The organism is Streptomyces sp. ISL-1, from assembly GCF_018614585.1.
GTDB lineage: Bacteria > Actinomycetota > Actinomycetes > Streptomycetales > Streptomycetaceae > Streptomyces > Streptomyces maoxianensis.
Genome location: NZ_JAGGOI010000019.1, coordinates 1 through 55,616, shown reverse-complemented (window position 1 = coordinate 55,616; position 55,616 = coordinate 1). Strand labels below are relative to the sequence as shown.

Below are 55,616 nucleotides of genomic sequence, written 5' to 3'. Positions count from 1 at the left end.
CTCGGGGATGTTCACTTCTGGGTTCCCTTCTTGGCGGTCGTGCGACGCTTTTTGGCCGCTGGTTTCGTGGGCTCGGGCTTGGGCTTGGTGTCGGGGGCGGGTATTGGGCTGGCCACGCGCTTGGGCTTGTTGGTGAGCGCGGGGATGAGCTGGTGGCGCACCACGGCGCCGAGGAGCCCTCGGACGTAATCGGGGTGGCGGGTGGTGACGGTGGCGTGCCAGGTGCGTCCGGGCTGGAGGCGGGCGTCGTTGGCGGCCTGCGCTTCCGCCTGTTCCTCGTCGGTGCCGTCGGGGATCGGCGGCAGGTCGGGGCCTGCGGCGATCCAGGTCTGGATGGTCAGGTCTCCGGGTTGCACCCGCAGGCCGATGCGGTGGCCTTGGGGGTGGGTGTAGAGGGTGGTGCGGTCGGGGGTGTCGGTGTCCTGTTTGAGCCAGGGCGCTTCGAGGTCGGGGGCGAGTTCGTTGAGTGGGTGTGCGGTGCCCGTGTCCTTGGGCGCGGCGAACGAGGGCCTGCGGCTGCGTCGTATGGGGGTGGCACGGGGTCGTGCGAGGTCGTGCTCATCGGTCATGCGACGGCCGTCTCCTTGCTGGCCATGAGTTCGTCCACGAGGCGGAAGGCGCGGCGGGAGGCGACGATGGCGCTCGCGGTGTCCACGTAGTTGTCGCGTTGTTTGAAGGCGTCTTGGGCTTCGGCGAGCGTCTTGGCGTAGCCGCCGTCCTCAAGGGCGAGGGAGTCGGCGCAGCCGATGAGGCATTGCGGTCCGAGGTCCCAGATGATCGCGTTGACGGCGGCGCAGGCGGCCGAGAGTGCGTCGATGTCGTTGCCGTACCAGCGGTAGTTGTGCGGGTTGAGGCCGAGGTCGCGCAGCCGCTGTGCGGTAGAGCGGAACATGGTGCCCGAGCCGACCGCGGGTTCCCAGATGGACTTGTTGGGGCCGCCGAAGTCCTTGTCGACGAGCATGTTCGCCAGCAAGTCGGTGACGCAGGCCGGCGTGTGGTACTCGCCGCGCCATTTCTTGTCGCTCTTGTGCCGAAGGCCGGTCAGGAGCGGGCTGAGGACGTCGGCTTCGGCGCGCATGTGGGGGTCGTCGTGGCCGGTGAGGTCCAGCAGGCCCTGGTTGATGGCGCGGTGGGTGACGGCGTGGACGGCGCGGATCTGCTGGGTGTCGGGGTTGGGGTTCCAGGCCCAGTCGTGCAGGCGTATCGCGCGGTTGATCAGGTCGGGGCGTTTGATCCAGTGGCCGAGGTAGATCTCCTTGAACAGCTGGGGCAGTTCGTGGGGCTGGCGCTGGAGTATCCAGTCGGCCAGGCCGTTGCCGACATCTTCGGGCTGGCGCAGGAGGGCGATCGCCGCGATGGTGCCGATGGGGACGTCGATGCTGTTGCCGCCGTGGTTCTGGTACCAGGCGTCGATGGCGTTCTCGGCGATCTTGCGGGCGTGCTCGTGCGGGTCGCGCGGGGCGAGGATCTTTCGCCAGGTGCTCTTGGCGGGGGTACGTACGGCTGCCTTCGACTTGGGCGGGTTCTTCTTCGCCCATGCTGGGGCCGGTCGTTGTGTCGCTGTGGTGTCGGTCCGTGGCAGGAACATTTCGTCGTCGGACACGGGCATCTCCTTTCTGCGCGCATGGCGCCGCCCCGGTGCGCGGTGCGCGGCCGGGGCGGCTGTGGTGCGGTGGGTGACGGTCAGGCGGTGGGGCGGGCGGGCGCGCCGGAGGCGAGGGCGCGGCCCATGACCTCCTCGGCGAGCTCGTCCTGTCCGGCCCGGTGCAGGCCGAACTGGAGGTACATGAGGGCGAATTCGTCGGTGTCCATGTCCGCGGTGAGCTGTTCGAAGTTGAGGTGGCGTACGGCCAGGGGGCGGAAGGCGTAGCTGCGCCGCAGTGCCTGCTCGATCTCTTGGAGGACGTCGGCGGCCTGTTCTTCGTCGAGGCCGAGGAGGCGGGCCCAGGCGCTGAGCATCTGGTCGTCTACCGGGAACTGCATGGTGCTGTGGCCTTTCTGCATGGGCCGCTCCTGGCCCGCTGGTGGGCGGGCCGGGAGCGGTGGGCGGTCAGGAGGGGAAGGGGTTGTCCCGGTAGTCGGGGTGGCAGGCGGCCCACAGGCCGCCGGGCAGGGGTTCGGTGACGATGCCCCATCCGGCCCAGCGCATGACCGCGAGGTAGCCGAGTCGGCCGCCGGCGAAGCCGGTGCGGTGCTCGGCGTCGGGGTCGGGCTGGATGAAGACCCAGCCGGGCATTTCGTCTTGGCAGCCGGGGTCGACCTGGAAGCCGGGGGCGAGTTCGCGGGTGCCGTCGGTGTGGATGGGCGGCAGGTCGGCGGCCTGGAGGATGCGGATGGCCTGCTGCACGCGGGGGTGGTTGTGGAACTGGGGCAGGGTGCCGACGCCTTCGCGGATCACGGGGCGGTGGACGGTGGCGCCGACGCTGGCCTTGTAGATGTCCATGAGCAGGTGTGCGTCCTCGATGCGGCCTGCGAGGCGCATGGCGAGGTTGCTGACGATGGCGACGGTGTAGTGGTCGTTGTCGATCAGGCGGCGGAACTGCTCGGCGGTCAGCTGGCCGTAGCGGGTGGCCTGGATGGCGGCGTGGGTGCGGGTCGCGATGCGCAGGGCGCGGGCGACGTGGTCGGGCTCGACGCCGATCTGTTCGGACAGGAGTTGGACTCCTCGGCCGTAGGTCATGGTGATGTTCTCCAAGAGACGCTTGCGCGTATGGGTGCGCCCCCCGGCGGTGGGCCGGGGGGCGCGGTTGTAGGGATGAGGTTTCGGGTTACGGGACCATGTGGAATTGCACGACCTTGGCGAACATGGCCTGTTCACCGTGGGTGAGCGGGCGGTCGATGATGCGGGTGATCGGGTATCCGCTGTTGTTCTCGTCAGCGGTGACGGTGGAGATGAGGTCGAAGTTGACCACCGTCCAGCTCACGCCCTGGTGGGTGAGAGTGCAGAACCGCTCGGCCGCTGAGATGTCGTAGGTGATCTCGCTGTCGGCGAAGGCTGCGATCAGGACCTGCTCATTGACGGCCGCCCGGCCGTTGTGGAGCTACCGATAGGGAAGGTGACCCATTCCGAAACCCTTTCCGTTTAGTTCGGTGTTTCCGAACTTCTTAGTTATATCTTAATCGCAAATACCCCAAAAGCAAGGTTTGCCTAATTGAATTCGAATTGATTTTCCGCAATTCAATTCCCTAATCCGCAGCGGCCGGAATGAGGGCGGGCCACCGCACCGCCTCCAGCGCCCGCCGGTGGGTGTCGGGCACCGGGACCGTGGGGTAGCCGAGCCAGTCCAGGCCCATCGCCGCGAGGATCGTGGCGTCGGCTTGGTCGTAGCGGCCGGGCCCCTCGCACTCGACGCCGTACCGCTCGACGGCCGCGCTGCGCACCATCCCCTTGGCCACCCGCGACCGCTCCTTGCGCGGCAGGTGCTGGGCAGGGTTCGCGCGGCCGGTGGCGTAGATCGTGCGGTGATGAGGGTTGGCCACGGCGTACGGGATGCGATGGCGCCACAGGTATTGCGTCACCAGCCACCACAGGCCGGCCAGTTCATGGTGTCCGGCCTGGCTACCCTGCGCGTACGCCGCGCCCTCGACCACCACCAGGTCGGCGCTGTCCTTCACGCACAGGCCGATGGCACCCAAGAGCCAGTCCAGCCTCTCGTGGCTGCGCCGCTTGCCAGGGCGGGCGGCCAGTGCCCAGTCCGTGCCCGCAATGCCGGTGGAGGTCAAGGAGAGGTCCAGGCCGATCACGCGGGGCTGCCACTCCCCTTTCTCCTGGACGCTGGGCAGGGTGACGGGCGCGCTTTGCAGCAGCGCCGTCATGCGGCTGTCCCTGCGCGATCGATGACCTCGGCCATCGCCAAGTCGCGGCGGAACGGTTCGCCCATCTCGCGCTCCAAGTCCGCGTATTCCTCGGCCAGCTCGGGCCGCAGCCGCGCGGCGCAGGTCAGTTCGAGCTGGGCGGTCACCGCTTCGCCTCCGCCACGGCAGCCAGGTGCTTGGTGATGAGCCGGTCGGCCTCCGTCATCGCGGGCACCTTGAGCTGCGCGACCCACTCGCCGAAGTAGCTCTCCGCAGGGCCCCAGAGGTACCAGCCGCTGTCGTGGTACCCGTCCTTACTGTTCTTCTTGCGGTAGGCCAGCTCCCACCAGCCTTCGCGCCAGCGCCACATACGCCGCGCCTCCGAATCGGGCACCCATCCGGCGCGCTCGGCCAAGACCTGAAGGCGCGCCATGTCCGTGCGCAGCATCGCGTTGGTACGGGTGTGCTCCTCGTTGAGCGCCATAAGACGGCGCACGTCCTCCCCTAGCAACTCCTGCATGCCGTTGGCCACCTGGGCCAGCCGCTCGGCAGTCGCGTTGGCTTCGCGAGCGCGCTGACGAGCGGAGTGCCACGCCAGGCGGTAACGGTTGGCGGTGGTGCGACGGTAGGCCGACAGCTGTGCGCGGGCCTGGTCGCGCTGGCGGGCGACGCGGCGCAGGACGGTGGCGGCGCCGGGCGCGGCGTGTTCCTCCAGCCACTTCGCGGTGGCTTCTATCTCGGTTCCCACAGGGTGATGCATCTTGGTTCCTTCGGCGGTGCCGCCCCAGCACAGGCTGGGGCGGCACCTGGTGTGCGGCGGTTACGGGCGGGGCGTCTTGGGGGCCTTCTGGATGCAGTTGCCGAAGGCGGGCATGGGGGAGCGGCTTGAGACGAGGTCACGGAAACGCGTGCCGGGCCGGAACCTGATGACGCGGGAGGCGGGCACCTTCACCTCGTCACCGGTCTGCGGGTTGCGCCCAACGCGGGCCGGGCTGGCCTTGGGCACGAGGGTGCCGAACCCGGTGACCGAGACCGCCTCACCGGCGGCGACGGTGCGCACGATGACGTCGAGCACGGTCTCTACCGCGAGGGTCGCTTGGGCACGGCCACCGGTCTTGGCGGCGACGGCTTCGATGAGCTGGGCCTTGTTCACAGTGTTCCTCTCACTTCGTGCGCAGTACGGGTCGGGAGTGCGGGTCGGGGCGCGCCATGCGGCCGGGAGCGGGTTGAGGCCGATGCCGGAGTCGCCGTCGGGCCCGGCACCGGAATGCGGGTCTTCTCCGCCGCCAGCGATCAACACTGCCAGTTTCAAAAATGTCATCTATATCGCGGCCTTGCTTACGCCGGGAGGCGCAGCAGGCTTCCGCCGACCGCGAGCACGGCGGTCAGCGGGAGGACGACGCCGGAGCGGTCCGCCAGCACGACGACCGGCTCCTCGCCGGGCGCGGGCCGCGCGGGCATCAGCCACTGGCACCCGAACCGGTCGGCGTAGCGGGCTCCGACCTCGTAGGACACGCCCTCGTGCAGGAAGCATTGCGCCCGCAGCGAGGCAGCCCATCCGGCCAGTGCCTCTCCCTCGCGGGCGCCGGGCCGCGGCATCTGCAAGCCGATGAAGTTGGTCCCCCTGACCACGAGTGCCGCCCGCATGGCGCCGTGACGGATGTCGACCTCCTCGCCGGCGTGCTCCCACAGGGCGAGGTCGGCCGCGCTCAGCCGGACGGCAGCGCGAGCGTACGAGGTCGGCTGGGCCTCGGCGCGCAGCAGCTCGCGCCAGGGCAAGTCGGCCGCATACGTGGCGATCGGCACCGTGATCTGCGCCGCGCCTTCGGAAAAACGCAGCCGGGGAAGGCCGCTGTCCAGCATGTTCTCCACCCGGACGTGGCGGGAGGACTCCAGCCAGCCGCGCAGGGCCGAGATCTCGTCGAAGGCCACGGGTGCTATCCAGTGCGCGGCGCCGTCCACACGGGTGCGGGCGACCGCCAGCGTGCGGTCTCCACCGGCGGCGGCGTGCAGCCAGCGCCGGGTGCAGTCGAGGACGACCACGTCCAGGTGGTCCATGTCGGGTCCGGCCGGGCGATGTGGGGTGACCTTGTCGAGGATGGCGGCCAGCCTGACCGCCTCGATGGTGAACATGTCGCTCCTAGGGGCGTGTTGGGTGTGTGGGAGTCAGGTGCGGGGCGCTCGCTTCTGCTCGCGTCGGCGGGCTTGGGCGAGCCGCCCCGCTTCCCGGCACAGGGAGCAGGCTGGTTCCCCGCGCCGGTTGTGGGTGCGGGCTCCGGCCTGGGTGCCATGGGTGATGGGGGCGCTGCCTTCCTCGAGTTCGTCGGAATGAGCGCCTTTGCAGGTGTCGCGGATCTTGCCGTCCAGCCACAGGCGTCCCCCGCAGATCCCGTCGAAGCGGGAGCGGCGCGGCATGACCAGGGCGATGCACCGCGATCGGAACGGGCACTCCTGGCACACGACCAGGAGGGCTCGTGTCTGCGGCGTCCTGAGCGAGTCCGCAGTCGCGTCGTCGGGGGTGAAGCGCGTGTCCCCCGCGCACGGTGCCTCGCCGATCCACCAGGTGCCGCTCATCAGATGCTCTCCGGCAACGGCGGCTACGCGGTCGGCGGCAGCGTCATCAGGCGTACGAGATCGCTGCTGGTGCCGTAGGGGTGCCGGTAGTCGTAGAGCGGAGTGAGGTGGCGGCCAGCCAGGGCCGGTATGGCGAAGAGCTGGCCCACCAGCCGCGTGAGGACGTCGTCGCATTCGCCCGTCCAGCGGCGCTGGGTGGTGAGGTTCTGGGTGCCGTCCTCGGCGGTGCCTTCGACGATCTCGATGATGCGGCCCCCGGCGCTGTGTCCGTCCACGATGATGGCGGTGGCCTCGGGGTGGTGCTCGTGCACCAGTTGGGCGATGCGCGCGGCGCGGTCGGGCGGGGGCAGCTCCAGCAGCCAGCTGTTGCCGTCGCTCGCCGTGTTGCGCCTGACCGTGGCCCAGGCCGGGGAGTCGTACGGCGCGAGCGCGCTTTGCACGTCGAGTTCGATCTCCTCGGTGATGCCGGCGAGCGGGTGCTCCTCGTTGCTGCCGTCCCACAGTTCGGGGCAGGTGCCCAGCGGGCTGGGCTGTGCGCCGAGCACTCCGTGCACGTCCAGGGTCCGTGTGTTGCCGTAGTAGGCGAAGGTGACGTAGACGGCCTCCGGGCACAGGGCGCGGATCTGAGCGGCGATGTGGTCGAGGACGGCCAGGCAGTGCGCCTTCCCGATGCGCCGCCGCTCGGCGTCGAGCGCGTCGCGCTGTTGGGCGAGGATGGCCAGGTGATCGGCCGTGGCAGGGGACATGAGGGTGTTCTCCTTCTTCTTCGGGGGTCAGGCCAGGACGGGCTTGAGGCGTTCGCCGATCCAGCGGGCGACGTTGACGCTCACGGCGTTGCCGGCCTGCATGGTCTGGGCGGCCTTGGAGCCGACGACCTGGTACGTCTCGGGGAACCGCTGCGCCGAGAGCTGCTCGCGGGGCTGCAACATGCGGAAGAAGCAGTCCTCGATGGCGGGCGCGGTGCGCACCAGGGCCGCCGAGTCACGGGTGGCCAGGGTGTGCAGGGGCTCGGCCGCCGTCTTTGGGGCGCTCTTGCGGTACGGGATGACCAGCGTGTTGCGGGCCCGGTCGCGAGCCACGCCGTCGGGCACCACCAGGCCGTGGTGGCGGGCCGTGCTCAGGGTGCTGAGCGGGTTGTCCACCGGCGCCGCATCGCAGTTGTTGCGGAACTCCACAATGAACGGGGCCGGATCGACCGTGACCAGGGCTTCGCTCTCGCGGGTCATGCGGGTGCGCATGGGAGCGTCGACCCAGGTCGGGGTGTCGTTCCACGAGCCGCCGACCGGCACCAGCAGGGCTTCACCCAGCTTCGCGGTGCGGGTGGGCAGCGGACGGTCGTGCGGGGAGAACGCCCGGTCTGTGCCGTCCTTGCCGTGGGTGAGGGTGATGACGCTGGGCCGGTAGGGAAACTTCTCCAGTCCCGCGCCGATCCTCTTCATCGTGTTCGGCACCAGCGGCCGGGTGCGGTCGCCGATGCGCTGGCCGATGTCGTCCCACATGATCACGTCGGACGCGGGACGCACGTACGGCTCCACCAGGGCGTGGCCGCAGCGCGTGTGGGGGCACCGGTAGTCGTACTGCTGCTGGTACTTGCCGACGCGGACCTTCGAATTCCGCCAGCTCTGCCGGGCCTTCACGTCCTGGCCGCACTCGACGCAGTACGCGAGCGGACGCGGGCTCAAGTCGGGACGGCGCACACCGGTCAGGGTGAAAACTACGTAAATCCTGTCGCGCCACTGCGGCGCGTACGGGTTGGTCACCGAGCCGACGTGCGCGGAGGACACCGAGACGATCTGGACGCGGTAGCCCAGCTTCTTCATGGCCCTGATCCACTCGGGGAACAAGATCCAGTCGGTGATGAACTCCACCACGTTCTCGACGACCACGCAGGGGAACCGTTTGGCCTCGGCGGCGCGCAGCACGCACCACGCGGTCACCCGGGTCTGCTCGAAGGCTTCCGGCGGCAGCTCCCGCCACTGCTCCTCTTCCTCGAAGAGGGCTTCCTGCGCGGGGTCAGCCTGGCGCTTCTTGCCGCCGGCGGGGCTGATCTCGGTGCAGATGACACTGGCCCACAAGATGAGGGCCTGCGGCAGCCAGCGCATGGGGTAGTTCTGGATGTCGGCGCAGCGCGCGGCGGCGGTGGGGTGGTTGAGCGCGAATGTATCGACGGCGGGTTGCCAGTGGTTGATGCCGAGGATCGGCTCGTATCCGGCTTCCTTCAGGCCGGTGGCGTCTCCGCCTGCTCCACAGAGCAGGGATATGGCGCGGGGCAAGTCGGTGGTCTCCAAGTTGCGGGGCCGCCCGGCCCGGTAGAGCGGGCCGGGCGGCCGTGGTCAGGATTCGTCGGGTGCGCGTAACGCGCGGTGGTGGCGGCTGTCCTCGATCCCGAGGGCGGTGAACGCCGCGAGGCCGAGGAGGCAAGCGATCAGCAGCCAGATCACCGGCCCATGCCCCCGGTGGGGCGCGGGGCGCGGCGCGGCCGGTCAGTCATCGCTGCGCGTGATGCGGACAGTGGTGATGTGGCCGACGCGCTCGAACAGCGCCAGCGGAAGGCCGTCCCGCTCCGGGCGCTCCCACACCTTGCGGTAGCCCTCGGCGGTGACCAGGCGCCGGGACCACTCGAAGAAGCGCGCCACGGCCGTTCCGGGCGCCTCGATGCCGCCGGTCTGGTTGTGGTTGGCGCCGTAGGGGGCGGTGTGCGTGGCCGAGACGATCAGCCGCGTCGTGGCCTTGGGGACGTTCAGCTCGTCGATGCGCGCGAACATCGGGGTGAGGCTGGTGCCGTGGTGGCTCTGAGGGCCGTCGGGGGTGGAGTCGTACAGGGCGGTGTGCACGCCAGGGTCGTCGATGTTCTGGCGCCGCACCGTCCAGCCGTCCACCTCGCTGGGATCGGTGGGCAGCTCGTGTGTTGCGGCGATGACCAGCTCGGTGCCGTCGCCGAGGTCGGCGCGGATACGGCCGTCCAGGTCGACGTCGGTGGTCCAGCCGTTGTGGCGCAGGGGGGTGATGACGTGGCGGTAGCCGTGGAACAGCTTCAGCCACAGCGGGTCGGTGAGGTTGTTGTGGTCGGGCAGTGCCGCGATGGTCATGTCTCTCTCCAAGAGCGGTGGGGCAGGCGGGCGCCCATCGGGCGCCCGCCATTGAAAAATGTCACCTATCTCTAGGTGTGCGTTCAGCCTGCGGTGGGCAGTTCGTGCGAGGCGAGGACCTGCACCACCCACATTTGCCCGCCGCGGGTGACGGAGCAGCCGACGGGGCGGCCCTTGTGCCAGAGGACGAACGCCGAGCCGCGCTCACGCTCGCCGATCGAAGTGGTCAGCTCGCGCACCCCGTCGGCGGCACACTCGATGGAGCAGAACAGCCCCTCGGCGAGGACGGGTGTGGCGTGCGGGCCGTGGATGACTTCGCCGATGACGACGTAGGCGGCGGGGCCGAGAGTCGCGATGGCCATGAGAGCTCCAAGAGGTTCGGGTTCGAAGGGGTTTCGAACTTGTCCTTATATCTTAATCGTATACACCGGGGCGTCAATGTTTGTGATCTTGCAAATGGCCTATCTCTCAGCTGAGTTGGATGGGGGCGTGCGCCCCCTGCGGGCCAGATCCTTCGTGCGCTGACGGGCCATCGCCAACGCTGCCGGGTCCGCCTCGGCAACCCGGCGCTCCTGCTCGGCGAGAAACTCCCTCAGCCACTGCTGCTGCGAGGCGTGCTCGTTCTCGGCGGCCTTGCGCCTGGCCTGTTCACGACCGGCCCGCGGGTTGGTGCCGCACCCCCGGCAGTTGCCGACCGGCTGCGGGTGCTTGGAACAGCCGGTCGGCGGCTGCTCACCGGCCTCCGCGTTCGGCTCCCCCGCGGCGTCAGCCATGGGGGTAGGGGGGAAAGGAAGGACAGAGGAAGGACAAAGGAAGGAAGGGGTTTCACCGGTGAAACCCCCGGGGTTCCACTCGTGGAACCCTCGGGGTTCCACCGGTGGAACCCTGAGGGAGTCCTCATCAGGGTTTCGCGGGTGAAACCCTGGGCCGCTGCCCTGCTCCGGTCCGTGTGGGGTGCGCGGAGCTGTGCGCGCTTCAATGTCCTCGTGGGTCATGGCGGGTTTCGACGGTGCGGCACGCTTGATTCCGAGGCGTGCCTTGCGCGGGTTCTTCGGCGCGGCCTGCTCCAACTCCCTGCGGGATTGCAACTCGTCCTTGGCCGGGACTGGCGGTACGCCGAGGGGGAACACGCGGTACTCGGCCGCGCGGCCGGCCCTGCCCGTCTCGATGCGTTCCACGAGCCCCTTGGCGACCAGCTCGGTCACGATGGTCACCGCCCGCTTGTCCGACACCCCTACCCACGCGGCCAGACGCGCCAGCCCCGGCCGGGACCTGCGGGTCTCGTCGTCGGCGGAATCGCACATCTTCATCAAGGCCAGCTTCTGGCTCTGATTGACCACACCAGCGGGCAGATAGCCCGCCGCCACCATCAAGTGAATGCTCATGACAGGGCCTTGTCGCCGCAGCCGGGCATGACAGGCACGCCGAGGGGGAACACCCGGTACTCGGCCGTAGGGCCGGCCCTGTCCGTCTCGATGCGTTCCACGAGCCCCTTGGCGACCAGCTCAGTGACGATGCTCGCCGCCCGCGTTTCCGAGACTCCCGCCCACGCGGCCAGGCCCGCCAGAGCGGGATTGGCCTTGCAGGTCTCGTCGTCGGCGGAATCGCACATCTTCATCAAGGTCAGCTTCTGGCTCTGGTTGACCACGCCAGCAGGCAAGTTGGCCGCTACCAGCATCAATTGGGCACTCATCGAAACCTCTTCGGGTTGTGTGGGTATTTCGGTGATGGTGCGGAGGACGGCGGTTGCCGCCCTCCGCACCGGGGTCTGTGCCAGGTCACGTCCGGTGCACGGTCACGTTGATGCTCACCGAGGTGCGCCGGTCGTGGTCGAGCCGTACGGGCACGGGGATGTTCGCGGCCTTCAGCTGCGCTTTCATCGCTGCCGCGTCGGGAGCCATCGGCACCGTCAGACCGGCCCGCTCGTAGAGGGCGACCATGGCGTCCACGTCATCGACCTTGGTCGGATTCCCGCCGCTCCAGCTCAGTACGTTGTCGCCGTAGGCGCCCGCCTCGGAGCCGTCCAGCGTGGCGCGCAGGAGCTTCAGCCGGTCCTTGAGCGGCTTCATCTGCTCGGTGACCTCGACGTACTCCGCCAGCGCCGCTGCGCGGCCTGCGTCGTCGTGGATGAGGATGCTCTGCGGGCGCCGTCCGGCCGCGACACTGCCCCAGCAGGCCGTCTTGAAGGGGCAGTGGTCGCACACGGCCGACAGGCCCGGCCCCTGGAAGGTGCGCGGCAGGTCCTCGGGACTCTTAGCTGAGCGCACCTGCTGGACCCACCAGCGCGCCCCGCGGGCCCGCTCGGCGCTGTAGGCCATCTCCTGTACGTGGTCATCGCCGTTGTCGCGGTTGATGAACCGGAACCGGATACGGCCCACGTTCACCGGGCCGAGGCGGGCGAGCTGCCGCTGCCCCTCGATGTCGGCGAACCCTTCGCTGCGCAGCAGGTCCGCGTACAGGAACACCTGGCGTATCTCCGCGTCGCTGGCCCCGTAGCGCAGGATGTTGTCCCACTGGTAGGTGCTCTTGGTCTTCACGTCCTCCACCGTGGTCTCCTCGGCCGGGAGGCTCGGACGGAGCCGCTTCGGCAGCTTCGAGGCGGTGTGGCTGTCGAGCTGGACGGCGTCGATGTGACCGCGGATCGTGTCGTCCTCGACGCGGCGTTCGATGATCCAGCCGAACTCCTCGCGGGCGGCGGCCAGTATCCCGGCGTGCAGCCAGGTGCCGAGGATCGCCTTGCGCTTCTCGCCGCCGTCGGTGGGTGTGCGGCCGTGTAGGAGGTATCCGGCGCGCCGCGCGCACACGGTGTCGCTCGCGCCGATCTTGGTCTGCTGGGAACGGGGGCGGCGTGCGTCGGCAGCGTGGGCTGCGGGCCACAGGCTGACGGGCCGCTCGGCCGTGATGGTCATGCAGGTCTCCAGGAAGGCAGGGTGCCGCCCGCCGCGAAGCGGGCGGCACCCGAACGGATGGGACAGATCAGGAGGCGTCGCGGCTCTTGGCGGGGGCCGCCCGCTTTTGGGGAGTGGCGCGCTGGCGCGCGGGCGGCTCCTCGCCGGGCTCCACGTCCTGTACGGGCTCCGGTTCTGGCTTGGCTGCCTTCGCGCGCCGCTTCGGCGCGGGCTTGTCCTCACGCGCCGTACGCTCGGCGGGTTCCTCCCGCTTCTCGGCGCTCTCGGCCCGCTCGCCGTCGTCGGCCTCGCTGCCTTCCAGCCCCGCAGCCGCCCGCAGCCGCCGGGCGGCGTCCTCGGCGACGCCGACCACGGCCTCGGCGTCGGCCTGCTCCATCTCCTCGTCCACGTACACGCCCGACAGATCCTGCGGCGCCGCCATCCGCAGCGAGCCGGCCTCGCCGCACTTGCGCAGCATGTGGGCGGGCATCTGCTGCCACATCTTCGCCACCACGTACCCGCCCTGCTTCGGGTCGTAGTACGTCGGGGCGAACTCGTCCCACCGGGCGATGAACGGGAAGCGGGCGGCACCGCGCAGGACGGTGACCTTCACGGCGGTCGGGTACGCCTTCGAGAGCCACACCTCGTGGGCCTGGCCCTCGGAGTCGTAGTAGACGGTCTCCTCGTAGGAGATGACCTCTCCGGCCTTGGCAGCCGCCCGGTGGGCCACCGCACGGAAGCCGTCGATGCCGGTCTGGATAGTCCAGGTCTGCTCCGGCTCGTTGGGGTCGTTGGCCGCCTTCCAGTTCTTCCTGCCGATCATGTAGATCTGCCGGGCGAAAGGATCCAGACCGGTCCTGACGCAGTAGTGGAAGAACATCGCCAGGTGCCCGCGGGGAGCATGGGCCAGCCCGGGGCTGATCAGAGCGAGGGTGCTCAACTGCTTGTGGTCGAACTCTTGCTGGTCGCCACGCAGGACGATGGCGCTGGATCCGCTGGAGGTCGACTTGGCGGGCGCCTCCATGACGGTGCCCTCAACGGCCTGGGGTTCGCTGGGTTGCTCGTCGTTCACGTTTCTCCAAGAGCTTCGGTCAGTCGGTCCGCAAGGCGCGGACCTCGAATGCGGGGGCCCACTCCGGGTGGCGCTCGATGAGCAGCCGGACGTACCGGGAGCGGAAGTTGTTGTTGAGGCGGAACTCGTCGCCTTCCGTGGCGGTGGCGTAGCGCCAGCGCAGGACCTCGAAGAGCATCCCGATGCCGACGCGTCCGCCGCTGCGCTTGAGGTAGTCGGCGGTCAGGCTCTCCAGGGCTCGCAGGACCCATGGATTGAGCTGATGGAATGCCTCGAACTGCGCCTGGATCGTGGCCGCCTGACCGTCCGGCTGCCGCACGGCGTGGATCACCAGACCAGGAATCTCGTCCTGGACGGCTGCCATACCCCACCCCCTGGTGACCTCTTTCAAGAATGTCACCCATCTTGAGGGATGGGAGCCGGATGATCAACCCCACTGGCGGTGAGCGCGACTTCGCACCGCCAAGATCAGGCCGAGGTCACACTCTCGGCCGCCTCATCCATGGCCGCTTCCCGCTCCTCGTTGACCCGTGAGACATCGGCGAGCATGCGGACGGCGAGATTGGAGTCCGGATGCTTCAGCACGTAGAGCGACAAAGCGGACTCGATCACCAGGACTTCGTTCGCCCTCATGACGGCGACGCCATCACCGGCGGGCGTGTGCAGGATCTGCACGATTGCCTCCTTTGCGAATTGACCAACCCGAATGGGCATACGTTTATCTTATTCGCATTTCGGCTCTACGTACAGTGTTTACGCAGGTCAGAGGCCCTTTCGAGCATGTCGTCCCCGCGTGAGGACCTTCGATCCGGGACCGTCGTAGGTGCCGTCGCGCAGCGCGGAGACCACGGCCTCGTCCACCTCCCACGGCAGGCTGCGGGCGCTCGCGCGGAGCTCGGGCACCGCGTCGAGCACCGTGTCCAGCAGCCACAACGGCGATCCCGACAGCAGCCAGTCATGGGGAGGGAACCGGCCAGTGGCGATCGCCGTGGCGAGATTGCCCTGCGAGGGCAGGTGGAAGATCTGGATGATCTCCTGCTGCCCGACGATCGCGGACAGTTCCTCGCCGAGGTCCGCCTCCCAGCCCTCGCCCTGCTCGGCGATGAGCCGTTCTTTCACGCGTATGTCGACCTGCTTGAACCGCGCGGTGGTCGTGCCGTAGCGGACCGCGAAGCCCAACGGCCAGTAGCGGACACCCGAGACGACCATGGCCGTGGCCGGGTCCAGGGTGCGCCTGCTCGGGCTCAGCCACTGCCCGACCATCTGCGGCTCCACCCCGTACAGGGCAGCAAACTCCTGATGCCCCACCAGATACGGCTTGAGCCGATCCATCGCCCCGTCCTTCGCTCTCTCGCCTCGCGCGTGCCGACGGAAGAGTAACCGCACCGTGCCGCCGGCCTTCGGGCGGACGCTGCTATTGTGGGCGACGGTCTTTCTCCAAGAGGCCCCGATGGCCCCCGCTCCGGCGGGGGCCGTCTACTTTCTCGCGGTACTGCCCGGCTACGCGGGCTCCGCTGCCTCCTTAACGGGCGCGGCACGTTCGACGAGCTGGGGGCGGGCGTTGCCCCGGTGGCGCCGGGCCTGCCTGGTGAAGCGCAGCGCGTGCACGCTCTTGCCGGTGATTTCCCTAAAGCGCGCCGCGGCCTCTTCTTTCCGTAGCCGTCGCGTCCCCATGGTGAACACCGGTCCGCTCGGCCGCGAGCCGATCAGCTCGGCCAGCTGATGGGCGGTAGCGGAGGTGATCCCCGCCTCGTAGGTGCCGCCCTCCTTGGTGTCGTGGAAGACGATGAGGCGATCAGCGAGTTCCACATCCGGCACGTCCAGGGCGATCGCTTCGTCCAGTCGTACGTCGGACTCCGACAGGAGCTGCCAGACGGCGCGGACGGCGAGCGGGACCGACAGGTCCGCGAGCGCGGTGTCCACCTCCAAGTCGGTCACGATCAGATGCTCTGTGTTCACGAAGACCCCCAGGCCGCAGGAAGACACAAATGGTGCCCTCACGCTATCCGCAGAGTCGGACAACACCGGATCGGCCAGGGGTACTTCGTCTCAGCCGCGCATCACACCGAACACGGTCAGCGCCACCGCGGTGATGCTCGCGAGTACAGCGATGGTCGGCAGCGGCCACCGCGACCTCTCCAGCGAGGCGACCCGCTCCTCCAGGTCGTCTACCGCCTTGTCGGTCTGGTCGCTGCGCTGCACCAGTAGCGCGAGCTGCCCGTCGATGCGGGCGAGCCCCACTTCCAGGGCGCTGCGCAGCTCGGCCAGGGCCAGTGCGACCTCTCCCTCCGGCACGGGACTCTCCTTCCCTCCGGTTGAGGTCAGTGCTTGGGCGTGGCCGGGTCGCGCTTGAGCGGAAGCCAGGAAGCGGTGCCGGGCCGCCCGAGTACGGTGCCGAGGGTGGACTTCAGCGCCGACAGCGCCGCGGGTATCGCCGAGACGGCCGCGGCCTGCCACGCGGACAGCGACACCATGTCGGTCGTGCTGGAGGCTGCCATCAGCCCCAGCACCGACTGGAAGTAGGTGGCGATGGTCCGTTCGGCGACATCGGCGAGAGCCTGGGGCATGGGGTCGTTCTCCTGGTCGGGCTTGTTCGGGGTCGGTTCGGCTGCGCTGGCCTGGTGGAGGACACGCAGCTTGGCCCAGGTCTCTTGGCCCGGGATGCCGTCGGCGGCGGCGCCGTGGTGGCCTGCCTTGATCTGGTAGGCGGCGTAGGAGCGGCGGTGCCCCTCGTTCCACACCGGACCGGGCGGGGCGTCGTAACTGTCGCAGCCCTCAGCGATCAGCCGCTTCGCCATCGCCGTGATCACCGGCGAGGAGCGCCCAGCGCGGAAGAAGTCCTTGCCGGGATAGGCGGCGTACTTCGGCACGGGCTTCGGGTCGGGCTTCGGGCCCGGCTCCGGCTTGGGATCGGGCTTCGGCTTCGGCTTCGGCTTCAGGTCAGGCTTCGGCTCGTCGGGAGCCTTGCCGTCGTTCTTGATGTGCCGGGCGACACGGGCGCGGAAGTCGTCCATGTCGATGCCGCCGGGGTCGGGCTTGGAGGGCTTCCACTCTTTGTGGCCGATGACGCTGTGCTCGTTCCAGCCGTGCGCGCGGCAGATCGCAGCGGCGGTACGCGCCATCGCGTCCAGTTGCGCGGAGGGCCACGGCTGGCTGCCGGTGTTGATGCACTCGAAGCCGTAGAAGTGCCGGTTGCCGTCCGTGTCCTCCTCGTTGTCACGCGGGAGCTTCTCCTTCTCCGCAATGACGGCGAGCAGGACATCGGTGTCGCCCATGCCGGCGTGATTGGCCCGCCCGTAGCCGACCAGGTGCACCGTCCCGGACCGGTCGATCACCCCATGGCACAACGGCCCCGGAAGGTCCTGGTAGCCGACACGGCACAGTTCGGCCATGTCCGATTCGGACGAATAGGGCCCGGTGTGATGGATCATGACCCCGTTCACGGGGCCCCAGTTGCCATGGGTGTTGCGGTTGTGCGTACGCCACTTGCCGTGCTCAACGACGCCAAGGCCCGCGTGCTTCAGCACGGACAAGAACTTGTCCGCGCTCAACGGAGTTGCCACGCTCGCTTCGCATTTCTCCCCTGCGCCGTCTGGCATTCGACCAGGCCCGTCGGTGCGGGCCGGTCCCTCGGGAGTTGGCTGCGAAGCGTCGGGTGGAGGGTCACCCAGCCGTCATGGTACCCAGCGGTGCGTACGCGGGCGGGCGCCTACTCCTCGGCGTCGCCATCGATGCGGCATGAGGCGCTGTCGAGGCTGAGCCAGGTGGCTTTCACACTGCCGCCGTCCTGCACCCGCAGCGTCACCGCGCCCTTGGGATCGAGGTCGAGATGGAGCTCACGGCGGTTCGCGTCGGAGGCCACCGGAATCGTGCGGGGCACGGAGGGCCAGTAGCCCTCCGGCAACAGGGCGATGGCTGCCCCGTCCGCCGCTCGGCCGCCCGGCAGGCCGATCCGGCCGCTGAACTCCAGCGTGTCCCACAGGTTGGCGCGCATCTGGGGTGGCTGTGCAGGATCGGGCACGGCGGTGTCGCCGGTCAGCGGGAGGTCGCGCCACGGCGGGTACGGGGCGCGCCGTGCCCGCTCCAAGACGGTCACCCGCCGCTCCAGGCGGGCCAGGCGGCGCGCGAGCGTGGCGATCGTGTCCGGCATCTACTGCTCCTCATCCGCGCTGTCGGCGGGCTTCACGGTGCGCTCCAGCTTCAAGGTCACGCGCTCGGGGGTCTCGCCGTCGCCGGGCCGTACGGTCCAGCCGACGATGCGGTTCCAGCCGTCGTAGGTGGTGTGCGGCTCATGCAGCCGGATACACACGTCGTCACCGATGCGCAGCGACTCGATCGGCGCCGCGGGGTGGTCGGTGATCTCCAGCTCGGTGAGAGTAGGCAGGATCTGCCGAGCCAGGCGCTCGCGCCGGACGCGCTGCTTGAGCTTGGTCTCGTCCTTCTCGCTGGTCTCCAGCCTGTGCTCCAGGCGCAGCCGCCCGTTGCGTACCCCGTCGAGGACGATCTTGCGCTTCTTGCCCTCGCCCGCGCCCAGCCCGACGACCCACTGGGCGTACTCGTCGGCGTCCTTGATCACGTGCGGTTCGCCGACGACGTTGGCGCCGGTGGTGAACGTCAGGTCCTCGCGGCGCCGGCCGAGCTTGGGGGCGCCGAGGATGATGCGCCGCTCGGCGCGGCGCCCGCGCCAGGCGACGGTCTCGGACCACTCCAAGCCGTCATCGATCTCGGCCAGCTCGTCCACGACCTCGCCGAGGTTGCGGGCCTCCCACTTGGGCGTGGTGTACGGGTCCTTGGCCGTGCCGGTCTTCGCCTTCGACTTCGTGTCGTCCACGACGACCTCGAGTGCACCGTCCGGCTGCGCTTGCGCGTACTCCCATACGTCACGGATCACCTGGCATGGGTCCGCCTCCACGTACGGGCCGCGCCCGTCGAGATTTCCGTGCAGGTCGAACCGCCGATGCAGATAGCTGGTGAACCCGCTCGCCTCGATGGGGAGCTTGGCTCCTTCCGGCTCGGCCCGCCAGATCACCCCGCCCCAGGCGAGCTTGGCGTTCCGCTCAACGAGGATCACCGCGTCCCCGGCATCCAGCATCTCGCTGAGTGAGTGGGCGAAGGTCGGGGACAGGGCCGCGCTGAGCGATCCCGGCCCGGATATCTCCGGGCCGAACTCCACTTCGGTCAGCGGCAGGTTCCAGTGCAGCACCTCGCCGGTCGCGGCGCGGGCGACGATGTAGCGGTAGTCGGGCATCGTCACACCGGGCTTTCCGTGAAGTCGATGTCGGCGGTCACCGTCGTCCCGCGGGTTACCGTCAGGTCGCCGTCGCCGTACTTGTCGATCTGGTTGATCTGCACGGCCAGGTGCTGGCGGGTGCCGCGGTAGGCGGGCGGGACGGGGAAGGTGTCGGCGAGGACGACGGTGGTGCGGCGTGTGGTGGTGCCGTCGTCGTCGACGACGGTGGGCTTGGCGTTGTGCTCGCCCAGGCGGGTGCGCAGCTCGGCGTAGATGGGGCCGGCCTCGGCACGCAGGCCCGAGAGGGTGACCACGAGGGTGGCCTTGGTCGCCCAGGCCGGAATGTCCACGTCCCAGGAGGCTTCCTTGGGCCAGGCCGCCCAGTGGCCGTGCTGGGCGGGAACCTTCTCGGTGCTGTCGGGGTGCACGGTGCGCAGGGTCCGCTCGGTGCGCGGGTTGGCCAGGCGCCGCAGGTCGCTGATCATCTCGGCGGTGATCGCTGCGGTGCTGCGGGGGATAGTGATGCGCGCCAGGGGTATCGCGGTCATCTCCCGCACCGTGGCCGTGTCGCGGCTTTCGATGCCCTGGATGAGGTGGAAGTAGCCGATGTCCTCACGGCGCGGGTCGCGCTCACCCTCGAACTCCGGGTCCTCGACTCGCAGGACGAGCAGGTCGGTGCGGGCGAACGGCCCGGTGGGCGGGACGTCGACCACGGCGTCGCCGATGTTGCTTTGGGTGTAGGCGCCCTGCCAGGGGCGTGCACCGTGGATGAGGGCGGAGCCGTCGCCGACACGGACACCGGGGCCGGGCGCTTCCAGGGGCCGGACCTTCAGGTCTTCGGCTTCGGCTATGCCCTGCCGGCCGCGCGCCAGGTCGCGGATCATCAGGCGCATCGCGCGGGCGGGGTGCTTTCCGCCGTTCACCATCATCGGGGGCTGGACAAGGGTCACTGCTGGTCTCCGTTCACAGGGCGGTGTAAGCCGAGCGCCACGACACTTCGAGGCGGCCGGTGCCGGTCGGGTCGTCGGCGCTCCACCCGATCTCCGAGCGGCCCTTGGGGATGGTGAAGTGGTCGAGCCGGGATTCCGGCGTCAGGTCGCCTGCGACGTTGACGGTGCCGTTGCGCAGGGCCCAGCGGGTTCCTGGCCGGGTCTCCATCTCCACCCACTCCCCGGCGCGCAGCGACAGACCGAGTTCGAGAACCCGGCGGGTGACGGTGTTCCAGATCCGCGGATGGGAGACGGGGCCGTGGACGCGGAGGCTGGGCCAGGCCGAGACGTTGCCCCGGTTGGTGATCCAGCCTGGCCGGTCGTCCGGGTCGGCGCGGTCGCAGTCTGTGGGCGCGCACAGCGGGGCGCTGATGCTCCGGCTGTCGGGCTCGTGCGTGGCGGCCTGGTCCAGCCGGAGCGTGAGCTGTGACAGCTCGTCGTCGTGCCAGCGCGGGTCGAGGGCGGCGAACTCGATGTCGAGGGGTATCCATCCGTTGATCGCGTTGGTCGTGTTGGTGGCCTCCATGCGGCGCAGCCGCCCGTACAGGCGGCGTGTGCGGTGTCCGGGCCAGCGGCCCCGCAGCACGGCGCGCCCTTCGGGACGGGTGCGGGCGGCCGGGTCGTCAAGGGCCAGCTCCAGGCAGGCGAGGAGGTCGGCCGCCGCGGTTGGGTCGCCGGGCGTCTTGATGCCGGCTTCCATGCGGATGGTGCGGGGCCCGTAGAAGTCCCGGCCCGGGTAGGTGCCGTCGCCGGCCGGGTTGTCCACATCCTGGGGACGAGTGGCGGGCGACCCGAGCCCTTCGACGTTCCCGACCGGGACGGGCGTTCCCGTACCGAGGACGACGCCGCCGATCTCGAACTGCCAGGGGGCCAGCTCGATTTCGAGAGGTGGGGCCGTCTTGGTTGGTGTGCTCATCAAACCCTCCCGCCACGCTGGGCGTTGCGCAGGTTGCGCATCATTTCTGTGCCGATCTGCTCGGGGGTCGCGGAGCTGTCGGTGACGGTGACCGGCATGGTGCCGATCAGCGGCTGCTGCTCGCGTACGACCACGACCTGGACGCGTCCGCCCGCGCGGGCATCGACCACGCGGCTACGGGCGCGGTCGGCCCCGGTGCGGATGTCGAAGGCGCGGACGACGCCGGCCATGACCTCCGCGTTCTTGGTCCGCTTGAACGAGCTGGCCATCACAGGGCTGTAGTCGCGGCTGGCGCGCTTGGTGACGCCTCCGTTGACGAACCACTCCACCTGGCCGCCGAAGCGGCCGACCACGTCCTCGACAACTGCTTTACTGCGTTCCCGCTTTGCAGGCGAAAGCGGTACATATGCCTCGCCCAAAGTCTCTGGCTCACCCCATATGCGCCACGATCCGGCCGGAGCGATCTGCGCAACGTGCTGCTCGCGGCGGCGCGGACCGGCCGCTCCTTCCCGGACACCGCCGTCGGCGTAGTACTCGACCACCCCACCGTTGGCCTGGTTGAACCCCTTGTAGTTGGGGTTCTGGATCATGTCGGGGATGCCGTTGGCGTCCTTGTCATGCGACGAGGGCTTTCGGATCAGCGAGGTGAAGATCGGGATCGTCCTGCCACGCAGCGCATTGATGCGGGCCTGAATGTCATCGGCCGCCTTGCGCGCGCCGCCGGTCGGGACGGTGACCTTGACGTTCTTGGAGCCGGGCACCTTCTCGATCCGGAAGCCGAGCGCCTCCAGCTCCTTACGGGCCTGCCCGGTTGGGGCGCGGACCGTGACGGACTTCGCACCCGGCGTCGCCCGGATCTTCGCCTGCACCGCCTCCAGGCTCTTGATCGCGGCCCCGGTCGGCGCAGACACCCGCACGTTCTTCGAGTTCGGCGTCCGGCCGAGCTTGTCGATCAGCCCGTCCAAGTTCTTCTTCGCCCCGGCGGTCGGCGCGGTGATCTTGATCTGCCGGGTGCCCGGCACCGTCTTCACCGTGAAGCCGAGGGAGCGGAGCTTCTTCTGCGCGCCGTCGCTCAGCGAGTCGACCTTGATGGTCCGCTGCTTCGGCAGCCGGTGGAACTCGGCCTGCACGGCGATCAGGTTCGCCAGCGTGCTGTCCATGCCCTTGGTCTGGAGCAGCAGCGACACCTTGGAGGGCAGCAGACCGAGGCTGTCGGCTACGCCCTCGGCCTGAGCCTTGGTCAGCCCGTAGCTGCGCGCTGCCCGGATCGCCTCAGCGCGCGCCCGGCTCATCTCCCCACGGGCCTTCGCCAGTGCGTCCGGCAGCGCCTCGCCGTTGCGCTGCGCCAGGTCGTAGGTCGCCACCGAGGCGTCGGCCGCCGCGTCGGACAGGGCGGTGAGCTGGGTGTAGAGCTGCTGCCCGTTGCGCGTGGTGGTGTTGAGGGTCTTGTCGTCGTTGACGAGCTGCTTGCCGCCGTAGCCCTCCTTCTGGTTGACGTTCTCGCCGCCCTCCTTCAGGTCCAGGACGGCGCTGTTGACCTTCGCCTTCGCGGCCTGGAGGGAGATCTGGCCGCCCGAGAGCAGGTCTAGCGCGCTCTTGAGCGAACGGGTGCGGGTGTCGGCGTCAGCCGTCTCGTCGGCCAGGCCGCCGACGGCGGTCTTGAGCCGGTCGTAGGCGGAAGTGCCGTCCCCGGCGCCCTTCGTGGCCTTGGCCAGCTCCTTCGCGTTCTTCATCGCCCCGGCCATCTCGCCCTTCACGGACCCGAGCGCGTCGGCCGCGTCCTTGTACTGCTGCCCGAGAGGCGAGTAGTCCAGGATGGTCGCCTTGCCTCCGGCGACGTCCTTCCACACCTTTTGCCTGTCAGCCGTGGCCTGGAGCTTCTTCTGCAGCGCGTCCAGGGACGTGCCCTGGCCGAGATAGGCGTCCGTGAGGGACGCGAGCGGCACGCCGGCCTCTTCCATGACCTTGGTGAGCTGCCCCTGCTCCGTCTTCGTGTCCAGCAGCGCCTGGGCGGCCTGGTTGCGGACGTTGCTGTCGATCTGCCCGCCCGACTCCCGCAGCGCAGAGGTCAGCGTGGAGACGCGCTGCTGGTGCTCGGCGGCGGCTTGCGCGGCCTTCTGCTGTCGCGCGGCGAGCAGCCCCAGGCCAACGGAGACACCGGCCATGGCGATACCGAAAGGCCCGCCCAGCGCGCCGGAGATGCCGGACATGGCCGAGCGCAGGCCCGAACCAGCCGCGCGCGTAACGCCGTTCATCGTCCCCATGAACGTCACGCCCGCGCCGTTCGCGCTGCGGAACGCGGCCGTCATGCTGCCGAGAAACCCGACCCTGGCCTGCACCGTGGCCCACGCTGCCCCGTACCGGGTCAGCGATCCACCGGTTGCGGCGGCGAGGGTCTGCTGGAGCCGCATCTGCTGGGCAAAGGACTGGAAACCTGACCGGACAGGGCCGGTAACCGTGTTGGCGAGGCTGGTCAGGCCGGGCTGCGCCCTGCGGAACAGCAACATCGCCAGGGCCGCCGACTGGATGGGCGCGGGCAGCGCACCGAAGGCGCTGACCAGCCCGCCCACCACGTGCCCGACCGGCACCAGGACGGCGGACAGGCCCGACACCGCGTCCATGGCCACGTTCGCGACCGTGGCGATGATGTCGAGCGTGCCGGCAGCAGCACCCCCGTCCTTCCCCAGACCCGAGAGCGCGGACACGATGGGCTCGGCACCGTCGGCCGCGTTGCGCAGGACGTCGCCCAGCGTGCGAGCGGCATTGATCAGCAGGTTCAGGCCCGTGGCAAGGGTGTGCTCGCCCAGCTCCCTGAGCGGCCCCAGCAGCCCCCGGGCCTCATCTATCAAGCCGCCGAGGCCGGAGCCCGCCTTCGCCTTCAGCTCCGGCCCGTACAGGATCGCCAGGTTGCGGCCGTACTCCAGCGCGGTGGTCAGGTACGGCGTCGCCCCCGCCAGTCCGCGCGTCAGCAGCCGGGTCACGTATTCCAGACCGGGGGCCATGCCCTCGTACAGCGCCAACCCGGTCTGCTTGGCCTGGGTACGCAGCTGAGTCATCGCACCGGTCAGGCCCTGACCGCGCGAGGCGGTGATGGACGCGGCGGCCCCGGTCTGGCGCACCGCTACCGACAGGGCGTCGAACGACTCGGTCCCCTGATGCGCCAACGCCGCCGCCCCGGACAGCGCAGGCTTGCCGAACGCTCGGGTGACTCCTGCGGCGAAGTCCTTCTGGGACATCCGGTGTTCGGCCTTCGAGAGGCCGTCGATCACCAGGCGAAGGCCCCGGAACTGCCCCTGGGCGGTCCAGGCGTCGATCCCCAGGTCCTTCAGCGCGCCCCGCATCTGCGGCGTCGGCGCGGCCAGGTTCGCGAAAATGCCCCTGAGCGATGTGCCCGCCGTCTGCCCGAGGATGCCGCTCTTGCCGAGCATGCCGACCGCTGCCGCGGTGTCCTGCAGCGAGACGCCGAGCGCGTTCGCGACCGGTCCGGCGTACCGCATCGAGTAGTAGATGTCGGTGATCGAGCCGGAGGCGTTGTTCGCGGTGGCGGCCAGCGTGTCCGAGGCCCGCGAAGCCTGATCAGCACCGAGACCGAATTGGTCCATGATGTCGCCCAAGTACTTCGCGGACGTTGCGGCGTTGACATCGGCGGCTGCGGAGAGCTGGAGCGAGGCGCGTACGGCGTCGATGGACTGGTCCGCGCGGAATCCCGCCTTGCTCAGCTCGACCATGCCCTCGGCCGCGTCGGCCGCGGTCGAGCCCGGAAGGCTCAGGTCATTGCCGAGTTCCTGCGCGACGGCCGAGGCGCGTTTCATCTGTCCGGCGGTGGCCGAGGTGACCGCCCGGAACAGGTTCATCTGCTTCTGGTAGCGGTTGCCCTCCTGGACCATCTCGCCCGCGCCCAGGAGCAGACTGCCGCCCGCGAGCATATTGGTGGCGGATACACCGCCCCTGCCCGCGCCGGCCATGGTCCGTTGCAGCCGGGACATGGAGCGAGCTCCGTCGTCACCGGCCGCGCGCAGGCTGGCGCGGGCGGCTCCGGCACGTGCGGCGATCCGGTTCAGCTCGCCGACAGCGGAGCGGGTGGAGCGGTTGAGCGCCGCGAACTGGCGGGCGAGTCTCGCCCCGTTCGCATCGAGGCGGGCCAGCGAGCGATTGGCGGCATCCGTGCGATCGGCAAGCGTCCGCATCTGACCGGAGGCAGCGCGAGTTCCCGCGATCAGGTCGCGGACCTCGGCGCGCATCGCCACGGTCAGGGTGAACCCGGCCACCGCTGTGCTCCTTACGTACGTCGTGCGGGTTGGATCAGGTGTGGTCGCGGTGCTGGTGGCGCGGCAGGAGCTGGATCTTCACGCCGTAGCCGGAGCGGTCTTGGGGGACGTGGTCGCGCTCCTGCTCGATCAGCTCGCAGCCGGGGCAGCGCAGGGTGTCGGTGACGTAGGCGTGCCGGTCGCGGTCCCACTCCTCCAGCCGGGTGTGGCACTCGGGGCACACCGCGCGCTGCCACTCCGCCCAGGCCAGGGCCTTGGCCCGGTCCAGCTCCGTCCACCGGCCGTCGCCGCCGAGGAACTGGGAGTGCGGGATGCGGTACCTCTCGCACAGCTCCAGCTCCGCCCGCAGGTGCGGGTCGCGGCTCAGCCTTTTCCCAGGTCGACCCGGCTTTCCTGCTGCACCTGCCAGGCCGCCTCCCACAGGAGGTTGGCGTCCGGCGCCGACCAGGTGGCCAGCAGCTCAGTAGCCTCGTCCTGGCTCATCCCGTCGAAGGACGCCGCCGAGATCAGCGCGGCCGGGAAGGTGTCCGGATTGAACACCGCCCCCTCTTCCTCCTGTTTTTCGGTCGGCGGGTGCGCGGCGATCAGCTCTTCCAGGACCGGGCGCGGCAGCGCCAGGAACGTGAGGAAGTCCGAGGCGTCGTCCAGGGCGGCGCTCGCGGTCTCGAAGGCCGCTTGCGCATCTGCGGCGCGCTGGGCCGCCAGCTCGTCGTCCGGCGTGGCCTCGGCGATGAACCGGGCGCGCTGGGCGTCGCGTTCGGCGTCCGCGACCTGCTCTCTGAGCTGGTCGTCATCGCAGACGCGGAGCTTGTTCTGCGGCCGGGCGCGGCGGCGCAGGCGGTCCATCTTGGACGCCCACGCCCCCTCCGCCGGCGTATCGCGGGGAGGGGACGGGCGCTTGGCCGGTGCGGGGCGCGACACGCTCAGTCCTCACCGTGCTCACGGACCGTGGTCTTGGTCGCGCTCACGACGGTGACGTCAACGTGGTCACCGTCCTGGTCGCCGTGGCCGTGGTCGTCGTCGCAGTCCTCGGGCGGCACCGGAAGGGTGTGGAAAGCCTCGGGCACCACGGAGTCCAGCGACGGCTCGTCAACGATGGTGAAGTCGACCTTGAACTTGGCCGCCTCGTTACCCGTCGAGTACGTCGCGGCGCGGGTGGCGACCTGCACGGGGAAGACGTCCACCGAGCGGGAGCCGGGGACGTCGCCCTTACGCAGCAGGACGACGTAGCCCTTCGCCCCCTTGGGCAGACGCTGCTCGATCTCGTCGGAGTGCCGGTCCTCGTAGAAGGTGAGCGAGCTGTTCTCGGCCTTGTCGTTGCCCGGGATCGAGGAGTTGAACGTCGAGCCCATGTCCGGGGTTTCGATCGGGTCGTTCTCCAGCGCCCAGCCCTCGATGTCCGAGACGGCGTTGGTCAGGTCGAACCGGTTGGGCTCGCTGATTTCCTTGCGGGACGGCCACTTCGGATCGGTGATCGACGTGAGCCAGTAGATCTTGGAGATGCCGCGCCGCAGGAATCGGGTCTGGGTGGCAGGCTTCTTCAGGGACACAGGTCCGCTCCCACTTCTGGGGCAGCGTCCCGTGCCGAGGCCCTGCCCCTTGAGTTTCAAAGGGGTTCGCCTGGCCTGGGCCTAGCGTCCGCGCGGGCCTCCGCGGTGAGGAAACGTCTATGCAGCAGCCGGTGTCACGGTGATCGTGAACCGCTGTACGTAGGACACGATAGCGCCTGCCGCCGACACGGACGGCTCGCCTCCAGCGTCGTGATCCAACTCCCGGTCGATCACACGAGCTTGGGGAACATGCAGGTCATGGGCCCATTCGTCATCACTCCGTCCGACGACGCCATGGCGTACGCGGTCGGCGAGCCACTGCACCTGGTCGTCGCGCTCGCCGACCGAAGTCACCTGGTACGCCCAGGCGGCGTCCGCGTGCCAGTCCCACAGCGGCGGACCGCTGAACTCTCCCGGCAGCGAGTCCAGGATCGTGTACGGCGCGGATGCTGGCTCCCACTCCCCGGACCGCCCCCGGACGCAGGGCAGTTCACCGATGCCGCACGGCCGGCCGGTCGCCTTCGCGATGAAAGCGGCGAGCGCCCGGGTCACGGGCAGGCGTTCGGCGGTCAGGGCAGGACTCCGTCCGCCAGGGCCTGGACGAAGCCAGGCCGCGTCTGCCGAAAGGCGGGCTCGACGTGCGGGAACGGCGGCTGCCGGTAGTGACGGCCCAGCGAGTCGACGCCAACGAAGCCGTACTCCAGCCGCCTCGCCTGCGGAGCGTCGGAGAACACCTCCGCCGTCACCTGCCCACCGCCGGTACTCATCCGCACATCCCAAGAGGCCCGGTACTGACCGGTGATCACCCGCGGCCCCGGCCTGCCGGAGGCGTGACGCTGGATACGGACGCGCAGCAGCATCGCGTGATGCCGGGTGATCGTACGCGTACGGGCCCGGGCGGCCGGACCCATACGGGCCAGCGCAGCGGCGAGCGCGATCGGGTCGCGGAACGCCGTGGCGTCAGGGTGGGCGTTCGGATGCGGGTTCGCGACAGCCATCAGTCGATCACCTGCACCCGCACGATGCGCACCACGCTGAAGGTGCCGACGTTCTTGTCCGACACCCGGAAGCGGCGGCCGACGAGCTGCGGATCACGGGGGCCGCCAGGTCGTACGGACCCGGCGACGCGAATCACGTCGTCGGGCCGCAGTTCCGGGGCCTGTACGGGCAACACCGCCTGGTAGTCGGTGGTCGGCGGCTCTGCCGCGACCGCGCTACCGATCGGCTTCGTGATCGCCGGACGCCCCAGGGGCATCACCGCGCCAAGCCCGTCCCAGATCAAGTCCTCGTCGGGCGCCGGCGGCACCAGCTTCCCCGTCGTCTCGTCCAGGTAGTCATCCGCACGGCCGCCGCTGTCACGCCACGCCTCCAATTTGTCGTCCAGGATGCGGCCGACCACGCGCCGCGCTCCGTCCACGTCAAACGCCACGAGCCCACTCCCCAAGCTGGGTGAGCATGGCCAGCGTCAGCGAGTGCGGGCCGGTCCCCAGGTCGGGGCGGGCCAGCGCCTCGCGCTCCAGCTCCTCGGCGTCGATCGCGGCCAGGAACGCGCCTGCGGCCGGGCCCGGATCGGGAGCATCGGCGACCGAAACCCGCGCCATCCCGGAGAAACGGGTATCCGCGCGGTCCGCAAGGTGCAGCACGACGTGCGCGGGCTCGCCGGGGAGTTGGCTGACGCTGTAGGCACTGACGGCGCGCGGGTCAACAACCTGGCCCCCAATTTCCACGGTGGCCGTGGCTCCGTTGGCGGTGATCCGCACATGGTGCCGGGAAGAGTCGCTGTGATCCATTCAGACGACGTTAGAACCGTTGTCGGACAACTCCGCATCCCGGCAGCGGCACTGTCATCTCGTCCAACTGCCATGCAACTTTCGTGCTGTGCCGCTGCGGAACCCACGCCGATCGCAGCGGTGACAGCGCATTCAGAGGGACCGTGCGGACGGTCTCAACGATCTCGGCCGCTGCCACCTGGTAGGCGTGCAGCGGCTTAGGGATCGACCCGCGGCCGAGGCCAGTCGGCATCAACGCCGGCCGCAAGGTCCGCGTTCATCCGCTTGGTCAGGAGGCAGTTTCCGAGCACGATAAGCCACAGTTGTCACTGGTGTCGCGCCGCAGTCGCAACCGGCCTGCCAGCCTCGACCATGCGCGCGTTCCTGTGGGATCGAATCCCTGATGGGGGTGCCTGGTCGTGTCCCGTGGTGCTGTTCCGCCTGATGAGCCCGCACCACGCTGCCCTATCCTGCTCCGCGCGTCCCTTGATCTCCCGTCCGCTCACGCTCCTTGCCCTGCTGGTCACCGTTTCCGCGTTCTGTGGCTGCGAAGTTGCGATGCTCGGCACACACTGGTGGGCCTGGGGAGAGAAGGGAACGCTCTCCTCGTCACCTCGCTGGCACCCGGCAAGCGAGCTGATGTCAGAGGGGGCTCCTAGACTTGCTGGAACCGTCGGCATTGGGGGACTCGTATGGCGATCATTCCGGTTCAGCAACGCAAGGCTCAGGACCCGGACTCGAATGTGCCCCGGCTGGTGACGGTCGTGGACCGGGTGCTTGAAGGGGATGTCGTCCTCCCCAAGTTCCAGCGGAACTTCGTCTGGACGCGGCAGCAGATCCTCGACCTCCTTGATTCCGTATCACGTAACTACCCGATCGGCAGCGTGCTGCTCTGGCAGAGCACCGAGCAGCTGGCCAGCGAGCGCACGGTCGCCGGCCTTTCTGTGGGGGAACAGCGGCACGGCTACCCCGTGAACTACATCCTGGATGGTCAGCAGCGCCTGGCTACGATCTGCGGTGCCTTGCACTGGGAGCCGAGTAATGACCCAGACAGCGCCTGGAACATCGTCTACGACTTGGAGCTCCAAGAGTTCAGGCACGCCACCACGCTCGCCGAGCCGTCGCCCCACGTGGTTCCGGTTCGTCTGCTGTCTGACGGTTTCGAGTTCGCAGATCGTGCGTCGAAGGCAGGATCCGCCGAACTTCAGGAACGAGCGAAGGCCCTCTATAACCGCTTTTCGAACTACCAAATCGCGGTCATCACTTTGCGGGGAATGCCCTCGACTGAAGTCGCCAAGGTCTTCGAACGGATCAACAGCACGGCGACACCACTCACGGTAGTTGACCTGATGCGTGCGGCCACGTGGAGTCCTGAGTTCGACCTTAAGGATGAGATCGACACGCTTCTGGGCGTGCTTGATAGGAAGAGGTACGGGCGCGTCGACACCAAGACCGTGCTTCGCACCATCTCCGCGGCGGCGGGCTTCGGGTTCTCCCGCGATGATATGAACCTGATGCGCAACCTGGATCACGCAGAGCTGGAAGACGCGGTCAAGGCAGCGGGAGAGGCGTCGAAGCTCGCCGTGGATTTCCTGACTACACAGATTCGTACGCCTCGGGCGACCGCCTTGCCTTACTACAACCAGTTCGCAGTCCTGGTTGAGATCTTCCGACAGGCTCCCAAGCCAACTGCGGCCCAGTTCGATGCCATCGAGAGATGGTTCTGGCTGACGGCAAGCGGTGAGTACTTCAAGGGGTGGAACTCGCGACAGATGGCCGACGACCGTGAGGCGGTGCGCGCATTCGCTCAGGGTGAGAGTGCTGACATTGAGGTTGGGGCGGGCCTGCCACGGAACGTGCTGTGGCGGCGCAGTCAGTTCCGTACGACCAACGCGCCGTCGAAGCTACTGGGTTTGCTGCTCGCGGAAGCCCATCCAGTGGACCTCCGCCATGGCCGACGCATCGACACGGATAAGGCGCTGTCGTGGCAGAACGACAAGGAGTTCCACCATTTCTTCCCCAAATCGTTCCTCAAGAAGCAGGGACAGGGATTCAACCGAGCCAACGTCTGCGCCAACCTGATCATGCTCAGCTCGGTGACCAACATCTACATCAGCGACCAGCCGCCGTCGGTCTACCTCAAGGATCTCTGCGAGACTCAGGGAACGGAGACGATCCGCGCGCGACTTGCAACATGCCTCGTGGACGACGCAGCCTTTGAATCCGCCCTGCGAGACGACTACGAGGGCTTTCTGCAGGCTCGCTCTGAGACGCTGCATAAGCGACTGATGCAACTCATTGGCACGTCTGCGGACGGGGTGGGAGAGTACGTGTCAGTGCTCGAGGAAGCCGAGAGCGACGTCAGCGCAGTGGACGAGCCGGTCGACCGGGACTCTGTGGACTGACAGGCGGCCACAAATGCGAGTCGCAGAAATGCCGGTCAGCGATCGGCCGCTCGAACGGCTGTGGAAGTTCGGCTCCGAGGCGCTCGCTGACCGAGAGCCGCTTGCTCTGCTCCCTGGGACCAGGGCGCGACGCGGTGGAACTAGCCAGTGAATTGATCGCCGAGCATTGCCGGCTACGAGGATTGGCTTGGGCGGATCCGCAGGCGTTGGTCGGCCTGCCGGGGACGGGGCAGGCCAAGGCAGCACGGGTTTGCGGCGGTGTTCGCCTCGCGAAACGCCTGGCCTACCCGGGAGCGACCGATCGGTGCCGTGTCGTCACGACGGCCGATGTGGCCGCCGTCGCAGCCCCGTTGCTGCGCGACCTGCGACATGAGCGGGTAATCGTCGTGGTCTGCGATACGGCCGGCACCTTTCTTCGCACGGCCCGCCTCACCGACGGTGCGAACGACCGCAGTCTGATACCAGTCCGCGACATTCTGACTCTCGTCCTCGCCTCCGGCGGCTCATCCTTCGAAGTTGCGCACAACCACCCACACAGCGACCCAACCCTAAGCCTTGGCGACCGAAGGGGACTGCGCGACTCTTGGAGGCCGCACCAGCCGTCGGACTACGCTTTCTCGATCACGTATTCGTGACGGACGAGGCGTGGCGGCGGGCTACAGCTGGCCGGTGAACGCGGCATTGAGGATTGACGGGCGGAGTGCGTCAAGGGTGGGCTCGGTGTAGACAGAGCTCAGCCGAGCGTTGAGGGCATCGAGCACTCGCGCGACCCGGTCCTGGGTGGGCCGCGGGGGGAGAGGAAACGTCAGGGCCTCAAATCGCTTACGGCCGAGTGTGCGGTTGCGCTCTGCTCCTGCGGAGCAGGCGGAGGCAATAAGAGCCTGGCCCTGTTTGGCCAGCAGGAAGTGCCTGAGATAGCTCGTGTTTACGCGTTCATCGGTTGGAAGATAGAAGAAGAACCGGTTGGAAGCAATGTATTCAGCACCTTCGGCCCGCGTGACGGAAATTCCTCCTTCCCACGCCATAAGGTTACTCAGTGCGAGGGCGTTCTCCGGAAAGGTGAAGTAGCCGAGCTTGCTGAGGTTTTCTCCGAGGGTGCTCGGATGACGGATGAATCCCCTGCCGAAGGACCGAATTCCGATAGTGCGGTACTCGGCGTAGGGGTCGATTTCAATGACGGTGCGGTCGAACACGACCACGTCACCCATGTGAACCAACTCGGTCGCAGTTTCTACGGCAGATGCAATGAGCGACGCGGCGAGGTTCTCCCGCAGGGTGGCCATGTTCTTGCGTCGCGAGAACACGGCGTCAGCCCGTCCGAGGGCGGCGTCCAACCTGTCGGCGATGCGGCGCTGCTCGTCGACAGGTGGAAGGGTCACTGACTGCGCTGCGAACGCTTTGATACCCAATGTCCGGTTACGCCCCGCTGAACCCGGTGATGCAGCGCGAATTACTTCGAGTCCCGGACCGCCGTAAAAGTAGCGCAAAAGGTATCGCATGTCGGCAACGGATTCGTTGACGCGGAAGGTCATGAATCTGTGTGAGCCAATTAGGCCATCCTCGGCCTCTGTGGCAAGTGCCACGGCCCCCTCCCATGCGAACACACTACTAAATAGAAGGTCGTTGGGTTTGATGTAAAAGACCTTCTTATTTTCGATCGCTGAACCGGGAGCGGGGTCTTTGTGAAAGACGCCGCGGCCAAATGATCGAAGTCCGATTTCCCGATAGGTTTCGTCAGGGTTTACGACTACTGGTCGGCGTACCAGGGACATGACGTCCTCTACGTCATAGGTCGTTGCCTTCACCGCCGATCCCCCAACTCTGCCTTGAGCTCGCCCAGTAGTCCCAAAATTTCCCGCTCCGTCTTGATTAGTTCGTCCACGAGATCCGTTGGAGATCGATGTGCGAGGTCGTCTCCTACGTTTGGGTTGGCGAGATCGAGGTTATAGCCGCCTGCTTTAACGTCCTTGGCCGATACCTTCCAGGCGAGCTTATTCTCCTCGCGCCCTTCCCTTGCCTCGCCACCCCACCATTGCGCGCAATCCCCGAACTCCTCGTATCGCATGGGCTTGGTCTTGCTGTAGCCTCGCCGTCCCTCCGGCAGAGGGATCTCGTAAAACCAGATGTCCCTCGTCGGGCCGGTCTTTTCGAAGAAGAGCAGGTTCGCCGGGATTTGGGTATAGGGCGCGAAGACGCCTTGCGGAAGCCGGACGACGGAGTGCAGGTTACACTCCTTCATGAGCTTTTCCTTGACTTTCGTTCCGACGCCGCCGCCGAAAAGAGAGCCATTCGGCAGGACGATCGCACAGCACCCTCCGGGTTTAAGCCGCTCGATCACGGAGTACAAGAAGAGCCAGGCTGTCTCCCGCGTGGCTACGCCGGCAGAATCGAATCGTGCAGCTACTGACTTCTCTTCCTCCCCGCCGAATGGAGGATTGGTCAGGACGACGTCTACCCGGTGTCTGGGGCTGCTTTCGTTACGCATCCGCAAAAGCGAGTTATCTCGCAGCACATTAGGGACATCGATGCCGTGTAGCAGAAGGTTCATCATGACAAGCAGGTAGGGCAGAGGCTTCTTCTCGATGCCACGGATGTTGTGCTGCAGCTGGGCTACTTGTGTCTGAGAGCGGGGTAGCCCTCGAAGTTCGTCATACGCCTCGACGAGGAATCCGCCGGTTCCGCAGGCGGGGTCCAGGATTGACTGACCCAGTTTGAGGAAAGACTGCTCGACCATGAATCGGATAACCGGGCGCGGCGTGTAAAATTCGCCGGAATCGCCAGCGGCATCGCGCATTTCCTTGAGGATCGACTCATAGACGAACGCCATCGTGTGGATATCATCCGCGGACTCGAAGCTGATGCCGTTTACGACGTTGACCAGGTCACGCAGCAATGTCCCGGAGAGCATCCGATTATTAACCTCCTGGAAGATCGTGGAGATTACATTGCGTGGGTCGCCCTCCTCGTCGCTGTTCAGCTCACGAAGGTGTGGAAGCAGCTTGGTGTTCACAAACTCCAGGAAGTCATCGCCGGTGAACTCCGTTCGAGCTCCCCAGCTCTCCCAGTTGTACGGCTCGGCGATGGCCGGTTCGTAGTCGAGGTTCTCGGCAGCTCGCTCTTTTTCTACACACACGTCGAATGCTCTGAGAAACAAGATCCAGGACAGTTGTGGCAGCCTGTCGAGGTCTCCGTTGAGCCCCGCGTCCTTGCGCATGATGTCGCGGGCTGACTTGATTGCCGACTGAAGTTCGGCGCGGGTTCGTTTCCTGGGCTGGTCGGTTACATCAATGGTCAGTTGACCGGCTGCGTCCTTGAGGGGCATCAGAAATCCGTTCTGGTGGTGTCGTCCACGGCTTTGTTCCAGAAACCACGCACCAGATCGAGCGCGGAGCCGAGGGTAGGTGTGGTCTCTGTCAGGCCGTCGACGAGTGGAGGGTACGTCTCGTGCCAGAGTGGCGGCGGGCCGGGAAGGTTGCTGGGCAGGGGATGAGTGGCTCGGATAGTGAAGACGTGCTGCACCACACCATCCAACTCGCGGTCAGGGGCCAGGCCGTTCTCAATCAGCAAGACCAAGTCGGCGCGGTCCTTGACCCGAGTGTTGGGTCGGTCGCCGTCGTCTCGGGTGAAGGCGTGCAACTCTTCGGCGAAGTGCGGGCGTCGGTCCACTGCCTCGATCATGCGTGCCGGAGTCCCTGCGAAGTCCAGGACGCCGAGCAGCGAGAGCTGTTCAGTGGCCGTCACTTCCTCGGCGCGTGCAGCGACGTCCAGCCGGACGCCAGCGAACGGCTTGCCCGCCAGTCCCGCTTCCACAGAGAGCCGCCACGCCGGACGCTCAGCTGAGTCCACTGCCAAAGCGACGGGTGGAACGACACGGAAGGTGAACCAGTCTCCGTCCGGATCCTCGGTCAGGGTGTCGAGCAGAGCTTCCCGTATAGCCCTGCCGTTCAAGCCCACCGCTAGTACGGCCAGATCGAGATCCTTGGTTGCACGCGCCGGGTTGCGCAGCCGGAATTCGAGCGCGGCACCACCTTTCAGGATCCACTCACCGTCCGCATCGGCCGAAAGCCGGGCTGCCAGCCGGTCGAAGACCACCGGCCGACGCACTCTCCCCAAATCCGTACCGTCGGAGTCCGACTGCCGCTTCAGTCTCGCTTCGAGAGCACCTCGGAGCGCGACGGCATCCTGGTACGGCTTCATGACAGCTCCGCTCTCAGTGCGCGTTCCACGCCAAGTTCAGCTCGGGGGCCGATCTCCTGCGCGGCATGGAGCAGGCAGCGGCGCGTTGAGACCCCACGCTCCAGAGCCTCGGCTACGGCGGAGTCGAGTACGTCCTGATCCACTGCCACTGCGGCGCACTCGATGATGGCCCGCACTGGAGTGGTGACCCTGAAGCCTTCATGCTGTTCGATCTCAGCGTCGGCCAAAGTCGCCGGATGCAGAACAACAGCGGGGTCCTTCTGCCGGAAGCCTGGCGGCACTGTGAGGTGGACTTCGGAAGGGTTTGCCGTGCCCAAGTCGTGGACCGCCAGGGCCGTGGTGTGCGAGACGACAGCCCGGCTGTGGCTCCACAGATACCAGCGAACCAGGTGATCCGTTTCGGAGCTGGGCAGATCCTGGTACTCGCGGAAGCGATAGATGCCGCGGTCGACGCGGATCCAGTTACGCCGCCGGACATGAAAATGCTGGGCCTGATAGGAGTAGCCGGTCGTTACGGCCTGGGCTGCTGTGAAGTAGCCGCGCTGGCGGCCGGCGATACGCCACAGTCGGTCACGGACCGTATCGTCGCTAAGCACCACCCTAGACTAGCAGTCATTCTCCTCCTACTTTCCTTTAGGTTTGCGCGTCACGCCTACGCAAAACTAAAACTATGGTGGAGTTATGCGACATCGAAGATGCGCTTGCCTAGCTCATCGATGGCATCGTGCATGTCTCGTACCTCGCCGAAGTGCCGCGCCAGCTGCGTGACGGTGCCCATCTGCCTGATCGGTGGTACCCGGAGCGCGCTCGGCGACAACTCGGAGGCGCCATGCTCGGTAAACTTGTCCAATAGCGCGTCGAGCACAGCCCTAGCCTCGGGGGCGAACCCCTTGAGGAACTCCTCGTGCTCGCGCCGCACGCGGTGCGCCCGCTCGGAACGGCTGACGAGCGGCAGTTCCCAAGCTGCGTTGATGAGTAGATCGATCGGGTCTGCTTCTGGGTGGTCCAGCTTGCGCAGCAGGTCGTCCTCAGTGATGTCGCCGACCTCATGTAGCCGCTTACGAAGTACCGCACGACTTTTGGTAGTTGCCCACTGTGTGCGCAGATCGGTGGGCGTTAGGTTGAGTTCCAGAACCCGATCGTGCACGAACTCTCGGTACCGGACCATCTTCAACGTGACACCATCAGACTGAAGTTGATAGTGCACATCGTTCCAGAGGAAGACCTCAACACCGGTCACATAGATGCGCTTCTTGCCGCTCTGGATCTCGTCGGCCTGGCCTTCGTCGGTCACGATTGGGTCATCGCCGTTCCTCGCCAGCGTCCCAGCTTCCTGCGACTCGAATGGGGCCTCAGGCTCGGCTACCTCGGTTGTGTCGTCGGTGCTCTCGATCAGTTTGCCTTGGTCATCCGTTTTGTCATCGATGATGCGCAGCGGCGGGCCGTCGAACTCCGGGTCTTTGAAGAGGACAGTGGCCTCGACGAAGTCGATGATGTCGAACGACCCCTTCTCAATGTCCAAGCAAAGCCGTGTACCTCGCCCGATGATTTGCTTGAACTGAGGCATAGACCTGATCCGCCGCAGGATCACAATATTGCGCGCTGAGGGGATGTCGACACCGGTCGTCAACATCTGGCTCGTGACTGCGATCACCGGCTCGTCGGTGTCGTCCTTCCGGAACCTGTCCAAAAGCTCCCGCCCTGGCCTGCCGTCATCATCAGTGATCCGGCAGACGTAGTCGGGAAACTGCGCCACGATGTCCAAGTTCGCCTGGTTCAGAGCGGCGGCCACTCGGTGTGCGTGGTCATTGTTCTCACAGAAAACGATCGTCTTGCCCAGGCGATTGGTCTGGTGCAGGTAATCGGTAATGTAGCGAGCGACCTCGTCGGTACGCTCCTGGATGGCGAGCGCCTTCTCGAAGTGCCTCGGTGTGTACACCTTGTCCGGAATTTCGTCTCCGTCGACATCGAGTTGGCCGGGCTCGGGCATGAAACCCGTCAGGTCGATGTTCAGGTGTACCCGGCGCAGACGGTAAGGGGCGAGGAAGCCGTCCTCGATGCCGTCTTTGAGCGAGTACTCATAGACAGGTTCACCGAAGTACTTGAGGGTGTCGCGCTCCTTCTCCTGGATCGGGGTCGCGGTCATCCCAAGCTGCGTAGCGGGCGCGAAATGCTCCAGGATCGCACGCCAATGCGAGTCGCTGCTGGAGCTGCCGCGGTGGCACTCGTCGACGATGATGAGGTCGAAGTAGTCCGGTGGGTACTTGCTGAACAGCGTCTGCTCGTCCCCACGATCCAGAGACTGGTATAGCGCGAAGAAGATCTGCCGAGCCCGCTGCGCGTGGCCTCCACCGATCTTGTGTACGACATCTCCGAATACTGGCTCGAAATAGTCGTCCTTAGGTTGGTCGACGAGAATGTTGCGGTCGGCGAGGTACAGGACACGAGGCTTCTCGTCTCCCGTCCAGGAGCTCTGCCGCAACTTCGAGACCAGTTGGAAGGCCACCATGGTCTTCCCCGTGCCCGTGGCGAGGGTCAGTAGGATCCGCTGCTGTCCCCGGGCAATTGCCAGCAAGGCTTCGTTCACAGCGCGGCGTTGGTAGTAGCGCGGTCGCTTCGGTGTGAGGTCAGCGTTGCGTAGTCTCGCGTCGAACGGGGCGAGCACCAGCTCGCGTTCCAGCGCGGACGAAATCTCCTTGTCCTGGCAGTACCGCGCCCAGAGCTCCTCCGGCGACGGAAATCGGGAGATTTCCTGGCGGTTGCCGCCGATCTCAATCTCCCAGATCTCCCGGCCGTTGGTCGCGTAGGCGACGGGAAGCCCGAGACGTCGTGCGTATCGTTTGGCCTGCTCGATGCCTGCAGCCACGTCGACGCTGGTTCGCTTGGCCTCAACTACGGCGATGGGCACATCGTCGCGGTACTCCAGGAGGTAGTCCGCGACCAGTGCGGGCCCGCGGCGATGCCGACGAGGCGACGCGATCATCTTGCCGTCATTGATCGCGTACTGTTCCCGGACCTGTTCCTTGCTCCAGCCGGCAGATGTCAACGCCGGTACGACGAAGGTCCGGCATGTCTCCTGCTCGTTCATCCCCGCTGCGCTCCCCATAGGAGATTCGTACACGAGGAGACCGACATGCGCCCTGGAAATCGGTCACTCGGCTCCGCGGGGCAGACATCTACCTTACGCCTGCTCCATACCTGACTTCGCCCATCCCCGACCAACTGGCGCGGCACCCTGTACGGGTGCACGGGTACCGTTGACGGGCTGGGCGGCAGCACATGAAGGATGCCTCGGCCTCGGGCTATGCACGAGCGAGAGCATCGGATACGAGCCTCACAGGGAAGATCTCCAAGGAACGGCAACGGATCCCGCTGAGGATGATGGCGCGCGGGCAGTCACTCGCAAGCGTCCCAGGGGCTCGTGCTTGCCGACTCGGCACCGTCTACCCTGCCAAACATGATTCGTGCAGTGGTGTTCGACGTCGGTGAGTGCCTCGTGAACGAGACCCGAGAATACGGTACCTGGGCGGACTGGCTGGGGGTGCCGAGGCATACCTTCGCGGCCATGTTCGGAGCGGTCATCGCGCAGGGCCGGGACTACCGCGAGACGTTCCAGGAGTTCCAGCCCGGGTTCGATCTGGCCGAGGAACGGGAGAGGCGCGCGGCTGCCGGACAGCCTGAGTGGTTCGGAGAGGAGGATCTGTACCCGGATGTGCGGCCGACGCTCGCGGCGTTGCGGGAGGCCGGGCTGTGGGTGGGGATCGCGGGGAATCAGACCGTGCGGGCCGGCGGGCTGCTGCGCGGGCTGGATCTGCCGTCCGATCTGATCGCCACCAGTGATGACTGGGGGGCTTCGAAGCCTGATGTGGCGTTCTTCGAGCGCGTCATCGAGGCGACTCCTGCCGAACCGAGCGAGATTCTCTATGTCGGTGACCGACTCGACAACGACATCCGCCCAGCCGTGCAGGCCGGGCTGCTGACGGCGCTGATCCGGCGCGGGCCGTGGGGCACGATCCAGCAGCGCGATCCGGACGCTGAAGCAATCACGACCATGCGGATCGACTCGCTCGCGGAGCTGCCGGAGAGGATCGCCAAGTTCAACGCTGGAGAGCACTGACTGTCGTACCCCAGTCGTAGAGACGGTCGTCGAGGTCGCGGACGCATTGCTCGTTCTGCCAGGGGGCGAGCGTGCGCCGGACCTCCCGGATGCGGTCCATGCCTGTGGCGTACCAGGTGATGGAGAGCTGATCGAGAGCTTGGGTGGCGTACCGGCATGCCTCCTCCGGGCGGTTGTCCGCGGCTTCGACCGCGGCGAGGTCGCCGAGGACGACGGTGCGCTGCTTGTCGGACTCGGGTGGCAGGTCGTCGAGGACCTGGTGGAGGGTCTGGCGGGCTTGGGGCAGGTGGCCGGCCGTGAGCTGGGTGTTGCCTTTGAAGGCGGCGAGGCGGACGGGGCTGAACCAGTCCAGCCAAGCTGGTGTGGGGTACTCGGAACCCACGGCGAGGGTGTCCTCGGCATGGCCGATCAGGTGGAGTGCGTCGCGAGGATTGCCGCAGCGGGTCTCGCATTCCGCCTCGACTGCGTCCAACCAGGCCCAGAGTTCCGCTGAGGCGTCTCCTCGGCGTGCGTAGGTGCGGGCGGCCACCATGCGCTCGACCGCAGCATCCCGGTCTCCTGCCCACCCAGGTATGAAGGCCATGTGGGCAAGGATGGCCGACCCGAGGAGCGGGTCGTCTGCTTCGCCTGCGGCCTGAAGAGCCCGCAGGAGAGTTTCCGAAGCCTGGTCGGGCTGGCGCAGGTCGAAGAACTCGACGCGGCCGACGAGCAGGTAGGACTCGGAGAGGGCGGCTGCGAGAATTCGGCGGGTGGGGTTCGCCGTCTCGGGCAGAAGCGCACAGCCGAGCCGGGCGTGCTCCAGGACCGCTGGGTGCAGGGTGGCGGGGGCCACGGACCAGTACAGGTGCCGATGGGAACGCGTAATGGTCTCGAAGTCCCTGCCGACAGTGGCTGGCTGCCTGGCGGTGGTGGACTGAGCGGGCACTGGAGCCAGCCTTGTTCCTGTCCGAAGTGTGCGTGCGGTGCTTCGGACCGTCGTATCGGGCTGGCGTCCCACAGCCTCCCAGGGCGGGGTGAAACCCAGGTCCTCCATGCTCTGGCCCAGCAGGTGGGTCAGAACCCGGTGGACATCAGGCTGGGGCCAGGGTGGCGTGGCGGACTCCCAACGCCGGATCTGACGGACTCCGACGGCGAGTCCTCGAATGCCGAGCCTGGGTGCGGCCGTGGTGATGGCATCAGCGAGGGCCTGTTGGGAGTTGTATCCGGCAGCCACGCGAGCGGCCTTGAGTCGGGTGTTGCCTGCGGGACGGGACATGAACCACCTCCGGGGGCGAACTCTCGTCAGAGACTGCCAGGGGAGTCCCCATCGCGGCGCAATATCACCCTCGCAAGGTCAACAAAGCCCTTTCAGCGTCCTTTTGATGACCTATCAGAGTCCTTGAATGGGTCCTCTTGATCCGTGACGATGGCACCTCTAGATCCAAGCCTTACTACTCGGCGAGGAGTCGGTGTGCCATGTCAATGGATCGTTCCGTCTCGCCTCTCCGCGCTGTTGGCGTCAGTCCTCAGGCATCGCTTCGTTCATCTGTCACGTCCGCTGACGCCTGCACGCCTCTGCTCTGCCAACCCTGGGATGGGAGTTCGCTATGCCTCGCACGAGCACGACCTCCGGAAACAGCCACCTCGTCATCGAGACTGGCACGGCCACGCCGGACGCGACGACGATCGTCGAGCGCAAGGGCCTCGGCCACCCGGACACACTCGCCGACCATCTCGCCGAGCGATTGTCCCGCGCCTACAGCCGCTACACCGTTCAGCACTTTGGCGCCGTGCTGCACCACAACTTCGACAAGCTCGCCCTCCTCGGCGGAGCTAGCGAAGTCCGCTACGGAGCTGGCGAGATGACGTCCCCGGTGCGTGTCCTGGTCAACGGCCGGGCGGCACCCATGTGCGGTGGTGAGCGCATCCCCGTTGCGGAGATCGTGGAAGCCGAGGTCAGGGCGTTCTTCACCGAGCGGCTCGCCGAGGTCTCGGACCACCTCGACATCACCTTCAACATCACGAGTAATTCGAGCCCGGGCGCCGTCCTCACCGGTGACGGGGTGCCGGACCGTACGCGCTGGTTCAACCCGCGCTCCATAGAAGACCTCCGGGAGCGGCGAGTGCGGCTCTCGAACGACACGTCCCTCGGCACCGGCTGGGCCCCGGAGAACCCCTTCGAGTCCTTTGTGAGGGAGCTGGTGAACCACTTCTCCGGAGAGAGCAACTTCACCCGCGCCCGCGCGTGGTGCGGCTCGGACGTCAAGCTCATGGGGTACTGGGACGGAGACCAGGCGGACGTCGTGCTGTGCGTACCCCAGAAATCACGCCACGTCGGCAGTCGAGCGGAGTACGTCCGCAACGCGGAGTCCGTCCTGGCCGAGTGCCACCGGCTCGCCAGCCTCCGGCTGCCTGGTGCACAGGCCCACTTCCGGCTGAATGCGCGTGATGTCCCGGAGAAGGACGAGCTGTATCTGACCTACACCGGCAGCTCGATCGAATCCGGCGACGAGGGTGTCGTGGGCCGGGGCAACCGTGTCAACGGGCTCATCACCCCCTTACGGCCGATGAACCTGGAGGGGGCCAACGGCAAGAACCCGGTTTACCACGTCGGCAAGCTCTACAACATCGCCGCGCAGCGACTCGCCAACCGGCTCCACGAGGCGACCGAGGGGTACGCGGAGGTCCACCTGGTCAGCACCACCGGGCAACGGCTCGACCAGCCCTGGCGCATCCTTGTCCGCCTGTCCGCTCCTGACGCCGAGGTCGACAAGGTACAGGCGCTGATCACGGAGACCCTCGGCGAGTTCCCAGCCCTGACGGACGAGCTCGTCTCCGACGGGATCGTGCTGAGCTGATGGCAAAGCGGACGCTCGGAGAGGTTCCCTCGGCATGTCAGCAGCGATTGCTCACGCACTATGGGCCGGGGGCCCGGGTGTGGCTTGACGCAGCGCCTGACCTACTGGCGCAGGCCGCGGAACGCTGGAAGCTCTCACTCGGCGCCTATCACGACGCCGGACACGCCTCGGTGATCGCAACAGCGGCCACCCTCGACGGGCGTCCGCTGCTGCTCAAAGCTTGGACCGACCCCACCCGGTACCGCCACGAGGTCAGCGCGCTGCAGCTGTGGGCCAACGGGCCGACGGCGGACATCGTCGAGGCCGCAGAGGATCTAGCGGTGGCCGCACTGGAACTGGTGGGAGGACGCCCTGGTGGCGCCGATCGGCCACAGCGCGAGGTGCAGATGGTGGCTGCCGCCCTCCAGGGGCTGCACACCATCGGGCGGCGCAGAAGCCGACCAGACGGCCTCCCCCTGCTCGCCGACCACCTCCGCACGGAAGTGCTGCCACGGATCCAGCAACGGGTGCAGGCATTCGACTTCGGCCCGTTGCGCCCTCTCGTTGACGCTACGTTCCCGGCGCTCGCCGGCCTACAGGAAGACGCAGGTCGGGCCACGGTCCTGCACGCGGACCTGTACCGGGAGAACGTGCCGTTCGACTGGTCAGGGCACCCGCGCCTGCTCGATCCGCTGCCCATGGTCGGCGACGCGGCATTCGACTGGGCCTTCTGGACCGTCTACTACGACCTCGGATGCGGGACGGACGGGCGGCTGGCCGCTGCCGCCCGGATTTCCCGGATCCCCATCCCGATACTCGCGCCGTGGTGCAGGGCGCTGGCCCTGGACGGACTCCTCTTCTACCTGGAGACCGGGGATCCAAGAGCACCGCGGATCGCGGAAGTGCTCTCCAACCTATCCGCGTCGATTCCAAGGAGGGACTTGTGACCACCTACATCCTCCGCCACGGACAGACGAACTACAGCAGGCGGTACCTCGTCAATGGCGACCCGTCCAAACCCATCCAGTTGACCGAGGAAGGCCGGCAGTCGCTGAGCCGAGGCTGGTCCACTCTCCCCCTCCACACCGTGAGGACGTGGCTGACCAGCGAATTCCCGCGCGCCCAGCAGACAGCTTCACTGCTCATGGGTGTTCCAGCTGCGGAGCTGGCCATCGACCCTCGGCTGAATGAACTCGACTACGGACATTTCGAAGGCAGCCCGTTCCTGGAATACGCGGTCTGGCTTGATGGTGACGGCGCCGACAAGCGCCCACCGGGCGGCACCGAGTCCCAGCGAGACGGCATCCGGAGGATGCTCAAGGGATTACTCGCTGCCCTGGAACACCCCGGCCCCCGAGTCCTTGTTGGCCACGGCCTTCTGGTCTCCGTGCTTCTCTGGCACAGGAACCGATCCCCCAACGAGGCGATGCCACTCTTCTTCCCTGAGGCGCCCTACGTCGAGCCGATCGCCATACCTGACGACGAGCTGCCTGGCTGGGTTACGGTGCTGTTGAGCGATCTTGGGATGGGCGGTCACCGAGATCGCGCCGACCATGATGACCCGGGGATATTCCGGATCGGTGAGGGCTCGGCGGTTGCTACCGTCGATTCCGTATCTCACTCGCCGGATCAGAAGGATTCCCCTCATGCATGATGCTCGCGCCCTGATTGAAATGGGGGCCGAAGCCGTTCGTCGGCTCGCTCGTCGCGGTTACTCCCTGGACCTGTCCGTGCTGGAGAGCCTTCAGTCTCGGCGCAACCAGAACATCCGCTCGGCCGACGAGCTGCGGGCTGAGTCCAAGCGGGTGGCGAGCGAGGTCCAGCAGACGGCCAAGCAGGGCGGCGACATCTCCAAGCTGAAGGAGCGCGCCCGCGAGCTGAAGGACCAGATTCGGGACATCGACGCCGAGCAGGAGCAGGTACAGGAGCAGCTCCGCGACCTGCTCCTGAGCATCCCGAACCTGCCGGACGACGCGGCCCCGGACGGCGACTCCGAGGAGTTCGCGGTCGAAGCCCGGCGTGTAGGCACTCCGCCCACGTTCTCGTTCGAGCCGAAGGACCACGTCGACCTGGGCGAGGGCACCGGCATTCTCGACTTCGCGCGCGCGACGAAGCTGTCCGGCCCCCGCTTCGCGGTCTCCCGTGGCGCTGGCGCAGCCCTTGAGCGCGCCCTGGCCACGCTCTTCCTCGACATCCACACTCGGCGGCACGGGTACGTCGAGCACGCGGTTCCATACCTGGTCACTCGCAAGACCATGACGGGCACCGGGCAGCTGCCCAAGTTCGAGGAGGACCTGTTCAAGACCGGCGTCGCCGACCGGGAGCTGTTCCTGATCCCGACTGCCGAGGTGCCGCTGACCAACCTCTACGCCGACGAGATCATCCCGCCGACCAAGCTGCCGCTGGCAATGACCGCGCACACCCCGTGCTTCCGTTCCGAGGCAGGGTCGTACGGCCGCGACACCAGGGGCCTGATCCGCCAGCATCAGTTCGCCAAGGTGGAGATCGTCCGGATCGTCGACCCGGAGACCGCCGACGCCGAACTGGAGAAGCTGGTCGGCCACGCCGAGGCGTGCCTTAAGGAGCTGGGCCTCGCTTACCGGGTCGTCACCCTCGCCGCCGGTGACACGGGCTTCTCCGCCCAGCTCACCTACGACATCGAGGTGTGGATCCCGAGCCAGAACACCTACCGCGAAATCTCGTCCGTCTCAAACTTCGGCACCTTCCAGGCCCGCCGAGCCAACATCCGCACCCGCGGCGAGGACGGCAAGCCCAAGCTCGTCGCCACCCTCAACGGATCCGGCCTGCCCATCGGCCGCACCGTGGCCGCCCTGATCGAACAGTGCCAGCAGCAGGACGGCTCCATCGTCCTCCCCGAATCGCTCTTCCCGTACCTAGGCTTCCGCCGCATCGCGGCGGACGGAACACCGGAGGCATAGTGCTCGTCGGCGTCTGCGACTTCCCTGGTAGCTACGCCTTTCCACCCGCCGGATACGGCGGAATCGAACGATGGCTGTGGGCGGTCGCCGTGGGCGCCCGAGCCGCAGGCGCCGACGTACATCTCCTTGGGCCGGGCTGGCTCACAGACCTGGAGAACGACTGGGTCCGTAGGCCGGTCCGCCTGGAGGACATCACCACCGGATCGCTCGCCGAGCGCGAGTTCCGCAACACGGGATACGACCTCCTGGTCGTGGGACACGAGTACCCGTCGCTCCCCGCCTGGACGCGCACCTGGAATGAGCTGGACTGCGATGTCGCCACCTTCCAGCACTCGCCGGTCTTCCAGCACACTGGTGGGGCCTTCGACGGCAACCGCTCACGGCTCTACTGCTACTCGCCCGAGATGATCGAGCGGTATGCGGACCACCAGCCGATCCTCGAACTCGCCGTTCACCTCGGCCTCAACGAGGAGGAGCCGTCGGCCGTCGCCGGTAGGGACCTCGTATGGCTCGGCCGAATAGACGAAGAAAAAGCCCCGCACCTCGCCGTCAGAGCAGCTCAGATACTCGGCCGACGGATCCGCATTGTCGGCCCGGTTTTCGACGAGGCCTACATGCGGCGTCATGACCGCCTCTTCGCATCGGACCACGTCGAGTGGGTCGGTGAACTCGGCGGCCCCGCCAAGACCGCTGCCATCCGAGATGCGTCAGCCTTCGTCTACACCTACGCCCGCACCTACGTGGAGGCCGGCGCCGCCGTGTTCGGCGAGTCCCTCCGCGCTGGCACCCCCATGGCCGCCCTCGCCTGGCGCGCGGGAACCTGTGCAGAAGCGGCCCTGTGCAAGCAGACGGGTGCGATCATCGTGGCCAACCCCGAGGAGGACGACGAGACGGCTGCCCACCGACTGGCGCGAGCGATCGAGCAGGCGGTCGACCTCAACCACGAGCAGGTCCAAGAGATCGGCCAGCACCGATTCGATCCCGCCCGCCACTTCCAGGCGATGGCAGGTCGCTCGTGCTGACCAGCAGCCGGAGCCCGCGAAGGCACACCGGCAGCACCGCGATAGACATGGATGGAGGACTGCCCGCCGCCCTCCGCCAATCAATGGGACGTCACTGGGAGTTCACGTTTGCTGACGGCCGCGTCGAGATCCAACATCCGCACCGAGGCTCCCCCTACAAGCCGCCCCGTCGCCCGCCATCGTGGGCGGTGCTGCTGGACGGCCTGAGAAAAGGGTTCGCGGCACAGGGAGTCCCGCAGGATGCCTGCCTGCCGCTTCGATGGGGCCGTGAAACCGAGCTGACGATCTCCGCGGTGCAGGCACTTGACCCACTCCTCAAAGATGGGCGTCAGCACACCTACCGGAGCGGCTTCCTGCCTCAGCCCGTCGTCCGCTTCACCGGCAAGCGTGACCCCTCCGGCGACTTATGCGAAGGCTTCCTGACCTCATTCGTTAACGTCTCCCGCGTTCAACCCATCAACAGCATCGACGAGTACGGATCGATCCTCGACGGCTGGCTAACTGTCCTGTCACACCTCGGCTTCCACGCCCGGCACCTGAGCGCCTACGGCAGCCTCTCGACGTGGCATCGCCGCCAGGTTCAAGGGGTGACTCTCCACTTTCGCCACTTGGACCTTCCGCTCGGCGACATCGTCCTCCTCTGGAATACCGAACACCCGGAACGCATGGCCGTGGATCTCGGCACGGGGCTGGAGCGCCTGGCATGGGCCCGCACCCGCATGGACTGGTATGACCTCGTCTACGGGCGCTTCGCGAAGGCAGCACCGGCACAGACGTTGGACGCCATCCGTACCGCCACCCTCCTACTCGGGCACGGGATTACTCCTGCTGCACGCGGCGCAGGTGGGATCGCGCGGCGAGTCATTGGCACGATCGCGCCCGACTCTGCACGCCTTGGCGTCAGCGCCCTGGTCCGCGCCTCATACGACTACTGGGCGCTGTTCGGTTCCCCCACCGTCCCATGGCCAGCGGTCTCTTCTGGCATTGAGCAGGAGCTGGATACCTGAGCAGCGGCTGTGCCCCGTCACGTGTGCGTTTGAGTCTTCGTGAGTCGGCGTGCACGAAGGTGCCGGGCCCGCACGCCGGTGTGCGAGCCCTGCGTCGCTCCTCGGCTATCGGCCGTGTCGCCGCTCAATCTCGTGGGTCGACTGCGGACTACGTGCCTGTCAGTCCACGATGACCGAGATGAACCAGCTGATCACGGACCTGCAAGCATCGGCGTGCGCCCTTGAGCAGTGGGGAGACCGGCTCCCCGCGTCGCCGCCTGAGTGCGGCGAGGGTGCCCTACCGGTAGCGGCGTGTCGGCACCAGCCACGTCGACACCAGTGCCCCGCCCTCCTCATCCTCATCCTCATCCTCGGGATCGTCCGGCGCCGGAGCCTGCCGTACCTGCTCGATCTGCCGCTCGATGCCGCGCAGGTTCTCCTGCAAGTCCATGGTCACCACGCCATCGACGGTGACCTTCAGCGGATCGGCGAGGAGCTTCGCGCGCCGCTCGCCCAGGACCTCCAGCGCGACCGCGCGTACCGACCGAAGCCGGAAGAAGCGGCGCTCCAGGTCGGCGGGTTCCGTATCCGGGCCGAGCTGCGCCAGCAGCCAGGACCTCTGGAATTCGTCCACGAGGGACTCCTTCATCGAACGAAGTACGGCCCGTCACCAGACGGGGGATGCTGGTGACGGGCCATACGGGCAGCATCCTACGACCCGGACGAGCGGGAGCGCCGGGCTTGCGGCTTCTTCGCCCCGCCGCCGGCCTCTCCTCCGGCGGCCTCCGGGGCGCTCTCCTTCTCGGTCGGCTCCGGCTCACCGACCGCGATCGTCTCCGGCTCGTCCTCCTCGGGCGTCTGGTCCCACGCGTCCGGGTTGGTGATCAGCACGGCCACCTCCGGATCCGGGCACTCACCCGGCAGCAGGATCAGCTCCTCCCGGGTGGCCGGGTCCTGTACGTACACTGCGGCCTTCAGCCGCCCGCGGCCCGCCATCACAGGACCTTCGCCACGATGTGCGCGTCCGGGGTGTGCATGACCGGCATGCCGACCGCGGCGCCCTTGGTCCAGATCTGCACCGGGTCATCCTGCACACCACGGGTGATGATCAGGCCGGGAGCGTCCTCGCGGATGATCTCCGGGTTCGACCCGCGCGACAGCACCAGGGCCTCCGCCGTCACCCCGTACATGGTCTGCGCCCACTTCTCCCGCTCCGGCGGCACCAGAATCCACAGGTCCTCCGGCAGCACCTTGCGGGGCTTGCCGTCCACACGCACCTGCGCCTTGTAGAACTGGATCGGCGGCAACGAGTAGTTACCGCGCACCACGTTGATCTGCTGCGGGGTCAACGTCGCCGTCGGCGTGGTCGACGGGTTCACGCTGCCGTAGTAAGCCGCCCTGTAGGCGTCGTTCGCTGCCAGGTAGCTGAACGCCTTCCGGGAGGTGATCACCAGCTCCGGTTCCGGGGCGCCGATGTCGTCCAGGTGCTGAATCCACCGCAGCTCGTCCGCGATCGGATCGGAGGCCGGGTCCGACCACGGCCGTGAGGCGACCGGCATGTTCTCAACGGGAACGTTCCAATCCACCTCCAGCGTCAGTCCGTTCTCCTGCTCCAGCGTGAACCGGCCGTCCGCGAGCACATCGCCCGCAGCCAGCTCCAGCCGGGACCGGATCGCCTCGACGTGACCCTCCACGTCGTCATACAGCAGCTCGATCAGCCGGTCCTGATCGCTGCCGTGCGACGCCTCCAGCAGGATCTGCTCCTGCTCGGAGACGACGAGCTTCTGGCCCAGCGCGGGCAGCGCACCCTCGCGGGATGTCTGCCACGCCTCACGCGTCGCGAACGGCACGCTCGCGTTGAACGCCCTGTACTTAGCGACGTTGACGTACCGGCCGGAGTCCTTCGTACGCCACTTCACCTCCCGCATCTCCACGTTCGGGAAGATTGACTGGGTGAGGAGGAAGTCCTTCGGGGACGGGATGGCCCTGGCGAACGTCGTCAGGTCCATGACCGAGACGTCCTTGAGTAGATCCTGAATCGTCACAGCTCACACCGCCGCTCAGACGAAACGGATCTGCGCGGCACGCGGGTGCCACACGAGTTCGGACACATCGATGCCGCCCGGCACCTTCGACGCCTTCACCGCGCCGTGCCACAGCAGCGCGGCCGGAACCCGCGTCTGCCCCGGAGCGAACGGCGCTTCGGCGATCACGAAGCCGCGCAGGATCTGGCGGCCGCAGTGCGCCTCCGGGTCGTACGGGCCGTACAGGCCGGACTCTGCGACCCTGCCGACCGGCACACCGGACAGCACCCGGCCATACGGCTCGCACCCGTCCCCGCACACGTAGTGCGTGCCCTCGGTGAACAGGTTGAGGTCGAGGGTGATCGTGTCGACTGAGTCGGTGCCGTGCAGCGACGCCAGCCACTCGCGGTTGGCGGTCGTGTACTCGGACTTGGATACGGGCTGGATGGTCATGTGTGTGTCTCCATGGACGTTGCGGTCAGATTCCGCACACCGCCCACGGAGGCGATGTCGTCCACGAAGTTGAGGGGGCGTGGTCCCCCACAGTCTGGGCCCGGACTACTGGGCGGCCGACTCGCTGAACTCCGGGATCAGACCCCGTCGCTTGGCCATCTCCAGCCCGGCCGAACCAGGCTTCGACACCGGGTTCGTACGGGTGGGGCCGCGCCCGGCCGGTGCGCCCGCAGGAGCCGCCGGCACCGCCATGCGGACCTCGCCGAACAGCTCCGGACGCCGTGCTCGAAGGGACTCGGCCGCCGACTGGATGTGCGCCTCATCAGCGTCCTCGTCATCCACCGTCAGCAGACGCTCCGCGTCCACCAGGTCATCGCCCTCCGCGCCGAGCGCCACCAAAGCGGCTCGGCGAAGCGCCGCCCGCTCCCGCTCGGCAGCCAACTCCTCCCGGCGCGCAGCCTGCAACTCTCGCTCCTGGGCTACCTGTTCCCGGCGCTCCATCTCCGACAGCGCGGCCTGCTCGGCCTCCCGCTGCGTGGACACGAACTCCGACAGAGCCTTCGGGGTGTCGAACCCGAGCGTGGACAACAGGCGCTTGATCGCGGCCCGTTCACCCTGGGCCTTCTCCCGCGTCAGCAACTTCCCCAGACGGTCCTGGGTCACAGTGACCTGCTGATCCGAGCCACCCGCGTCGGTGCCCTCGTCCAGCTGCTGGTCGTTCGTCTCGTCCTCCGAAGAGGCACCGAGAATCGGGTAGATCGGCCGCCCATCACGGCGAAAGCCCACAGGACGGCAAGGCGGCAGGGGCCGGACCATACATCTCCTCCAGAGCGCGCCCCCGCGCTGACGATCAGTGTAGCCATCGCCGCCGACAGTCGAGCATCCATCTACAACCTGCTCGTACGCAGATTCTTCACCTGGGGTGATGGCCAGGCGGGCCCCTAGCGAGCAACCCCGGTCGGTGACTGGGCCGGCCGTCCGACGGGACAACGATCAGGCCATGCAGTACTGAGGCACCGGACGCCGACGCCGACCAGATACGTCGTCAGCCGTTGCGCCACGGGCCGCTCTCCCATGGATCGGCCTCCCAGGGATCTGGCTCCCACGGATCTGGCTCCCACGGAACGGGCTCCCATGGCTCACAGTCGGTCACCTGCCCCAAACCCGCACAGCCCATGTCCGCCGACTCCCCCACCCGCAGCAGGCCTTCGGGCACGCCCGAAATCTCGAAGGAGGGGAGGCCGTCGCGACCGCTAACCACCTCGGTACCGAACCCGAGCCCACGCAGGTCCTCGGCCAGCTTCGCCCGGCCAAAGGCACCACTCGCGAGGAGCACATCGTCCTCGAACAGTGACGACCGACGTGGGCCGCGCAGTTCCCCGAACTCGTCAAGGACACCGACCAGATAGCTATGCACATGCAGCAACGGCGGTGGCGGCGCCTGGGGCCGGGACTGCCCGACCACGTGGAGCGCCACAGCAGCGGCAAACCCGGGGACAGACGCGCCTTTGTCGCCCCGCAGCTTCCAGATCAGGTACTGAAGGGAGTGGTAGGCGGCGTCAACGACCGCCTCCTCCACCCTGACGCGCAGATCCGCTCTTGCCTGAGCCCAGACCCAGGACACCGATGGCGGCACCAGAAACGTCAAGTCGAACGCCGCACCGTCCCCGCGAACCCGCGCCCCGCTGATGGTGTGCCGCCCTGCTATCGCCGCGGCCAGGGCCCCGGTCGTTGCCTCAGTGCCCGCCTTGAGTCCCAGGCACCCCAATGCCTCGGCCGCACCCACCCACATCGTGTTCGCCAGTCGGTCCGGCGGATCCTCCGGCCTGACGAACGCCCCCGGCGCCGCCCAGGGCTCCACAGCCCGCCTTGCCTCGTCCTTAGCTACCCGAAGCGTGCGAACCGTCAGCACAGAACACTCCTCTCGCTGCACCAGTCGAAACCATCACAGCGGTAGTCCGGCCCAACTGGCAATCGAACACAGAAGGATCCGCCCCAGGTCGGACGATCAATGCGTAGCCCCAGTCGACAACACCTGTGTGGCCCTCTCGCCGTCAGCCTGTTGGCCGTTCCCGTCCTCTGGAGCCTGCGCACCCCGCCTCGCTGCGGCGTCCTGCTCCGCCTTCACCCGGATCCGCTCTACCTCCTGCGATGCATCCTTGATCGGATACCCGGCCTCCAGCAGCATCATCACCGCCGTCTCCAGCGACAACACCCCCGCCCCGTACGCCTTGACGACCTCCTCCAGTACCGCGCCCCGGTCGGTCGGCGTGTGCGGAGCCCACGCCATCCGCGCCGGCAGCGTCTCCCCGGCCGTCCAGCCCTCCGCCCGCCCGGCCTGATAGAGCCGCTGCACCATCTTGAACAGCAGCCGGTACTTGTGCTCCCGCGCGAGCCGCATCATGCCGATCAGCGCGTCCAGCGGCCCCAGCGCCAACTTCAGCGCGTACCCGGACGGCACCTCCGTGGCGTCCAGCGTCCCCAGCCCGGCCGCCGTCACCCGCGAGTTCGCCGCGATCCGCTCCAGCAGGTGATCCACCCGCGCCCGCAGCTCAGCCAACTGCGGCGACGTGTCCAGCGCGTCCATCCGCCCCGTCTCGCCGAGCTGCCACACCGCACCGGCCTTCACCTCAAGCTCCTGCGGCCTGCCCGTCGCCCGATCCACCGGCAGCCGCGCACCCGCGAGCCCGATGATCGGCGTGCCCGTCGTCGCGGACGCCGCCGAGCTGTCGGAGTCCGTAGCCGCGAGCTCATCCAGCGCCTGCAGAACCCGCGCGAGCACCGAGCGCCCCCAGTGCTCCCCGCCGTCCGGGATCGTGTTCGCGATGTGCACCACCGGCACGAAGTCGATCATCAGGTCCAGCCGATTCAGCTCCGTGCCGTCCGGCCGCACCCGGAAACTCGCCTTGCTCATCGGCAGGCGGTCCAGCGTCTCGCCATTCTTCAAGTCCTCCAACAGCCATTCCGCGTCCGTGAGATAGCACGTCACATTGGACGCCCCGCCCGGCTCCCACGGATACGTGCGCGGCCCCACCGCGCTGCCACCGTCACCGTCGCCGTCCTGCTCACCGTCCTCGGAGATCGGCCCCAGCTCGTACGTGACCCGGCGCACCCGCGCCTTCAGCCCGGCGTCGTCGTCCGCCGGTATCTCCCATGCCAGATGCACACGCGCAGGAAAGTCGTCGTCCTCGTCGTCCCACTGCGGGAAGAAGAACCCCGGATCGTAGACCCGCAGCGTCGGCCGCTGCTTCTCCGGGTTCCACGCCAGCACCATCACGCTGTCCCCGAGGAGCACCGCCGCCCGCTCCGCCTGCTGGACCCGGAACGTCAGCAGTTCCTTGTCCGCCCACGTCCGCAACCGCTCCTGCACCGCGGCGGCCTCCGCCGCACCGGGCGTCGGCGTCTCCTCGTCGGCGTGCTCCGCCCCCTCGACCGCAACCTTCTGCTCCGAGCCCAGGAGGTAGCCGAGCGCGGTGTCCACCAAGTTCGCCGCGTCGCCCAGCTCCCGACGCTCCAGCGCACTCGCGTCACCCCCGATGGCCGCGAGCTGCCCGGCCTGGTTGTAGTCGTACGACGCCAACACCTTGTACGCTGCCAACCGCCGCAACTCGTGCGGCGGCATCCACGTCTTGGCCAGCTCCGGGAACGCGCGGCAACCCGGACGGCCGGCATCCGCCATCACCGGCTTGTAGTTCAGCCACGACCACGCATCGATCACGAGTTGACGCAGGCCCACGGGGTCCCTCCAGGAACATCGGCCCCGCGCCATCACATCAGCCTAGATCCCGCCGCCGACCGATTCGGTCGGGTGCGTTGCTCCCCGAGCTCAGCGCAGTGAGCTGAGGGGCACGACTACGTGCAGATCTGCTGGTCACCGCTGCGTGAAGGCAGTGGGTGGAGCAACAGACGTGTTGCCCTCTGCTGGCCCGGATGCGGCGGGCTCCTGGCGGGTGCTAGTCCTGGCGCGTTCTCCGGAAAGTACGGTTGCGCCTGGCCGAAGGCCGTTGGTGGATCACGAGCTATCAAAACCTCTGACAGCAATACCCGTTCCCTGGTCAGTGCCTCAGCCCCAGCTGGTACCGCAGCCTTGGCGTTACCGGGCGAGAGAGGCGCTTACGGTCTTGCCGCCGAGTGCCCGGTGGGTAACCGTGGTGGCGCGGGCGAGGCGATTGACCATAGGCCAGCCGAAGCCTCCAGTGCCGCCGTTCAGGTCGGGGGTGCGCATACGCGGCGTCTGCGGGCTGGGGTCGTGGACGGCCACCTCGATGCTGTCCGCGTGAGCGCGCAGGTCCAGGGTGCAGGTGCCGCCGCCATGGCGCAGGGCGTTGGTGACGAGCTCCGAGACCACCAAAACGACGGTGTCGGCGCCCTCCGCTGTGACCGGGTGCACTAGGCCGTCGAGGAAGTCCCGGGCGCTTTCGCGTGCGTCGGCGACTGACGTCGCGGAGCTGGCGGTTGTGACGTTGACGCTCATCGTGGGCATTAGGTCCCCCTGGTCTCTGGGTCGTCACCGTCCGGTGCTTGTGCCCCTACCTGTGGGCAGTTAACCCCGGCTAATAACCAACGACCAGCGCGCCAGCGGCACGCCGGTCTCGGCGGGTAACTGGCAGGCCAGCGCCTTGGCCTCGGCGACCTGCACGGGAGTGAAGCGAGCGGGGCGCCCGCTGCGCTTGCGGTCGGCCAGGGCCGACAGCCCGCCGTGAGCGAAGCGGCCACGCCAGGTCCGCACGGTGTCTATGTGCAGCCCGGTCTCGCGGGCGATGCGCGCGTTGGACCGCCCGCGCGCCGCGTGCAGCACCACCTGAGCCCGCACCCGCAGCCGGTACTCGGTCTTGAGGCCGAAGGCCATCGTCTTCAGCCTCTTACGCTCGGCTGCGTTCGGAAATATCGGGCTGGCAGCGGCCATGGGCATGACGGGAAAGTCCGCCTCCGGAATCGGCCAGTCAGCCCCTCAGCTCAGCCAAGTCCTGCTCAGTGAGGCTGAGATCGCCTGCTGCGAGATTCTCCTCCAGGTGATCGAGTGAACCGGTGCCCGGAATCGCCAGCACTGACGGCGACGTCGCCAGCAAGGAGACGATCGCGACCTGTGCGGTGGTCGCGCCGAGGCGTACTGCGACCTTGCCGAGCCGCTCGGCGTTGAGCGGCTCGCCACCGCCGCCAAGCGGGAAGTACGGCACGTACGCGATACCCGCCTCCTGACATGCGGTCAGCAGACCCATGTCACCGGTGTGCCGGTTCTGCACCGCCGCGACGGGCGCGATCGCCCTCGCCTCGGCGAACTGGGCGGCGTCAACGTTGCTGACACCGAGGTGCCGGATCAGCCCCTGAGCGCGAAGCTCGGCGAGCACCGCGAACCGTTCGGTGATCGACTCGCCACCCGGTCCGCCCATCCCACCGATCCGCATATACACCAAGTCGAGCCGGTCCAGCCCGAGAGAACGCAGATCCGCCTCCACCAGGCCGCGCAACTGCTCAGGCGTCGCTTGTTCACTCGGCAGACCCTTCGGACCACGCAGCGGACCGACCTTCGTCGCGATCACCAGGCCGTCCCGGTACGGCGCCAATGCCCTACGGATCAGCTCATTGGCCTGCACCAGCCCTCGGCCGTAGAAGCCGGCCGTATCGATGTGGTTCACACCCAGTTCCACGGCGCGCCGGAGCACCCCGATGCCGGTCTCCGGCGCTCGCACCGGGCCGTCGAAGGTTCCCATCGCCAGGCGCATCGCGCCGAAGCCGAGGCGATTGATGGTCAGATCCCCGCCGAGGGAGAAAGTCTTGATCGTCATGAGACTCATGCTGTCCGTGCCTCACCACGCCCCGCGAACTCGTGGCAGCTTGCTGCCAGACTGGAGGGATGCGGAAAGAACAGGTGTTGTCCGTCCGAGGGGACGCAGAGCTGATCGCACGCGCCGGGCACCTCTTCGAGTCGGCGCAGACCGAGTTCCTGTGCGCCGCCCGGGACCTCAAAACCTGGTCACAACCGCAGGCAAGGGCAGCGATCCGCAACCGGATGCGAGCCACGGACTCCTCTAGCTTCACCTCCCGCAAGCTGCTCAGTCCGGTCGCCCTCGCCGACGAGGAGGCCCGCGCGCACCTGCAGATGGTGCAGAGCAAGGGTGCTGCCGTTCGGATCAGCAGCTCGCCGATGCCGCACGAGACCATCCTCATCGACAAGCGAGTGATGATCCTCGCCGGCCAGCACACCCCAACCGGCCGCGAGTACACCGTCACGACGTCACAGAACCTGGTCGACGGCGTCCACTCGCTGTTCCAGGCGATCTGGGACGCTGCCACCGATCTCAACACCTACCTGCACAGCAACGCCCCGCACCTCGACGCAGACGGCCGCGTGATCCTCCAAACACTCGCATCCGGACTCACCGACGCATCGGCGGCCAAACGCCTGGGCCTTTCGCTACGTACCTACCGGCGGCGCGTGGCCGACCTGATGGCCAAACTGGAGGCCGACTCCCGCTTCCAGGCCGGGCTACGCGCAGGTGAGCTGGGGATACCTCGC

General features: G+C 67.6%; 64 protein-coding genes (1 of these 64 running past the window's edge). 10 read left to right on the top strand and 54 right to left on the bottom strand.

What is annotated here, in order from left to right; translation table 11 throughout:
* The 38 genes from J7E87_RS15100 to J7E87_RS14915 form a co-directional block, all read right to left on the bottom strand.
* Window positions 1–15: the beginning of a DUF4192 domain-containing protein gene (locus J7E87_RS15100; RefSeq protein ID WP_215094073.1), read on the bottom strand. It extends 1,062 nt beyond the left edge of the window; the window shows 15 of its 1,077 coding nt (coding positions 1–15); the start codon lies at window positions 13–15; the stop codon falls past the left edge of the window.
* On the bottom strand, window positions 12–569 hold the full coding sequence (locus J7E87_RS15095) for a hypothetical protein (protein ID WP_215094071.1): 558 nt from the start codon (window positions 567–569) through the stop codon (window positions 12–14). The genes J7E87_RS15100 and J7E87_RS15095 overlap by 4 nt, the downstream gene beginning before the upstream one ends.
* Window positions 566–1,603 carry an N-6 DNA methylase gene (locus tag J7E87_RS36160; protein WP_215094069.1) on the bottom strand — a complete coding sequence of 346 codons (1,038 nt, stop codon included), beginning with the start codon at window positions 1,601–1,603 and terminating at the stop codon, window positions 566–568. The genes J7E87_RS15095 and J7E87_RS36160 overlap by 4 nt, the downstream gene beginning before the upstream one ends.
* A gap of 80 nt (window positions 1,604–1,683) precedes the next feature.
* Window positions 1,684–2,004 (bottom strand): hypothetical protein, encoded by a 321-nt coding sequence (locus J7E87_RS15085; RefSeq protein WP_215094067.1) that lies wholly within the window; start codon window positions 2,002–2,004, stop codon window positions 1,684–1,686.
* A gap of 46 nt (window positions 2,005–2,050) precedes the next feature.
* A complete protein-coding gene (locus J7E87_RS15080) occupies window positions 2,051–2,680 on the bottom strand; it encodes a hypothetical protein (RefSeq protein WP_215094065.1) in 630 nt (209 codons plus the stop codon).
* Between the two features lie 88 nt (window positions 2,681–2,768).
* Window positions 2,769–2,924 (bottom strand): hypothetical protein, encoded by a 156-nt coding sequence (locus J7E87_RS15075; RefSeq protein WP_215094063.1) that lies wholly within the window; start codon window positions 2,922–2,924, stop codon window positions 2,769–2,771.
* A gap of 262 nt (window positions 2,925–3,186) precedes the next feature.
* Window positions 3,187–3,816, bottom strand: a complete 630-nt coding sequence (locus J7E87_RS15070) for a hypothetical protein (protein WP_251017464.1) — start codon at window positions 3,814–3,816, stop codon at window positions 3,187–3,189.
* Window positions 3,813–3,962: a hypothetical protein gene (locus tag J7E87_RS15065; RefSeq protein WP_215094061.1), complete on the bottom strand. Its 150-nt coding sequence runs from the start codon at window positions 3,960–3,962 to the stop codon at window positions 3,813–3,815. Before J7E87_RS15065 ends, J7E87_RS15070 begins: the two co-directional genes overlap by 4 nt.
* On the bottom strand, window positions 3,959–4,555 hold the full coding sequence (locus J7E87_RS15060; RefSeq protein ID WP_215094059.1) for a hypothetical protein: 597 nt from the start codon (window positions 4,553–4,555) through the stop codon (window positions 3,959–3,961). The genes J7E87_RS15065 and J7E87_RS15060 overlap by 4 nt, the downstream gene beginning before the upstream one ends.
* Before the next feature lie 60 nt (window positions 4,556–4,615).
* The gene (locus J7E87_RS36155) at window positions 4,616–4,948 is read right to left on the bottom strand and encodes an HU family DNA-binding protein (protein WP_374195176.1); all 333 of its coding nucleotides are present in this window, start codon (window positions 4,946–4,948) and stop codon (window positions 4,616–4,618) included.
* 185 nt (window positions 4,949–5,133) lie between these two features.
* Complete coding sequence (locus J7E87_RS15050; protein WP_215094055.1) at window positions 5,134–5,928, bottom strand: hypothetical protein; 795 nt, start codon at window positions 5,926–5,928, stop codon at window positions 5,134–5,136.
* 33 nt (window positions 5,929–5,961) lie between these two features.
* Entirely contained in the window at window positions 5,962–6,369 is a 408-nt protein-coding gene (locus J7E87_RS15045) for a hypothetical protein (protein ID WP_215094053.1), read from the bottom strand.
* 23 nt (window positions 6,370–6,392) lie between these two features.
* Window positions 6,393–7,115 carry a hypothetical protein gene (locus J7E87_RS15040; RefSeq protein WP_215094051.1) on the bottom strand — a complete coding sequence of 241 codons (723 nt, stop codon included), beginning with the start codon at window positions 7,113–7,115 and terminating at the stop codon, window positions 6,393–6,395.
* Between the two features lie 27 nt (window positions 7,116–7,142).
* The gene (locus J7E87_RS15035; RefSeq protein WP_215094049.1) at window positions 7,143–8,642 is read right to left on the bottom strand and encodes a DNA cytosine methyltransferase; all 1,500 of its coding nucleotides are present in this window, start codon (window positions 8,640–8,642) and stop codon (window positions 7,143–7,145) included.
* Between the two features lie 210 nt (window positions 8,643–8,852).
* Complete coding sequence (locus tag J7E87_RS15030) at window positions 8,853–9,458, bottom strand: hypothetical protein (RefSeq protein WP_215094047.1); 606 nt, start codon at window positions 9,456–9,458, stop codon at window positions 8,853–8,855.
* Window positions 9,459–9,541: 83 nt separating this feature from the next.
* Entirely contained in the window at window positions 9,542–9,820 is a 279-nt protein-coding gene (locus tag J7E87_RS15025; RefSeq protein ID WP_215094045.1) for a hypothetical protein, read from the bottom strand.
* A gap of 99 nt (window positions 9,821–9,919) precedes the next feature.
* Window positions 9,920–10,843: a helix-turn-helix domain-containing protein gene (locus tag J7E87_RS15020; RefSeq protein ID WP_215094043.1), complete on the bottom strand. Its 924-nt coding sequence runs from the start codon at window positions 10,841–10,843 to the stop codon at window positions 9,920–9,922.
* Window positions 10,840–11,151 carry a helix-turn-helix domain-containing protein gene (locus J7E87_RS15015; protein WP_215094041.1) on the bottom strand — a complete coding sequence of 104 codons (312 nt, stop codon included), beginning with the start codon at window positions 11,149–11,151 and terminating at the stop codon, window positions 10,840–10,842. Before J7E87_RS15015 ends, J7E87_RS15020 begins: the two co-directional genes overlap by 4 nt.
* Before the next feature lie 85 nt (window positions 11,152–11,236).
* The gene (locus tag J7E87_RS15010; RefSeq protein ID WP_215094039.1) at window positions 11,237–12,367 is read right to left on the bottom strand and encodes a PD-(D/E)XK nuclease family protein; all 1,131 of its coding nucleotides are present in this window, start codon (window positions 12,365–12,367) and stop codon (window positions 11,237–11,239) included.
* A gap of 67 nt (window positions 12,368–12,434) precedes the next feature.
* The gene (locus J7E87_RS15005) at window positions 12,435–13,418 is read right to left on the bottom strand and encodes a recombinase RecT (protein ID WP_215094037.1); all 984 of its coding nucleotides are present in this window, start codon (window positions 13,416–13,418) and stop codon (window positions 12,435–12,437) included.
* 19 nt (window positions 13,419–13,437) lie between these two features.
* The gene (locus tag J7E87_RS15000; protein ID WP_215094035.1) at window positions 13,438–13,782 is read right to left on the bottom strand and encodes a hypothetical protein; all 345 of its coding nucleotides are present in this window, start codon (window positions 13,780–13,782) and stop codon (window positions 13,438–13,440) included.
* Between the two features lie 104 nt (window positions 13,783–13,886).
* Window positions 13,887–14,093, bottom strand: a complete 207-nt coding sequence (locus J7E87_RS14995) for a hypothetical protein (protein ID WP_215094033.1) — start codon at window positions 14,091–14,093, stop codon at window positions 13,887–13,889.
* An 87-nt stretch (window positions 14,094–14,180) separates the two neighbouring features.
* Window positions 14,181–14,750: a hypothetical protein gene (locus J7E87_RS14990; RefSeq protein WP_215094031.1), complete on the bottom strand. Its 570-nt coding sequence runs from the start codon at window positions 14,748–14,750 to the stop codon at window positions 14,181–14,183.
* 168 nt (window positions 14,751–14,918) lie between these two features.
* Window positions 14,919–15,356, bottom strand: coding sequence for a hypothetical protein (locus tag J7E87_RS14985; RefSeq protein WP_215094029.1), 438 nt, complete (start codon window positions 15,354–15,356; stop codon window positions 14,919–14,921).
* A gap of 111 nt (window positions 15,357–15,467) precedes the next feature.
* The gene (locus tag J7E87_RS14980) at window positions 15,468–15,713 is read right to left on the bottom strand and encodes a hypothetical protein (RefSeq protein ID WP_215094027.1); all 246 of its coding nucleotides are present in this window, start codon (window positions 15,711–15,713) and stop codon (window positions 15,468–15,470) included.
* A gap of 26 nt (window positions 15,714–15,739) precedes the next feature.
* Window positions 15,740–16,981, bottom strand: a complete 1,242-nt coding sequence (locus J7E87_RS14975; RefSeq protein ID WP_215094025.1) for a peptidoglycan-binding protein — start codon at window positions 16,979–16,981, stop codon at window positions 15,740–15,742.
* Between the two features lie 146 nt (window positions 16,982–17,127).
* Window positions 17,128–17,568 carry a hypothetical protein gene (locus tag J7E87_RS14970; protein ID WP_215094023.1) on the bottom strand — a complete coding sequence of 147 codons (441 nt, stop codon included), beginning with the start codon at window positions 17,566–17,568 and terminating at the stop codon, window positions 17,128–17,130.
* The gene (locus J7E87_RS14965) at window positions 17,569–18,672 is read right to left on the bottom strand and encodes a hypothetical protein (protein WP_215094021.1); all 1,104 of its coding nucleotides are present in this window, start codon (window positions 18,670–18,672) and stop codon (window positions 17,569–17,571) included.
* On the bottom strand, window positions 18,669–19,598 hold the full coding sequence (locus J7E87_RS14960) for a hypothetical protein (protein WP_215094019.1): 930 nt from the start codon (window positions 19,596–19,598) through the stop codon (window positions 18,669–18,671). The genes J7E87_RS14965 and J7E87_RS14960 overlap by 4 nt, the downstream gene beginning before the upstream one ends.
* A gap of 13 nt (window positions 19,599–19,611) precedes the next feature.
* Window positions 19,612–20,553 carry a phage tail family protein gene (locus J7E87_RS14955; RefSeq protein WP_215094017.1) on the bottom strand — a complete coding sequence of 314 codons (942 nt, stop codon included), beginning with the start codon at window positions 20,551–20,553 and terminating at the stop codon, window positions 19,612–19,614.
* Window positions 20,553–24,821, bottom strand: coding sequence for a phage tail tape measure protein (locus tag J7E87_RS14950; protein ID WP_215094014.1), 4,269 nt, complete (start codon window positions 24,819–24,821; stop codon window positions 20,553–20,555). Before J7E87_RS14950 ends, J7E87_RS14955 begins: the two co-directional genes overlap by 1 nt.
* Before the next feature lie 34 nt (window positions 24,822–24,855).
* A complete protein-coding gene (locus J7E87_RS14945; RefSeq protein WP_215094012.1) occupies window positions 24,856–25,242 on the bottom strand; it encodes a hypothetical protein in 387 nt (128 codons plus the stop codon).
* Window positions 25,185–25,667, bottom strand: a complete 483-nt coding sequence (locus J7E87_RS14940; protein ID WP_215094010.1) for a hypothetical protein — start codon at window positions 25,665–25,667, stop codon at window positions 25,185–25,187. The genes J7E87_RS14945 and J7E87_RS14940 overlap by 58 nt, the downstream gene beginning before the upstream one ends.
* A gap of 77 nt (window positions 25,668–25,744) precedes the next feature.
* A complete protein-coding gene (locus tag J7E87_RS14935; RefSeq protein WP_215094008.1) occupies window positions 25,745–26,371 on the bottom strand; it encodes a hypothetical protein in 627 nt (208 codons plus the stop codon).
* A 117-nt stretch (window positions 26,372–26,488) separates the two neighbouring features.
* A complete protein-coding gene (locus J7E87_RS14930; RefSeq protein ID WP_215094006.1) occupies window positions 26,489–26,923 on the bottom strand; it encodes a hypothetical protein in 435 nt (144 codons plus the stop codon).
* A 17-nt stretch (window positions 26,924–26,940) separates the two neighbouring features.
* A complete protein-coding gene (locus J7E87_RS14925; protein ID WP_215094004.1) occupies window positions 26,941–27,369 on the bottom strand; it encodes an HK97 gp10 family phage protein in 429 nt (142 codons plus the stop codon).
* Window positions 27,369–27,800 carry a DUF6093 family protein gene (locus J7E87_RS14920; protein ID WP_215094002.1) on the bottom strand — a complete coding sequence of 144 codons (432 nt, stop codon included), beginning with the start codon at window positions 27,798–27,800 and terminating at the stop codon, window positions 27,369–27,371. The genes J7E87_RS14925 and J7E87_RS14920 overlap by 1 nt, the downstream gene beginning before the upstream one ends.
* Entirely contained in the window at window positions 27,790–28,161 is a 372-nt protein-coding gene (locus J7E87_RS14915) for a hypothetical protein (protein ID WP_215094000.1), read from the bottom strand. The genes J7E87_RS14920 and J7E87_RS14915 overlap by 11 nt, the downstream gene beginning before the upstream one ends.
* Window positions 28,162–28,832: 671 nt before the next feature.
* Here J7E87_RS14915 and J7E87_RS14910 point away from each other — a divergent pair.
* Window positions 28,833–30,545, top strand: coding sequence for a DUF262 domain-containing protein (locus J7E87_RS14910; protein ID WP_215093998.1), 1,713 nt, complete (start codon window positions 28,833–28,835; stop codon window positions 30,543–30,545).
* A 134-nt stretch (window positions 30,546–30,679) separates the two neighbouring features.
* The gene (locus J7E87_RS36445; RefSeq protein ID WP_215093996.1) at window positions 30,680–31,180 is read left to right on the top strand and encodes a JAB domain-containing protein; all 501 of its coding nucleotides are present in this window, start codon (window positions 30,680–30,682) and stop codon (window positions 31,178–31,180) included.
* A 21-nt stretch (window positions 31,181–31,201) separates the two neighbouring features.
* Here J7E87_RS36445 and J7E87_RS14900 read toward each other — a convergent pair whose 3' ends face one another.
* From J7E87_RS14900 to hsdR, 5 genes are all read right to left on the bottom strand, one after another.
* Entirely contained in the window at window positions 31,202–32,350 is a 1,149-nt protein-coding gene (locus J7E87_RS14900; RefSeq protein WP_215093994.1) for a restriction endonuclease subunit S, read from the bottom strand.
* Complete coding sequence (locus J7E87_RS14895) at window positions 32,347–33,867, bottom strand: class I SAM-dependent DNA methyltransferase (protein ID WP_215093992.1); 1,521 nt, start codon at window positions 33,865–33,867, stop codon at window positions 32,347–32,349. Before J7E87_RS14895 ends, J7E87_RS14900 begins: the two co-directional genes overlap by 4 nt.
* Complete coding sequence (locus J7E87_RS14890; RefSeq protein WP_215093990.1) at window positions 33,867–34,742, bottom strand: nucleotidyl transferase AbiEii/AbiGii toxin family protein; 876 nt, start codon at window positions 34,740–34,742, stop codon at window positions 33,867–33,869. Before J7E87_RS14890 ends, J7E87_RS14895 begins: the two co-directional genes overlap by 1 nt.
* A complete protein-coding gene (locus J7E87_RS14885; RefSeq protein WP_308312941.1) occupies window positions 34,739–35,338 on the bottom strand; it encodes a hypothetical protein in 600 nt (199 codons plus the stop codon). The genes J7E87_RS14890 and J7E87_RS14885 overlap by 4 nt, the downstream gene beginning before the upstream one ends.
* Before the next feature lie 83 nt (window positions 35,339–35,421).
* The gene (hsdR, locus tag J7E87_RS14880; RefSeq protein ID WP_374195175.1) at window positions 35,422–37,848 is read right to left on the bottom strand and encodes an EcoAI/FtnUII family type I restriction enzme subunit R; all 2,427 of its coding nucleotides are present in this window, start codon (window positions 37,846–37,848) and stop codon (window positions 35,422–35,424) included.
* A 351-nt stretch (window positions 37,849–38,199) separates the two neighbouring features.
* Here hsdR and J7E87_RS14875 point away from each other — a divergent pair, with 351 nt between their 5' ends.
* Window positions 38,200–38,859 (top strand): HAD family hydrolase, encoded by a 660-nt coding sequence (locus J7E87_RS14875; protein ID WP_215094241.1) that lies wholly within the window; start codon window positions 38,200–38,202, stop codon window positions 38,857–38,859.
* Here the strand turns inward: J7E87_RS14875 and J7E87_RS14870 are convergent.
* The gene (locus J7E87_RS14870; RefSeq protein ID WP_215093984.1) at window positions 38,840–40,114 is read right to left on the bottom strand and encodes a transcriptional regulator; all 1,275 of its coding nucleotides are present in this window, start codon (window positions 40,112–40,114) and stop codon (window positions 38,840–38,842) included. The genes J7E87_RS14875 and J7E87_RS14870 overlap by 20 nt on opposite strands.
* 331 nt (window positions 40,115–40,445) lie before the next feature.
* Here J7E87_RS14870 and J7E87_RS14865 point away from each other — a divergent pair, with 331 nt between their 5' ends.
* The 6 genes from J7E87_RS14865 to J7E87_RS14840 all read left to right on the top strand — a co-directional run bounded on the left by J7E87_RS14865 (window position 40,446) and on the right by J7E87_RS14840 (window position 46,643).
* Complete coding sequence (locus tag J7E87_RS14865; RefSeq protein ID WP_215093982.1) at window positions 40,446–41,696, top strand: methionine adenosyltransferase; 1,251 nt, start codon at window positions 40,446–40,448, stop codon at window positions 41,694–41,696.
* A gap of 77 nt (window positions 41,697–41,773) precedes the next feature.
* Window positions 41,774–42,622, top strand: a complete 849-nt coding sequence (locus J7E87_RS14860; protein WP_308312940.1) for an aminoglycoside phosphotransferase family protein — start codon at window positions 41,774–41,776, stop codon at window positions 42,620–42,622.
* The gene (locus tag J7E87_RS14855) at window positions 42,619–43,329 is read left to right on the top strand and encodes a histidine phosphatase family protein (RefSeq protein WP_215093978.1); all 711 of its coding nucleotides are present in this window, start codon (window positions 42,619–42,621) and stop codon (window positions 43,327–43,329) included. Before J7E87_RS14860 ends, J7E87_RS14855 begins: the two co-directional genes overlap by 4 nt.
* Window positions 43,322–44,614 carry a serine--tRNA ligase gene (gene serS / locus J7E87_RS14850; RefSeq protein WP_215093976.1) on the top strand — a complete coding sequence of 431 codons (1,293 nt, stop codon included), beginning with the start codon at window positions 43,322–43,324 and terminating at the stop codon, window positions 44,612–44,614. The genes J7E87_RS14855 and serS overlap by 8 nt, the downstream gene beginning before the upstream one ends.
* Window positions 44,614–45,636, top strand: coding sequence for a glycosyltransferase (locus J7E87_RS36150; protein WP_215093974.1), 1,023 nt, complete (start codon window positions 44,614–44,616; stop codon window positions 45,634–45,636). Before serS ends, J7E87_RS36150 begins: the two co-directional genes overlap by 1 nt.
* Before the next feature lie 47 nt (window positions 45,637–45,683).
* Window positions 45,684–46,643 carry a hypothetical protein gene (locus tag J7E87_RS14840; protein WP_251017463.1) on the top strand — a complete coding sequence of 320 codons (960 nt, stop codon included), beginning with the start codon at window positions 45,684–45,686 and terminating at the stop codon, window positions 46,641–46,643.
* Between the two features lie 277 nt (window positions 46,644–46,920).
* Here the strand turns inward: J7E87_RS14840 and J7E87_RS14835 are convergent, their stop codons facing one another.
* The 10 genes from J7E87_RS14835 to J7E87_RS14790 form a co-directional block, all read right to left on the bottom strand.
* On the bottom strand, window positions 46,921–47,256 hold the full coding sequence (locus J7E87_RS14835) for a hypothetical protein (RefSeq protein WP_215093972.1): 336 nt from the start codon (window positions 47,254–47,256) through the stop codon (window positions 46,921–46,923).
* A gap of 77 nt (window positions 47,257–47,333) precedes the next feature.
* On the bottom strand, window positions 47,334–47,618 hold the full coding sequence (locus J7E87_RS14830) for a hypothetical protein (protein WP_215093970.1): 285 nt from the start codon (window positions 47,616–47,618) through the stop codon (window positions 47,334–47,336).
* A complete protein-coding gene (locus tag J7E87_RS14825; protein WP_215093968.1) occupies window positions 47,618–48,667 on the bottom strand; it encodes a major capsid protein in 1,050 nt (349 codons plus the stop codon). The genes J7E87_RS14830 and J7E87_RS14825 overlap by 1 nt, the downstream gene beginning before the upstream one ends.
* A gap of 15 nt (window positions 48,668–48,682) precedes the next feature.
* Window positions 48,683–49,099, bottom strand: a complete 417-nt coding sequence (locus J7E87_RS14820; RefSeq protein WP_215093966.1) for a head decoration protein — start codon at window positions 49,097–49,099, stop codon at window positions 48,683–48,685.
* 105 nt (window positions 49,100–49,204) lie between these two features.
* Window positions 49,205–49,915: a hypothetical protein gene (locus J7E87_RS14815; RefSeq protein ID WP_215093964.1), complete on the bottom strand. Its 711-nt coding sequence runs from the start codon at window positions 49,913–49,915 to the stop codon at window positions 49,205–49,207.
* 229 nt (window positions 49,916–50,144) lie between these two features.
* A complete protein-coding gene (locus tag J7E87_RS14810; RefSeq protein ID WP_215093962.1) occupies window positions 50,145–51,011 on the bottom strand; it encodes a relaxase domain-containing protein in 867 nt (288 codons plus the stop codon).
* Between the two features lie 96 nt (window positions 51,012–51,107).
* A complete protein-coding gene (locus J7E87_RS14805; protein ID WP_215093960.1) occupies window positions 51,108–52,835 on the bottom strand; it encodes a hypothetical protein in 1,728 nt (575 codons plus the stop codon).
* A gap of 357 nt (window positions 52,836–53,192) precedes the next feature.
* Window positions 53,193–53,582, bottom strand: coding sequence for an ATP-binding protein (locus J7E87_RS14800; RefSeq protein WP_215093958.1), 390 nt, complete (start codon window positions 53,580–53,582; stop codon window positions 53,193–53,195).
* A 60-nt stretch (window positions 53,583–53,642) separates the two neighbouring features.
* Window positions 53,643–54,005 carry a helix-turn-helix domain-containing protein gene (locus J7E87_RS14795; protein WP_251017462.1) on the bottom strand — a complete coding sequence of 121 codons (363 nt, stop codon included), beginning with the start codon at window positions 54,003–54,005 and terminating at the stop codon, window positions 53,643–53,645.
* Between the two features lie 37 nt (window positions 54,006–54,042).
* Window positions 54,043–54,885 (bottom strand): oxidoreductase, encoded by an 843-nt coding sequence (locus J7E87_RS14790; protein ID WP_215093956.1) that lies wholly within the window; start codon window positions 54,883–54,885, stop codon window positions 54,043–54,045.
* A 68-nt stretch (window positions 54,886–54,953) separates the two neighbouring features.
* On the opposite strand from J7E87_RS14790, the gene J7E87_RS14785 reads away from it, so the two are divergent.
* The coding region (locus J7E87_RS14785) for a DNA-binding response regulator (protein WP_215093954.1) at window positions 54,954–55,616 on the top strand (663 nt) is incomplete at its 3' end.

Excerpts from the sequence above, each read along its gene's own strand:
- J7E87_RS14800 (WP_215093958.1), bottom strand. The coding sequence starts at position 53,582 with ATGCCCACGATGAGCGTCAACGTCACAACCGCCAGCTCCGCGACGTCA.
- J7E87_RS14970 (WP_215094023.1), bottom strand. The coding sequence starts at position 17,568 with ATGCCGGACACGATCGCCACGCTCGCGCGCCGCCTGGCCCGCCTGGAG.
- J7E87_RS14830 (WP_215093970.1), bottom strand. The coding sequence starts at position 47,618 with ATGGCGGGCCGCGGGCGGCTGAAGGCCGCAGTGTACGTACAGGACCCG.
- J7E87_RS15015 (WP_215094041.1), bottom strand. The coding sequence starts at position 11,151 with ATGAGTGCCCAATTGATGCTGGTAGCGGCCAACTTGCCTGCTGGCGTG.
- J7E87_RS15050 (WP_215094055.1), bottom strand. The coding sequence starts at position 5,928 with ATGTTCACCATCGAGGCGGTCAGGCTGGCCGCCATCCTCGACAAGGTC.
- J7E87_RS14890 (WP_215093990.1), bottom strand. The coding sequence starts at position 34,742 with ATGAAGCCGTACCAGGATGCCGTCGCGCTCCGAGGTGCTCTCGAAGCG.
- J7E87_RS14990 (WP_215094031.1), bottom strand. The coding sequence starts at position 14,750 with ATGGATCGGCTCAAGCCGTATCTGGTGGGGCATCAGGAGTTTGCTGCC.
- hsdR (WP_374195175.1), bottom strand. The coding sequence starts at position 37,848 with ATGGGGAGCGCAGCGGGGATGAACGAGCAGGAGACATGCCGGACCTTC.
- J7E87_RS15080 (WP_215094065.1), bottom strand. The coding sequence starts at position 2,680 with ATGACCTACGGCCGAGGAGTCCAACTCCTGTCCGAACAGATCGGCGTC.
- J7E87_RS14840 (WP_251017463.1), top strand. The coding sequence starts at position 45,684 with ATGGATGGAGGACTGCCCGCCGCCCTCCGCCAATCAATGGGACGTCAC.
- J7E87_RS14910 (WP_215093998.1), top strand. The coding sequence starts at position 28,833 with ATGGCGATCATTCCGGTTCAGCAACGCAAGGCTCAGGACCCGGACTCG.
- J7E87_RS15095 (WP_215094071.1), bottom strand. The coding sequence starts at position 569 with ATGACCGATGAGCACGACCTCGCACGACCCCGTGCCACCCCCATACGA.
- J7E87_RS14865 (WP_215093982.1), top strand. The coding sequence starts at position 40,446 with ATGCCTCGCACGAGCACGACCTCCGGAAACAGCCACCTCGTCATCGAG.
- J7E87_RS14820 (WP_215093966.1), bottom strand. The coding sequence starts at position 49,099 with ATGACCATCCAGCCCGTATCCAAGTCCGAGTACACGACCGCCAACCGC.
- J7E87_RS14940 (WP_215094010.1), bottom strand. The coding sequence starts at position 25,667 with ATGGACCGCCTGCGCCGCCGCGCCCGGCCGCAGAACAAGCTCCGCGTC.
- J7E87_RS14895 (WP_215093992.1), bottom strand. The coding sequence starts at position 33,867 with ATGCCCCTCAAGGACGCAGCCGGTCAACTGACCATTGATGTAACCGAC.
- J7E87_RS15045 (WP_215094053.1), bottom strand. The coding sequence starts at position 6,369 with ATGAGCGGCACCTGGTGGATCGGCGAGGCACCGTGCGCGGGGGACACG.
- J7E87_RS14875 (WP_215094241.1), top strand. The coding sequence starts at position 38,200 with ATGATTCGTGCAGTGGTGTTCGACGTCGGTGAGTGCCTCGTGAACGAG.
- J7E87_RS15040 (WP_215094051.1), bottom strand. The coding sequence starts at position 7,115 with ATGTCCCCTGCCACGGCCGATCACCTGGCCATCCTCGCCCAACAGCGC.
- J7E87_RS15085 (WP_215094067.1), bottom strand. The coding sequence starts at position 2,004 with ATGCAGAAAGGCCACAGCACCATGCAGTTCCCGGTAGACGACCAGATG.
- J7E87_RS14790 (WP_215093956.1), bottom strand. The coding sequence starts at position 54,885 with ATGACGATCAAGACTTTCTCCCTCGGCGGGGATCTGACCATCAATCGC.
- J7E87_RS15010 (WP_215094039.1), bottom strand. The coding sequence starts at position 12,367 with ATGACCATCACGGCCGAGCGGCCCGTCAGCCTGTGGCCCGCAGCCCAC.
- J7E87_RS14795 (WP_251017462.1), bottom strand. The coding sequence starts at position 54,005 with ATGGCCGCTGCCAGCCCGATATTTCCGAACGCAGCCGAGCGTAAGAGG.
- J7E87_RS15000 (WP_215094035.1), bottom strand. The coding sequence starts at position 13,782 with ATGGCAGCCGTCCAGGACGAGATTCCTGGTCTGGTGATCCACGCCGTG.
- J7E87_RS15030 (WP_215094047.1), bottom strand. The coding sequence starts at position 9,458 with ATGACCATCGCGGCACTGCCCGACCACAACAACCTCACCGACCCGCTG.
- J7E87_RS14925 (WP_215094004.1), bottom strand. The coding sequence starts at position 27,369 with ATGGCTGTCGCGAACCCGCATCCGAACGCCCACCCTGACGCCACGGCG.
- J7E87_RS14915 (WP_215094000.1), bottom strand. The coding sequence starts at position 28,161 with ATGGATCACAGCGACTCTTCCCGGCACCATGTGCGGATCACCGCCAAC.
- J7E87_RS14955 (WP_215094017.1), bottom strand. The coding sequence starts at position 20,553 with ATGAGCACACCAACCAAGACGGCCCCACCTCTCGAAATCGAGCTGGCC.
- J7E87_RS14815 (WP_215093964.1), bottom strand. The coding sequence starts at position 49,915 with ATGGTCCGGCCCCTGCCGCCTTGCCGTCCTGTGGGCTTTCGCCGTGAT.
- J7E87_RS15020 (WP_215094043.1), bottom strand. The coding sequence starts at position 10,843 with ATGAGCATTCACTTGATGGTGGCGGCGGGCTATCTGCCCGCTGGTGTG.
- J7E87_RS15060 (WP_215094059.1), bottom strand. The coding sequence starts at position 4,555 with ATGCATCACCCTGTGGGAACCGAGATAGAAGCCACCGCGAAGTGGCTG.
- J7E87_RS15070 (WP_251017464.1), bottom strand. The coding sequence starts at position 3,816 with ATGACGGCGCTGCTGCAAAGCGCGCCCGTCACCCTGCCCAGCGTCCAG.
- serS (WP_215093976.1), top strand. The coding sequence starts at position 43,322 with ATGCATGATGCTCGCGCCCTGATTGAAATGGGGGCCGAAGCCGTTCGT.
- J7E87_RS15025 (WP_215094045.1), bottom strand. The coding sequence starts at position 9,820 with ATGGCCATCGCGACTCTCGGCCCCGCCGCCTACGTCGTCATCGGCGAA.
- J7E87_RS14870 (WP_215093984.1), bottom strand. The coding sequence starts at position 40,114 with ATGTCCCGTCCCGCAGGCAACACCCGACTCAAGGCCGCTCGCGTGGCT.